This is a genomic window from Chitinibacter sp. FCG-7, from assembly GCF_040047665.1.
Classification (GTDB): Bacteria; Pseudomonadota; Gammaproteobacteria; order Burkholderiales; family Chitinibacteraceae; genus Chitinibacter; species Chitinibacter mangrovi.
The window spans coordinates 2,917,736-2,975,406 of record NZ_CP157355.1; the positions used below are offsets into that span (position 1 = coordinate 2,917,736).

Below are 57,671 nucleotides of genomic sequence, written 5' to 3' on the forward strand. Positions count from 1 at the left end.
CGTAGCATCAGAAAGAATATGCCGTCCATCTTTAGCGACGATGCTGCAGGGTTTCACCAATCAGCAGCACCACCGACACCAGATTGGCGGCCAGTGCGCCAGCGGCAAACGACACCACCATCGACGTCACGGCTGGGGTCATGCCCACGCCGGAGACATACACCGCATGTCCCCAGACCAGCGATGCGGTAATCAATTGCAAATCGGCGACCAGACTGGTGGCCAGGTGCAGCGCGCCCACCTGGGTGCGGTCGCCAAACTTCAGCGCCGTGGCGATAAAGTTGATCACTATCGCCAGAAATAGCTCAAACACATCGTGTTGGTGCGGTACATCAATTTCACCCAGCACAAAACCGAAATTGAGCGTAAACGCCAGCAGGATAAAAAATCCGAAAATAACTTTTTCAATATTCATGATCAGGCCCGGTGAAGTGCAGGGATTGGGTAGCGGGTGAATGGCGGTGTTCCGCAGCAGCAGCCGATTACCCAAGGGGGTATAAGGCTGCAGCGCCGTTAGCAGGGCGTTGCAGCGCTATACATGCCATACCGATTGTGGCTTAGTCCACAGGCGAGTTCAAGCCGATTGCGCTCTTATCCACCCATGGCGTGGATAAAATTGCGGCGCACTTGTGGATAGTTGGGCTAACTGGCTGATCTGCATGGCAGTTTGCCGATTGCTGCAAAAAGCAGCAGCAGCGGGGCAATTGGGGCATCTTTTCCACGCATTGCTGGCATAGCTGGGTGGGTAAGCTGTGGATGAATGCGCTAAGCCCCTGTTCTGACGGGTTTAGTTGTTGCTGATTAAAAAGTAATCAATATTTAGGCCATTTTGAGCAATGAAATACCAATCGCCACCATCATCAGCGCAATCAGAGCTTCCAGTACGCGCCACGCTGCGGGTTTGGCAAATAGCGGGGCCAGTTTGCTCGCGCCATAAGCCAGCGAAAAAAACCACAAGCAGGAAAAGCTCACCGCACCCAGCACAAAAATAGGCTGATTGGCAGGCGCCTGCTGCGCGCCAATGCCGCCGACCAGCACCACTGTATCCAGAATCGCGTGCGGATTGAGCAGCGAAAAGCCCAGTGCGGCGACGACCACGCTTTTGGCTGTTCTGGCGCTGCGGGTTGCATCGTCGATCTGCAGCTGGCCGGGGCGGATGGCTTTTTGTAGCGCTTGCCAGCCAAACCAGAATACAAATACCGCGCCTGCCAGCGCCATCCAGCTTTGCAGCTCGGGTAGCGTTTGCAAAATCTTGCCCATGCCCAGCACGCCCGCTGACATCAGCAAAAAGTCGCAGCCAATGCAGGTGATGACCGCAATAAACAGATGCTGGCGGCTAATGCCCTGGCGCAAGATAAAGGCATTCTGCGCCCCAATCGCCATAATCAGGCTGGCGCATAAAGCCATGCCCTGAAAAAAAACGCTGTTTGCCATGTTAAACCTTCACGTATGTATTGATCGTCAATGTGGATGGAAAGGGCCCTGTTGCGCCCACGTAATGCTGAAAAACTTGGGTCTATTGTGCTAACTGCCGCTTGCCATATAAAGAATATTTAAATTATCTTTGCTAGATTAAAAAATTCTTAATATTGGGTGCGCCATGCAGTTTGACTACAAACACGCTGAAGCTTTGCTGGCGGTGATCGATAGCGGCAGCTTCGAGCAGGCGGCTAGCGCGCTGCATCTGACCGCTTCGGCGGTGTCGCAGCGGGTGCGCCAGCTGGAAGTGCAGCTGGGTGTGCCGCTGCTGGTGCGCTCGCGCCCTTGTCGCGCCACCATGGCGGGGCAGCAGCTCTTGCAGTATTTGCGCCGCGCCAGATTGCTGGAGCAGGATTTTCTGGCCAGTTTTTCTGGTGAAGCGGCTGCACCGCTAACGGTGCCACTGGCGGTGAATGCCGACACGCTCAGTACCTGGCTGCTGCCGGCGTTGAGCGATTTTTTGATTGCCGAAAATGTGCTGATCAGCCTGACGGTAGACGATCAGGATCACACCTATGCGCTGATGCAGGAAGGGCAAGCGTTGGCCTGTGTCTCGGCCGAGCCGCATGCCATGCAAGGCTGTGTGGTGCATGAGCTGGGTATTTTGCGTTATCGCATGCTGGCCTCGCCGGCGTTTCATGCGCGCTGGTTTGCCCGGGGTTATACGCGCGATGCGGCCCGACAGGCTCCGGTGATGGTGTTTAACCGCAAGGATGCTTTGCAGGCGGGCTTTCTGGAGCAGCAATTTGGCTTGCGGGTCGGGGCATATCCCGAACATCACGTACCGGCCAGCGAGCCGTATCTGCAATCAATCCTGCTGGGGCTGGGCAGCGGGATGGTGCCGCATCTGCAGGCCGATCCCTTGATTGCGCGTGGTGAGTTAATTGATCTGGCTCCGCAGCAGCCCACCGATGTCACGCTGTACTGGCACCACTGGAAGGTGCAATCGCCGCGTCTGGAGCGGCTTTCGCGCCGTCTGGTCGAGGCTGCGCGCGGGGCTCTGCTGGCGCGGGCTTGAGTTGGGCGCTACGCATGATGGCGCGGCGAGCAGGAGTCGAATACATGGAGTGGGTATTGCTCGCTCAGTCATATTGTTACTTGTTTACCTGTGTATACCTATTTATTTCATGATTCTTTCATTTTTATTTCCATGGTAAAAATTAACGCCTTACGACGTGAATTGTTAACAGAAATTCATTGCAAATGAGAATGGTTGCCAGTAACATGTGGGAATGATTCTCGATAGCAAAAAAACTGTAGCCGGGGTTGTGCTGGCGCATGCCGCCGCCTTTTATCTGCTCGCACAAGCACAGCGCCCGCAGGCGCCGCAAGAGCCGATTTTTATGCAGGCCGTGCCGCTGGCCATGGGCGAAGTCGCCCCTGAACCCAAGCCCGAGCCACAAAAGGCGCAGCCCAAGATCAAGCAGAAGATCAAGGAAGTGCGCCAGACGGTTCGTCAGAAAGTGCAGGAGCGCAAGGTGCGAGCGCCGAGTGTGCAACAAGAGGCAACGCCAGAGCGCAGCGCAACGATGGAAGTGGCCGCTGCCAAAGCCACGCAAACCGAAGAAGTAGCGGATCGCAGCAGCAAAACGGCCAATGATTCGGCGGCTGCCCCGTCCAGCGGCGGTCAGGAAGGGCAGAGCCGACAGGCCGAGCCGGTGGTGAGCGAGCCGAGTTTTCATGCAAATTATTTAAGCAACCCCAAGCCGCCTTATCCGCCAGCTTCCGCTGCGCTGGGTGAATACGGCACGGTGTTGCTGCGTGTGCGGGTCAATGCTGCCGGTTTGACCGAGCAAGTAGAGATCACCAAAAGCAGCGGTTATGCGCGGCTGGATGCCAGCGCGGAAAGAACTGTACAGCGTTGGCGCTTTGTCCCCGCCAAACGCGGTGATGTTGCAGTAGCCGGTACTGTCATAGTGCCGATCAAATTTTTGAAACCGAATACTTGAGGTTAGTGATGGATTTATCGTTGGTTTTGCATTCGGGTGATCCGATTTTGCAATCGGTCTTTGCTTTGCTGGTGCTGATGTCGGTGGTGAGCTGGGTGGTGATTATTGCGCGCTCGCGTTTGCTGTGGGTGATGAAGCGCCATCAGCAGGGCTTTATGAGCTCATTCTGGGAGGCGAGCGACTGGCAGGAAGCACTGAATCTGGCCGCCAAACACCAGGCGCCTGCAGCCAAGCTGGCGCGTGCCGGTGCCGAAAGCCTGCGTCACTACCGTGCGCATGAAGGTGGCGGTCTGGGTAAGGCGGTGTCGCTGGATGATTATCTGGTGCGCAATCTGCGCACCAAGCTGAGCCAGGAAACCGCCAAGATGGAACGTGGCCTGACTTGGCTGGCAACCACTGGCTCGGTTGCGCCATTTATTGGCTTGTTTGGCACGGTATGGGGTATTTATCACGCGCTGGTGGGGATTGCTACCAGCGGTAGCGCCTCGCTGAGCACAGTGGCGGCGCCAATTGGTGAAGCACTGGTGGCTACAGCGGCGGGCCTGGCTGTGGCGATCCCAGCAGTGATTGCTTACAACGCTTTTATCCGTACCAATCGCCGTTTTGCGCAGGAACTCGATGGTTTTACGCATGATCTGCATGCCCAGTTGCTAACGGAGGGCGGTCATGGCGTTCGGTAGTTTTTCTTCTGATGATGCGGCTCCCATGGCCGAGATCAATACCACCCCGCTGGTTGATGTGATGCTGGTGCTGTTGGTGGTGTTTATTGTGACTGCGCCAGTCATGACTCATGCCGTACGCGTTGAATTGCCCAAGGCCAGCACCACGGTGGTTGAGCAAACCAAGCAGCCAATCAAGCTGACGCTGCAAGCCGAAGGTGGCCTGCTCGACGATCAAAAGCCGGTACAGCCAGAAAGCCTGGATGCGCGTTTTGCCGCTGCCTTTGCCGCCGATCCGCTGACCGAAGTGCACTTGTACGCTGATAAAACCGTGCAGTACGAACGGATCGCACAAACCATGGCCGCAGCGCAGCGCGCTGGCTTGACCCGCATTGGTCTGATGACCAGCGGCGAGGGCACGGCTAAATAAAGAGCACGCTTGAACGGCGGGATCAAGGCCGTGGATTTGTTAAATCAGGAGTCTGCCTCTGCAGCAGTGTTATGAAGCTCATTGGAATATTGAACACAGTTTTTGACCGAACTGGCTGCAGGCCTCGCGCCTGCTGCTGTTCTGGCTTTACGCCCTGAATACGATTTTGATCTGATTAACAAGCACACGGCGGGTTGATCCCGCCCTTTTTTTGCCCAATTTTTGTCGATTAATTTTTGTCAACACACTAGAGAAAACCATGAGAGAGATACACAAAAAGAAAACTGGTGTTCGCCATCTGGCGAAATACCCGGCTGCAGCCGCGCTGTTTGGCGTGGTAGCGGGTGGCGCGCACGCCGCCGACGCTGTGCTGGCACCGGTTGAAGTGGCTGCGCCCGTAGCAAATAAAAATGGTACTGCCGATACGTATGTGGCGCCAACCGTTTCTGTAGGCCGTACTAAGCAAGATACCCGTGATGTACCGCAATCGATCACCAGCATCACGCAGCAATTGATGCACGATCAGGATGCCAATACCGTGAAAGAAGCGCTGCGCAATGCCGTTGGCGTAACATTCAATGCCGCCGAAGGTGGTAGTAGTGGTGACGGCATCCGTATTCGCGGTTTTGCTGCTTCTAACGACCTGTACGTCGATAACTTCCGTGACTCGGCGCAATACAACCGCGATACTTTCCAGACCGATTCGGTAGAAGTATTGCGCGGCCCGGCTTCGATGATTTATGGCCGTGGTTCAACGGGCGGTATTGTTAATCAGGTGAGCAAACAGGCCTTCCGTGGCGATCTAACGCAACTGACCGGCACCATTGGTACCGATGCTTTCTACCGCGGTGAAGTAGATGTCAATCGCTCAATCGGCGAAACCGCTGCGGCGCGTGTGGTGGTGATGGGTCAAAAAGGCGGCAGCTTCCGTGAAGGCGCGGAAATGAACCGCTACGGCGTAGCACCGAGCGTGAAATTCGGGATTGGCGAACAAACCGAAATCACCTTGAATGCTTTGCACTACCGCGAAGACAATGTGCCTGATTACGGTGTGCCGTACTACAACGTCAGCGCATCGGTGCATGGCACAAACACGCCGATTGATCGGGTGAATACCTTCTACGGCCTGAAAGATTTCGACTCGGAAAAAACCAAAACCGACGTACTCGGTGCGGTCATCCAGCATCAGATCGCGCCCAATATGCAGCTGAAAAACAGCACTCGCTACGGCCAGTATGATCTGGATTTGCGCGCTAGCGCACCGAGTCTGCGTTTTGCCAATCGCAATGAAGCGCTGAGCGACAGCACCGTAATCGGGCGTAGCTTCAAATTGCGTGAACGCGAGCAGGAAATTCTCTCCAACGTCACCGATCTGATTTGGGATTTTGAGACTGGCACCATCCGTCATGATGTGCTGGCCGGTGTGGAGCTGACCCGCGAAGAGTTGGTGAGTTTCAGCCGCGTTCAACGCAACACGGGCGCTACCACCAGCTGCACCGCGCCGACCACCACCGTGGGCAATCCTGTGACCAGCGGTCGCCCTAAGTGTGATGAGCCAGTGAGAACCCAAGCTGATACATCAACGGCCAATACCGCCGCAATCTATTTCCAGGACATGATTTCACTCAATACCCAGTGGAAAGTGTTGCTAGGCGCACGTTACGACAACTTCAAAGCTGAAACCAAGCGCAAGAGCCTGACCGCAACGCCGCCAAATCAGCCTGATGTGAGCCGTACTGATAATGTGTGGAGCTGGCGTACCGGTTTGATCTACCAGCCTGATGCGCAGCAGTCTTACTACGCTTCATACGGCACATCGTTCAACCCATCGGCCGAAGCGTATTCGACCGATGTGCGCGGCTCAATGACGCCGCCTGAGAAAAACGCCAACTACGAAGTGGGTGCAAAATGGACGCTGCTGGGCGGCGACTTGGCCTTGCGTACTGCCTTGTTCCGCACGATCAAAACCAATGAGCGCCAAACTGATATCGAAGTGGGCGTGATTAAACCAGCTGTACTATCAGGCCAACGCCATACCGACGGTATCGAGCTCGAAGGCGCGGGCCGTATCACGGACAAATGGCAAGTCTTTGCCGGTATCGCCTATATGGAAGCGAAAATCGACAAAGTCGGCCCATTGGCATCGCAACAAGCCAATCTGGGTAAGCGCCCGGATAACGTGCCTAGCCACACTGCCAACTTCTGGACTACCTACCAGATTGACGGCAACTGGAAAGTGGGTGGTGGCTTTAACGCCATGGGCAAACGTTATACCAGTCTGGCCAATGTGACCAATCTGCCTGCCTTCGTGCGCTGGGATGCCATGGCCGAGTGGAAACACCGTGATCTGAACGTACAGCTGAACGTTTACAATCTGTTTGATACCAAACACTACGAAGGCCTGTACGGCGGCTTCGCAGTACCGGGTATGAGTCGCTCTGCTCGTGTAAGTGTAGGGTATAGCTTCTAAGCTTATATATTAATTGAAGTTCAAGGCTATGCCCTTAAGGGTATAGCCAATTAGCAACAGGGGATGTCATCATCCCCTGTTTGTTTTCATGATGGATTGAAGCGCGCCTTCGATTCATGATGAAAACACCATACGGAGACTTGAAATCATGTTATTGCATATTCCGCAAGTATTGAGCCCGGCTGAAGTTGCAGACTGTCGCCAGCGCCTCAATCAGGCGCAGTGGCTGGATGGCCGGATTACGGCGGGTAGCCAGTCGGCCAAGGTAAAAAACAATCAGCAGCTGCCCAATGACGATGAACAAGCCGTGGCGGTACGCAAGGTGATCCTGGTGGCGCTGGAAAAAAACGATTTGTTTTTTTCTGCTGCGCTGCCCAAGCGCATTTTTCCGCCGCTGTTTAATCGCTATAGCGAAGGCATGACTTTTGGCAATCATGTGGATAACGCCATGCGGCGCATTACCGACACCGGCGAATGGGTGCGCTCAGACCTTTCGGCCACGCTGTTTTTCTCCGACCCTAGCGAATACGACGGTGGCGAGCTGGTCATTGAAGACACTTTTGGCCTGCATGAAGTGAAATTGGCCGCTGGCGATCTGATTCTGTATCCATCCAGCAGTCTGCACCGTGTCGAGCCAATTACGCGTGGCACGCGACTGGCCTCGTTTATGTGGCTGCAGAGCATGGTCAAGGATGTGGGCGAGCGCGGCTTGCTGTTTGATCTGGATACCAGCATCCGCCAGATTCGCGCCGAGCTGGGCGATACGCCGACTGCAGTGCAACTGACCGGTGTTTATCACAATCTGTTGCGTAAATGGGGTGAAATTTAAAACCTGCTACGCAGGATCTATGCCATTGGTATTGGCGCTGTGGCCTTGTTCTGCCTTGATTTAACGCGAATTTTTACGCCTTGCTAGGGGTAAACCCTAATCACTGCAGGGGTTTTATTCCGCTATAAAAGTGATTTTGATCCCGAGCTAAGCCATGCACGTTGCCACTCGCTTGCCTTGCCGCCCCTTGCTGGGTTTGCTGCTGCCATTAACGATGGCACAGGCTATGGCGCAAGCGATGGCCGAGCCGCTGGAAATTCTGGTTGAAGACGCTGCCGAGCCGTTTTCTCGCGCCGATGGTGGCGGCTACACCAATGAGCTGGTCGTTGCGGCCTACGCAGCGGTGGGTATCGAAGTCAAACTGGGCGTGGTGCCGTATTCGCGCTGCAAGGCTATGGTGCTCGATGGCAGCGTGGCGGCGTGTTTCAATATGGCTTGGGAAAAAGCGCTGGAAGGGCGAGTGAAGTTTGCCGACGAGCCTTTATACAAAGCTCACGGCGTTTACTTTCAGCACAAAGCCAGGCCGCTGGCGGCCAGAAAAGAATCCGAGCTGGGTAAACCGCTGCGCATCGGCACGGTGAAGGATTATGAATATGCCGATTCGGCGCTGCAGGCCAGAATGCGCGGCGCTGCTTTTTTCCCCGGCCGCAGCGAGCAGGTTAGCCTGAAACGGCTGGCGCAGGGCAGGCTTGATGCCGCGCTGGTGATCGGTAACGATTTGCAAGGCTCGCGCTACTGGGCCGAAAGCGCTGGCGTTGCCGATCAGGTCGAGCTGGCTTTCCCCAGTACGCCCACGCTGGTTTACATTGGCTTTAGCACCAGCCATCCGCAGGGACAGTGGGCGCTGGATAAATTCAATCAGGGCTATAAATTGCTGCGCGATAATGGCTATGTCGGGCAACTGCGCAAAAAATGGGTCGCCCAGCTGAGCTTGAATTAGGGTATTGCCCTGCAGCCCTTTTCAGTGTTTGATTGCGGCAATATACCCAATCCATAGCCCGTCGTTTTTCTGCACTCGCCGCCGCATTGGCATCCCATAATTGTCCGCCGCTTGTTTTTGCCGACTGTGGCACAATATCTGCTACTTCTTCATTACCCAATCAAATCAATGGAAATCTTTATATTGCTCGGGCTGATTCTGCTCAATGGCGTCTTTGCCATGTCCGAGATTGCGCTGGTGACTGCGCGAAAAGCACGTTTGAGCAAAATGGCCGAGGCGGGCAATACCGGCGCCAAAGTGGCGCTGGAGCTGGGCGCTGATCCGACCAAATTCATGTCCACCGTGCAAATCGGGATTACTTCCATTGGTGTGCTAAGCGGTATTGTTGGTGAATCGGTACTGGCCGCGCCGTTTGCCGACTGGCTGATGACCTTTGGCCTGCCAGAAAACCTCAGCGATACCAGCGCAACAGTCTGCGTGGTGGTGTCGGTAACCTACTTTTCGATTGTACTGGGCGAGTTGGTACCCAAGCGCCTAGGGCAGATTAGCCCTGAGCTGATTGCCACGCTGGTATCGCGTCCACTGCAAATGCTGGCGCTGATCACGCGACCCTTTGTGCGCCTGCTGAGCATGTCAACCAGCACCATTTTGCGTCTGCTGGGCGCGAACCAGAATGCCATGCAAAGCGTAACGCAAGATGAAATCGACGCCATGCTGGCCGAGGGCTCCGAAGCGGGCCTGATTGAAGAGCACGAACACACCATGGTGCGCAATGTGTTGCGGCTGGACGATAGGATGGTGACCTCGCTGATGATTCCGCGCGGCGACATGGTCTACCTCGATCTGGCCGAACCGCTGCAGGACAATCTGGCGCGCATTGCCCAGGCTGATTATTCGCGCTTTCCGGTTTGCCGTGACGGGCTGGAAAATCTGCTGGGTGTAATCAGCACCAAGGAAATCCTGAAAAAAGTCCTGAAAAGCGAGCCCGTCGACTTTATCGCCCAATTGCAGCCCTGCGTGTTTGTACCCGAAACACTCACCGGCCTAGAGCTACTTGAACAAATGCGCTCATCGGGCGTCGAGATGGTTTTTCTAGTCGACGAATACGGCGAAGTGCAAGGTCTGGTGACATTGCAGGATGTGCTGGAAGTGCTCACGGGTGAATTTACCCCGCAAAACATGGAAGACGCCTGGGCGGTGCAGCGCGCCGATGGCTCGTGGCTGCTCGATGGCCTGATTCCGGTGCCTGAGCTGAAAGACAGGCTGGCGTTCACCACCATGCCGGACGAAGACAAAAACAGCTATCACACCCTGAGCGGTATGGTTATGCTGCTGCTCGGCCGCATGCCGCGTACAGGTGATGTGACTTACTGGGAAAACTGGTCGCTGGAAGTGGTGGACATGGATGGACACCGCGTCGACAAGATTCTAGCCGCCGAACATGTATCGGCTGATGCGATCGAGAAAAACGGCTAAGCAATTTCTCAATTCTTGCCAAGCGGCGATTGTGGCCACTGTTGATAAAAGCCGGGGCGATGATTTCATCTACCCCGGCTTTTCTGTGCTTATCCCGCCTCTGCCGTATATATACCAAGTGTGTAATCACACTCGAATCTCTGTGGATAGCTTGCATCTGCGAGTAAGCTATCCTCGGCAGGACATCGCGCTGATCAAAGCAGCCAGCTCCTAGCTAGTTAGCAGCATGCCGCGCAGCATGAAGTACAGCATGGCGGCGAGTAGGGCGGAGATGGGGACGGTGACAACCCAGGCCGCGGCAATCTTCATGATTTGCGAGCGTTTTACCAGCTCCTGGCGGTACACTTTTTTCAGGCCTTTACGTTCCATTTTTGAAAAATGAGCCGGGTCAAGCTGCTGTTTGGCCTTGGTTTTCAGCTCGGCCAGCAGCACGGCTTTTTCATTCACGCCGGCCTTGTTAAAGCGCAGCATAAACGCGTCAATTGCGGCCTGATCGTCCTCGGGGTGGTGGGCCTTGATTTCATCGATGGTGCGGGCGTGATTGGCTTTCAGGTATTCACGCAAAAAGCCAACGCCAAATACGCCACCCACGGCAATATGCGTCGAGCTCACCGGCAGCCCCATCTGGCTGGCCACAATCACGGTAATGGTTGCTGCCAGTGCAATGCAGAAGGCGCGCATCTGATCGAGCTCGGTAATTTCCGAGCCGACGGTGCGAATTACTTTCGGGCCGTACAGCGCCAGACCCAGCGAAATGCCGATCGCACCAATCACCATAATCCATAGCGGAATGCTGGCTTTGTCGTGCAGGCTGCCATCGCTGCTCATCAGCGCGTCATTAATGGCTGCCAGCGGGCCGATGGCATTGGCGACGTCATTGGCACCGTGGGCAAAGCTCAGCAGGGCGGCAGCAAAAATCAGTGGAATGGTAAAGAAGTTGTTGACGCTTTGCTTGGTGTTTTGCACCTCGCTAATGCGTGCTTTGATCATCGGCAGCAGTACTGCGCATACCAGCGCACCAACGGCAAAGCCAATGCCCACGGCGACGGTAAAATCCACTTTCCAGATTTTATTGAGCCCTTTGAGCATCAGGTAAGTGGTGAAAGTCCACGCCATCAGCCCCACCAGCAGCGGCACCATGCGTGCAGCAGCGGCGATCATGTTTTCCTGATAAGTAATCGTGCGTTTGATCAGGTACAGAAACAGCGCGGCAAAAATACCGCCCAGCAAGGGCGAGATCACCCAGCTGGCGGCAATGGTGCCCACTTGCGCCCAGTCGGCAATGCCCATACCACCCGCAGCCACACCCGCGCCCAACACCGCGCCCACGATGGAATGCGTGGTTGAGACTGGCGCGCCAATTGCGGTGGCTACATTCAGCCACAAGGCTCCCGCCAGCAGCGCGGCCAGCATAATCCAGATGAAGGTCTGTTTATCTGGAATCAGCGTCGGGTCAATAATCCCGCTGCGGATGGTGGCCACCACGTCGCCGCCGGCAATGATCGCGCCAGCGGCTTCAAAAATACCGGCAATCAGCAGCGCGCCGCCCATCGTCAGCGCTTTGGAGCCCACGGCCGGGCCGACATTATTGGCGACATCGTTGGCACCAATATTCATCGCCATATACGCACCAATCACCGAGGCCACAATCAGCATCAGGCTGGGTGTGGTGCCACGGGCGGCGGTATAGAGCACGATGCCGACAATAAACAGCAGGGCAATGCCTAGCCGAATCAATTCAAGGCGGCCGGAATTAGCCGCATTGTGGATTTTGTTAATTTGCTGGTGATTCATGGTTTCACTATCGCGAGTTTTGATCGGTAACAGCACTTGGTCAGCGCTGCAGTGTAAAAATTCACAATTTTGCAATATTTTTGTCATTTTATCGTGACCTCGCTTGCTTGTCCGCGATCTGGTGTTCTGGCCTTAAGATGAGCAGTATTGGCTATTAATTGAGAACGAATCTTGTTTGTGTTATCGTTCCGCTGATTGCGGGCCTTTGCTGCGCCGCCTGTTTCATCCCTCACTGCATGTATTGATTGGAGCTGTAGATAATGAAAAAAATCGCGATGGCATTGCTGCTCGGCGTTGCTGTATATTCAACAGGGGTATTTGCCGCTGATGTAGATCAGCAGCAGGTTGTAAAGCAATACTCTGTGCTGGTATCTGCAAGCTACCAGGATAGCCTGAGCAGTGCGCGCGATATGCAGGGCAAAATCAACGCCTTTCTGGCTGCGCCAACACCGGAGACGCTAAAAGCGGCACAAGCAGCGTGGCTGGAAGCGCGTGAATGGTATGGTCAGACCGAAGCATTCCGTTTTTACGGCGGGCCGATTGATTCGGAAACCGGGCCTGAAGGCTTTATCAACGCCTGGCCGCTGGATGAAGCCTATATCGACGGTGTGAAAGGCAAACCCAAAGCCGGCATTATCAATGGCAAGTCCGCGATTACCGAGGCCAAATTGCGCAGCCTGAACGAGCGCGGTGGCGAGGAAAACATCGCCACCGGCTGGCATGCCATCGAGTTTTTGCTCTGGGGCCAGGATTTAAGCCGCGATAGCGCCGGCCAGCGCCCATTTACCGATTACACCACCGCACCGAACGCCAAACGCCGTGGCGAATACCTGAAATTAGTTACGCAAATGCTGGTGGATGACTTGGCTAGCGTAGAAAAAGAATGGCAGCCCAATCAGCAGAATTTCCGCGCCCAGTTTGAGCAGGGTGGCAATGACAGCATCAAGAAAATCTTCACCAGCCTGGGCACGCTCAGCCGTGGCGAGCTAGCAGGTGAGCGCATAGAAGTGGCGCTGGATACGCAAAATCAGGAAGACGAGCATTCGTGCTTCTCGGATAACACGCACCGCGATATTGTCAGCAATGCCAAAGGCATCCAGAACGTGTGGGAAGGCCGCTTTGTGCGTCGCAGCGGCGAAGTGGTGGCCGGAGCCAGCCTCAAGCAGCTGGTCGCGCAGAAAAATGCGGCAGTTGCCGATGCAGTTAGCAGTGATATGGCAACGAGCGTCAAAAACGCCGAAGCGATTGTGGCCCCGTTTGACCGCGAAATCATCGGCAAAAAAGACGCACCAGGCCGAAAACGCGTACAAGCCGTGGTCGACGCGCTGAAAAACCAGACCAAAAATCTGGTTGAAGCCGCCAAAGCACTGGGGATCAAACGCTTGAATACCAGCGTTTAATTTCACTACAGTTATCGCAGAAAACCCCAGTTCATCCGAGCTGGGGTTTTGGCGTTCAAGGATATGAGTATGAACAAGACATTCGGCCTGATTACCTGCCTGCTGGCAGGCTCGGTGCTCGCTTTCGAGGGCGCGGCTTTGCTGGCGCTGTACGATCCGGCCGAGGAAGCGCCCGGCGGTGAAGTGGGGACGATTGACGATCATGGCAAAAATGCCTTTTCACTGCCGTACCCGGGGCTGTCGGATCGGCAAAAAACCGATTTTGTCGTTGGGAACTCATTTTTCAAAAAGGCCTGGGTTGAAGCGCCGTCGTCCACGACCGCACGCGATGGGCTGGGGCCGCATTTTGTGGCGCAATCTTGCGGGGCCTGTCACGCGCTCGATGGCCGTGGTGCGCCGCCTGATTTTAGCCGTGGCCTGCAAACCGATCTGCGCAACCCGGCCGAGCAGCCGATGTCCTTGCTGATTCGGCTGTCGATCCCGGGTCAACCGAATCCGCAGCCTGATCCGGTCTATGGCGGGCAGCTGAATAATCGGGCGATTCCCGGTGTCAAGCCGGAAGGCAAAGTGCATATCCGCTATGAGCCGGTGCGCGGACAGTTTGCCGACGGCACGCCGTATGAATTGCTTAAGCCGACATACAGCATTACGCAGCTGGCGTATGGCCCTCTGCATAAAGACATTATGCTCTCCCCCCGTATTGCCCCGCAGATGATAGGGCTCGGGCTGTTGGAGGCAATACCCGAGGCTGATATTCTGGCCAACGCCACACGCCAGCGTGCCGAGGGCAAGGGCATCGCCGGGCAGCCCAATTATGTGTTTGATGATTTTGCCAAACAAGAAATGCTTGGCCGCTTTGGCTGGAAAGCCAATGTGGCCTCGATTGCGCACCAGACGGCAGGCGCTTTTCATGGCGACATCGGGATTACTTCGCGGATTAATCCACGGGAAGACTGCATGCCCGCGCAAAAAGATTGCCGCCGTGCGCCCAGCGGTGGCACCGTGCGCCAGCCGGAAATCGACGATAAAACGCTCAATCAGGTGATTCTGTACTCGCAAACGCTGGCCGTGCCCAGCCGCCGTGCGCCGGATAGCGCGGCCGTGTTGCGCGGCAAACAAATTTTCAGCGACGCCAACTGCGTGAGCTGCCATACGCCCAGCTATCAAACGGGCGAATTTAAAGCCATTCCGCAGCTGGCCGGGCAGACTATTTTTCCGTACACCGATTTGCTGTTGCATGATATGGGCGAAGGCTTGGCCGATGGGCGTCCGGACGGGCGCGCCAATGGTCGCCAGTGGAAAACGCCGCCGCTCTGGGGGCTGGGGCTGATTAAAACGGTGAATGGCCACACCCGCCTGCTGCACGATGGCCGCGCGCGCAATATGCTCGAAGCCGTGCTGTGGCACGACGGCGAGGCCAAGGCCAGCAAAGATTACGTGCTGAAACTGAACGCGGCAGATCGAGAAAATCTGCTGACTTTCCTCAATTCGCTGTAAGTAGATGGCCACCGTTTTCAGGCAAGGCAAAGTCACGATGCCTGAAAACTCTGGATTGAGTACTTAACGCTTTAAAAGGATGCGCTGATGTCATCTTATGTAAGTAATCAGGAAAAAATACCCGCACGGCCTTGGTTCGCCTTGCAGTGCGAAATGTGCTGCCTTCGGCTTCACCGCTTTATGCGAAAACTTGGGACCAGTTGCTTATTGATTTTGCTGGCTGCGCTGGGCGTGCAAGGCTTGGCGATGGCCGAATCTTCTGTGGCGAGCGAGAAGCAGAGTGACGATCTGGCGGCTGCGAGCGAGCCTGATCCGCGCTGGGCGCAGGGCTGGCTCGATAGCGGCTATTTCCCGCGACATCTGGCCTTGACGCGCGCGGCCGATCAACTGGCAGCCAGCAGCGCTGCGCTGTGTGCCCAGCCAGATGCCGCTGCGCTCGCGAGCGCCCGGCAAGCCTGGTTGGCGACCAGTACCGCCTGGCGCGCGCTCGATGGTGCGCCTGCAGGCCCCATGGTGCTGGCTCGTTTGGGGCGCAAGATTGATTTTCGCCCGCTGCGCCTGCCCGAGCTCAATAGCGCCATTGCGGGCGGCGAGGGCAATGTGGCCGCCCAAGGGCTGGCCGCTGTTGAATATTTGCTGTGGGGCGACGAGCGTGCAGCGCCCAAGGTGGTGCTGGCCGGGCTGAAAGCTGCATCAACATGCCATTATCTACAGCGTATCAGCGCCGATATTGCCCGCGAAACGCATGCGCTCGACGACGGCTGGCAGCTATACCGCAGCCAGTTGGGCGCCGACAATCCCTTCTTCCGGCAAAACATGTTTTCCGAACACGTTAATCTGATGCTCGCCAGCCTGACCAGTCTGGGCAAGCGCGTGCCCACGGGCAGCAGCATTGAAGCGAGCCAACTGCCCGAGTGGCGCAGTGGCAGCGCCAAAGTGCAAATGCTGGCGCAATTGCAGGGCGTGTCCGCGGCCAGCGCAGGCATTGCCGAGTATCTGCAGCGCCGTGACGAAGGCCGTCTGGCCGCGGCCCTGCAAGACGATTTGCAGCAGGCGCGCCAGTTGTGCAGCCAACTGGCCGATCCGCTGGACAAAGCCAGTGCCAGCTCGCGTCTGGCGTGTAATAAATCCATCAGCCAGATTAAAAAACGCTTGCAGGATGAAGTGGCCGAAAAGCTGGATTTAACGCTGGGCTTTACCGAAGGCGATGGTGATTAATGATGGTGATTAATTGTGCTTGATGGCGCGCACATGCAACTAAAGCGAACCAGACCATGAATCGGCGACATTTTCTGCTGCTGAGCGTGCTGGCCTTGCCGCTTGCCGGGTTCGCCCACGGCCGTAAAGCAGATTTTGGTGTTAGCCCCCGTTTACTGAGCGCCTACTGGGGCGACGATGGGCAAGAGGGGGGGCAAGGCTTGGCGCTGCCGCAGCGGGGGGCAAGCATCGCCTTGCCGGGGCGCGGCCATGCGATTGTGCCGCTACCCGATGGCGAGGCGCTGGTGGTCAGCCGCCGCCTGGGGAGCTGGCTGGCCAAAATCAGCTGGCGGGATCAGCAGTTGCTACAGCTGGTTGACGCTGCGCCGGATCGGCACTTTTTTGGCCATGCGCTGCGTGGCGCGGATGGCGATACGCTGCTGCTGACCGAGAATAATGACGACAGCGGGGCAGGGCTGGTCGGCGTTTATGATCGCCAGAACCTGCGTAAATTATCCGAAATACCCTCGTATGGTATTGGCCCGCATGAGTTGCTGTGGTTGAGCCCTGGCAAAATACTGGCAGTGGCCAATGGGGGCATCCTCACCTTGCCCGAAAGCGGGCGTACCAAGCTTAATCGCGGCAGCATGGCACCCAACCTCAGCCTGATCGAATGGCCCAGCGGGCAATTGCTGGCGCAATACACCTTGGACGACAAGGCGCTAAGCTTGCGCCATCTGGCGCTGGCCGCTGATGGCACGCTGGGCATCGCCATACAGGCCGAATACCTGAGCGCGGCGCAACACCGTGAAGCACCGCTGCTGGCCATCTTGCATCCGGGGGCTGAGGCCTTACAGTTGGCAGGGCAAAAACCTGGCCTGATGGGCTACGCCGCCAGCATTGCCGCGCATGGCAATGAGTTTCTGATTAGCGCAATGCGTGGCAATCAGTTGGCGCGCTGGCGCTGCGATGGCAGCGCACTCGACAGCCTGCCGCTGCCCAGACCGGCCGGTATTGTCAGCGATGGTGTCTCGGCCTGGATCAGTAGCGAAGCGGGCGGCCTCTATGGGTATAACCAGCAAAATCAATTTATCATTGAGCTAGCGGGATATACCCGCAGGAAGTGGGATAACCACCTTAGTCTGCTCATCTGAAGCAGATTTCGTGGTGGAACAGGCTATATTTGAAGCAGCTTACCTTGAACCTTCCACCCTGAGTGATTTGCCTTGATGCGTATAGCGATTGTTCTGGCTATTTTATTTCCTGCTGCCGTTTGGGCGGAGCAACCGCTGGTGCTGGTTAGCGACCCGTGGTGTCCGGTGGCGTGCGCGGCGAGCGATCCGCGACCCGGTTATGTGGTCGAGATTGCCAAAGCAGTATTTGAACCGGCTGGTTATCGCATTGATTACCAGATTGTCCCTTTTGCCCGCGCCGAGGCCATGACCAATAGCGGCGATGCGGCAGGCTTTATTGGCGTGCTAAAACTGCCCAAACGGCAAAACTGGGCTTTTCCCGAGCAAGCTCAGGCGCAATCTCGCGTGTGTTTTTATACTCGCGCCGATAGCCGCTGGCTTTACGCTGGGGCTACATCGCTAACAAATCAGCGCGTAGGCACCATTCGCGGCTATAGCTACGGCACGGAAATTGACGAGGTATTGCGTTACGCCAAGGTTGATCAGGTAAGCGGGCTCAATGGTTTCAAGCGTGGGCTGGCCAAGCTGCAGGCCAAGCGGATTGATGCCGTGGTCGAATACGAGCTGGTGGCGCAATACCAGCAATTTGCCAGCAACGCATCGCTGCGCAATGCCGGGTGTAGCCAGATGGCCGATCAGCTGTATCTGGCCTTTTCTCCCGCCCGCAGCGATTCGCCGCAACTGGCCAGAATGCTGCACGATGGGGTGCAAAAACTAAGAAAAACAGGCGAGCTCAAGAAAATATTACAGTCCTATGGCATCAACGAGCCATAAAATCAGCGCATCAATTAGCGTATCCCCCCCACAAGAAGAAAGCCCCGCTGCGATGCAGTCGGGGCTTTTATTTAGGCGGCTATGTTAGCTCGTCACCTAGCGCGTCATCCAGTGTATGACCGTACCGGCTTGTGAGCTGCTTGTTCCGGTTTTAAACCCGGACGCAATCGACAAAATAGTGCGTGCCGCTATCGGTTTTTTCAGCTACCAGGCCGTGTGTGTAGGTCTCGAAGCCAGGGAATTTGCCGTTAAATGCGCGGACAAATTTCAGGTAATCAACAATCGTTTTGTTGAACACTTCACCCGGCACCAACAGCGGAATGCCTGGTGGGTAAGGCGTCAACATTACGGCGGTAATACGGCCTTCCAGCTCATCGAGCGCCACGCGTTCGATTTCCTTGTGCGCCATTTTAGCAAACGCTTTCGATGGCTTCATTGCTGGTACGATGCCGGACAAATACATCTCGGTCGTCAATTTGGCCACATTGTTTTCGCGGTAAATACCGTGAATCTGCTGGCACAAATCGCGCAAGCCGATACGCTCGTATTGCGGGAATTGCACGATGAATTCCGGCAGCACACGCCACAACGGCGCATTTTTGTCGTAGTCGTCTTTAAACTGCTGCAGCGCCGTCACCATCGTGTTCCAGCGGCCTTTGGTAATGCCGATGGTAAACATGATAAAGAAGGAGTATAGGCCGGTTTTCTCAATCACCACGCCGTGTTCAGCCAGATACTTCGCGACAATCGCCGCTGGAATGCCCTGATCGGTAAAGTCGCCATCGACATTCAGACCCGGCGTCAAAATCGTCGCCTTGATCGGGTCAAGCAGATTGAAGCCTTCGGCAATATCGCCAAAGCCGTGCCAATTTTCACCGGCTTTGAGCATCCACGCATCGCGGTGATCCAGACCTTCATCGGTCAGATCATCCGGCCCCCAGACTTTAAACCACCAGTCGCTGCCGTATTCCTCATCCACCTTGCGCATTGCGCGGCGGAATTCAAGCGCTTCGGCCAGTGACTCCTCCACCAATGCCGTACCGCCTGGTGCTTCCATCATCGCCGCCGCCACATCGCATGACGCGATAATCGCGTACTGCGGGCTGGTGGAGGTGTGCATCAGATAGGCTTCGTTGAAGATATCGCGGTCGAGCTTATTATCAGTTGCGTCTTGCACCAAGATTTGGGAAGCCTGAGAAATCCCAGCCAGCAATTTATGCGTCGATTGTGTCGAAAAAATCATCGAATCTTTACAGCGCGGGCGATCTTCGCCAATCGCGTGGTAGTCGCCGTAGAAATCATGGAAGGCTGCATGCGGCAACCACGCCTCGTCGAAGTGCAGTGTTTCAATCACGCCATCCAAGAGGCCTTTGATTTCTTCCACGTTGTACAACACGCCATCGTAAGTCGATTGGGTGATCGTCAGTACGCGTGGCTTGATGTCTGGATTTTCGGCCAGTTTTTCGCGGCAGAATGGGTTGGCGAGCATTTTCTGACGGATCGATTCTGGCTCGAATTCGCTACGCGGAATCGGGCCGATAATGCCGTAGTGATTGCGCGTTGGCATCAGGAAAATGGGTACCGCGCCAGTCATCATGATCGCGTGCAGAATCGATTTGTGGCAGTTACGGTCAACGACGACGATATCGCCCGGTGCAACGGTCGAATTCCACACAATTTTGTTCGACGTTGACGTGCCATTGGTGACGAAATACAAATGGTCGGCATTAAAAATGCGCGCGGCATTACGTTCCGACGCCGCCACTGGGCCGGTGTGATCGAGCAACTGGCCGAGTTCTTCCACCGCATTACACACGTCGGCGCGCAGCATATTCTCGCCAAAAAACTGGTGGAACATCTGGCCGACGGGTGATTTCAAAAACGCCACGCCACCCGAGTGACCCGGGCAATGCCATGAGTACGAGCCATCTTGCGCGTAATTGGTCAGCGCGCGGAAGAACGGCGGGGCGAGGCTGTCGAGATAAGATTTGGCTTCGCGAATAATGTGGCGCGCCACGAATTCGGGGGTATCTTCGTGCATGTGAATAAAACCGTGCAGCTCACGCAATACGTCATTGGGTATATGACGCGCGGTACGAGTTTCACCATACAGATAGATTGGAATATCCGGGTTGCGACGGCGGATTTCGGCCACGAAAGTGCGCAGATGTTCAAGCGCGTTTTGCGTCTCTTCTGCAGAGCCGCCACCAAACTCTTCATCGTCAATCGACAGGATAAAGCCGCAAGCACGGCTTTGCTGCTGCGCAAACGAGGTCAAATCACCATAGCTGGTATAGCCCACCACATCCGTACCCTCAGCCTCAATGGCCGCCGCCAATTCACGGATACCGGAACCGCTGGTGTTTTCCGAGCGGAAGTCTTCGTCAATGATGACGAGGGGGAAGTAAAAGCGCATGGTGATCCCTTACAAAAAATAAACGCCCCTGATCGAGCAGGGGCGTAGTGTACAACAAATATATTTCAAAAATGGCATGAAATCATGCCAACTTATTATTTAGACCAGCAGCTTGCAGGATCGTAAGTTGTATTTCCGTTTTTGACGGTCAGTTTGAGTGTGGTGCACCCAGTATCTTTAGTTTGGACACCTTGAGCTGAGGCCTGAACTATAAAACCAGTTGCATCATCATCTGTGATTTTCAATGAATAATATCCCATCTCGCTCGTAGCAGACACATTCAGCTTGGACAAATCATTGGTGTAGGCGGTATTGTTGGCGCGCCATTTTTCCTGATTTTGCTGGATTTTACTCATCGGAGTAAAAGCATCTGTTCTGCGACTTTTTTGCACATATTTTGTGTAATTGGGATAAGCAATAACCGCTAAGATCCCAATAATTGCAACAACGATCATTAACTCGATTAAAGTAAAACCGCGTGATCCGGTTTGCATGGCAGACCTCTATATTCAGTTAGTAAGTGGAATCAGGTTTAGCTTAAATTTACAACTTTTTCCACATGGTTGGCGTGGCTGCAGGATTCCAATTGGTACCTACCCAAGCCGTATGTGCTTGAATGCATTCATAAGTACCTCCATTATAAGTGACTTTCTGTCCTGCTGTGTACGTTACACCTTCTGCCCATGGAATTGCACCACCGCCTGATGGTGTTGCAGTCGGTGCTGGTGCAGCTGTCGGTGCTGTTGTCGGTCCTGCGCCACTGCCAGAGGTTTTTGGGCTGCCATCCGGATTGGGCGGCGTACATGCGCTTGATGTGTCGATGTGGATTCCCGGTGTAGGGTTGGGCATGAATTGGCCTACATCAACCCAGCCTGAGCCAGCTGCAGGTTCAGCAACGCCACAACCCCCTGTTTTATTACAGAGCCAGACATTTTTCTTGTTGCTGGACATTGTATGCAAGGCATACATTCCTTTTTGATAGCCGACCGCATTTGAAGCTGTCCATTGGCAAATCGGATTCGGCCATGGTGCCGTTGATTTAATCAATTTACTAAAAAGAACGGTTGCTTGAGGTGTATTACTGGCATCTGTCCATGTGGTGGTGGATTGCACCATCAGGATGTCTTTTTCTGCCAGAGTCAGATCCGTGGCGCTTGTGCGGCAGGCCTCCGAGCTCGTTTTTTTAATACAAATCGTATTTTTAAATTGTGCTGATTTACCATTGAGAGTTTTTTCTCCGATCAAATCAATGGCTATGCCATTGTCAATGGTTTCGCTTGAAACCAATTTATTGTGTGTATCGATAAATCGGCGAATCTGATCAAGCCGTGATTGTGCAAACGCGCTGGCCTCGATGCGTTGCTCGGCAATTGAGCTATTCAGGATAAACACTGTTTGTAGTTTTGCCAGCGTGATTCCAGCAATGCCGATAATCAAGGAGCAGATAAGAATTTCGATTAAGCTAAAACCAGTATTTTTTTTCATTTTGCTAACTCAGTAATCGATCCAGTTGTCTGGCTTCTTGTCGGATGAAGGCTTGCTGATTTGTACCGAAATTGGTTTGTATTGAATATGAATGGCTCCCCTAGCTGTTTTATTCCAGCTATCTTGCGGATTCATAGAAAGAGCGTCCTTCATTGTATTTGCGCCAGCATTTGAACCTACGGGGTTATTGCCTGCATCTTTAATAATTACTCCAAGTGCATCAATATCCCAGTTTTCTTCAATAGCAATTGATCCATTGGTGATTTTTACTGGTGTACTTAAAAAAACATTTTTGACATATAAGAATGTATTCATTGCTGAAAATTGCTGCATGCTTAAAGGGTTTGGCCCAGTCAAATTGCCATTGATGACCATTGCAATTGGTGTGCTGCCTGTTGAATCATACAAAGAAACGCATGCAGTTGCTAAACTCAGATCACCCTCTAACCATAAAATTTTAGTCGCAGCATTTCTAATTGTTGTTACTTCAGCTGCGGTGGGGCAACGAGCAGGGCTAATTACCATGCCATTTTGTGCAGCTTCTGCTTTTATTTCTGATTTTGTTTTTCCAGCAAAATAGCTTGCAAAGAAATCATCAGCACTGGTGCTTGCAAGACTTGAGTCAAATTCAGTTGTTTTATTGGAATCAGTAGGTCTGATTTGTAGGAAACCATTGTTATTGGCATTCGAATTTGTTTGAGTTGTACTTAAGCAAAACTGAGGATCGTTTTCCGGGTTCCATTTTCCTGATGTTGTCGCATCGCAATTATTCGGGCTATCGGTTTTGTCCTTGCCACCTGTGCCGAATAAAATACCGCAATTGGCTTTTGCTGTTTCGCCTGCATTCAAGTCAACGGTCAAAGTAGTATCGATATCAATATATCCTCGTGCTGAAATAGCACTTTTGGCTGGAGTTAAGCTTGCCCCCAAATCAACTACTCGTCGTACGATCGCATTCGAGTTGCCATCTTCAGCACAAATGCCAGTGTCATTGTCAGCTTTGGTGTTGCCAGCGCAGCCGGTGCTGATTGCGGTAATTTTACCTCCTGTGGCTTGTAGTAATACATTGTAAGCTAGTCCTGGTGCTACATTGGTAATACTGCTAATGAGGGGGATATTTTTGGCCTGATGGCTTTGTTTTATACTGTAGGGACTAGAGCTGCTTGGATCTGCTTTACAGCTCGCACCTGCGGCAATAACGGGATTTTTTTCCAGAAATACAGTACTGCCATCATTGCTGGTATCTGCGTCGTTTAACAAAGCCAAATCATTGTTCAAGATGGGCATGATGTCGGTAATGCCATATTCAGCAGCTTGCAATGCCATATCATATTGATAGTTATTGCTTGAGTTTTTTTGGAATACAAATGAGGCTTTATTGCTGTACATAATGGCAATAGTTGCAATGAATAGAATTATCGTAGTAACAGTCAGTGCCGCTACTCCTTTTTGTTTGTACATCATTTTTGTTCCTATTGGATTACAGGAAGATTGCGTAATTGTATTGTTTGGCTTAGTGTGCTTTGGAAGTTGGTGCTTTTGAATTTGTTACTGCCTGAAGGAGCGGATTGAAGACTATCCCCGTCAATATAAAGAGTGATATTTCCGATTGCCAAAGCGCCAATTTGTTGTGGTGTAGCCGCTGTATTTTTGGTTACTGTTGGTGTGGTGTCGACGGTAAAATAAAAATTAGTTATCTTTGGCATCCCTTTATTAGTGCTATTGAGTGGATACCAACCGTCAGCTTGGCTACCAGAACATGTCGTGGTGCTCGTATCGCCATTCAGTAAAACAAAAACCTGATTGTCTTTGAAGGTCAGGCCGAACATGTCTTCATTGCCAAGAATGCCATTTCCTGACGAAGCACTGGAGCCATCATAATTGTCATAGATGAAAATAATGCACTGATATGCATCTTTGCCTTTGATAGTTGAATTCTGGCTAAGATAGGCTTTGCGAAAAAGTGGGCTTAAAGACATGTTCTTGCTGTATCCAGCACGGCGTAGATCTCGGCTGGCTTCAGTGATGATTGAACGTAAAGTTTCATTGAGATTGGTTTGCTGTATCCCTTCTTTTCCTGCGAAGATGCTACTAAAGCCAATTGTTGTTGCCGCGCTGATTAATAATAGACCAATCGCTAATGACACCATTAGCTCGATTAGGGAGATGCCCTGTTGTTTAGTGAAATTTATTAAGCGCATACTGCATATCCACTTATATTTTTTGTGCCTGAGTTGCAAATTGTGATTAATCCTGCTGGTGATAATTCAATTTTCAATTTGTAATTATCTATGCCCAAATAAAGGCTCTGCGTTGTTTTAATTGTGCCATTGTTATTGTCAAATCCAGGTCTTTGCGACCGGGGGTCAAAACGAGTTTTGTTTATTTTGCTTGCAGCATCAAGTGTTAGCCGAATTGTTTTATTGTAATCACTGCTTGTGATTTCTTGGAGTACCGTACTATCTGTACAGTCGGAAGTGATCTTCAAACTCCATGTGTCTGTATTGGGGTTGCTAATTAGCAGGCAGGTGCCTTTATTTCTTTTAATACTTTCTGATTTTGCATAGCTGAAAGTGGATTGAATTTGTTCTGCTGCACCTGAGAGACGTGTGTTTTTCACCCAATTGCTAAAGCTAGGTATGGCGATTGAAATAATGATGGCCAAGATGGCTATCGTGACCATTAATTCAACCAATGAGAAGCCTTTTTGATGCTGCATTTATTATTCCATGCCCTGTAGGGTTTAGTCTTTGTATCGTAAGGTTTTTACCTTATTCTGGGCAAGTCCATTTTCTCGCTAGCTGCAGAACGGCATTGTGCTACCGATGAGCGGTAGTGGTATTACACATATTTTAATTTGGTATGTGCTGCACGACTTAAGCGGTCATGGATAGCTAGCCACTGTGTTTCGGTGGGGGGCAATTCTAGCAGCAGAGCGTCAAAGCCAGCGCAGTCTAATTGGCGAAGTGTGGCGTAGATTGCTTTTGCATAATTATCCGCACTTTTAGGCATGGGATGAAGAGTAAGAAAGGGGATGTTTGGGATTGACTGGTAATTGAGCAATATCAATTTTTGTCCTTTCTCTAGTCGTTGCTCGGCCTCGTGGTGTAGAGCGGCTAGGTTGCCCGTAATCAGCGTCGTTCGCGGGGCGTAGTGCGAGTCGAGCAGGCCGGAGACGCGTTGTTTGGCGGAGTGCTGGTTGGTGTGATGCTCCAGATCGTGGCCGAGGACGGCTTCGATGGCTTCGCGTGATACGCCGCCGGGGCGCAGTAGTTTGGGTGTTTCGCCAACGAGGCTAACGATGGTGGATTCCACGCCCACGTCGCAGGCGCCGCCGTCCAGCACCAGCTGCAATACATCCTGGCTAAATTCGCTACGTACATGCGCTGCGGTGGTGGGGCTGACGTGGCCGTACTGGTTGGCGCTTGGCGCAGCGAGGCCGCCACCGAAGTGCTGCAGCAATTGCTGGGTAATCGGGTGAGCGGGCGCGCGCAGGCCCACGGTATTTTGCCCGCCGGTGACCGAATCGCTCACATGGGGCTGGCGTTCCAGAATCAGCGTGAGCGGGCCGGGCCAGAAATGTTCGGCCAGCAAATAGGCTTCGTCCGGGATATTTTGCGCCCAGGCAGCCAGCTGCTCGGCACCGGCAATATGCACAATCACCGGATGATCGGCCGGGCGGCCTTTGGCTGCAAAAATTTTGGCCACGGCGGCGGACTGGCTGGCATCGGCAGCCAGGCCGTACACGGTTTCGGTGGGGATGCCCACCAGCTCGCCTGCGCGGAGCAAGCTAAGCGCGGTATTGAGTTCTGCTGTGGTCAGGTTTGCCGTGGGAGCCGTGGAATTCATGGTGGTTCGCAAAGGATGATTTATCAGACGATTATACCATTGCGTTCCTTGCCAGTACCGCAGGCCTTGGCGGCTGCATCTGCAGGCATTTACCGTCGCTGCTGGCAAATGCCTTTGCTGCTTATTGGGGTATTGCTTTGAAGTCTATTATGGATATGCTCTAAGGCTATATACCCTGTAGTTTGCGCCGTTTGTCTCTGAGTTTTGGTATGCAGAGATTTTTTGCTGCTTAGACGATGTCTTTACAGATAAAGCATCGCGCGGCCGACCTGTTTGGCGCTGGCTTCGTCGCCGAGCTGGGCGGCCAGCTCCAGGGCAAATAGTGCTGCGGTAGCTGGCCCGCGCGAGGTGGTGATCAGGCCATCGCTCACCACATTGAACGCGCTGATCTGGGCGCCATGCTCCTGCAGTACACTTTCGCAGCCGGGAAAGCACGTTGCCTGTTTGCCGTGCAGCAGGCCGATTTGGGCCAGCACCATCGGTGCGGCGCAGATGGCGGCGACGCGTTTGCCTGCAGCAATCTGTGCGTGCAGACGGCTATGCAATTCGCTGTGCGCCAGCATGGCTTGCGTGCCGGGGCCGCCGCCGGGCAGGATGATCATCTCGGGCGCGTGTGCGGCGACATTCCTCCTCTTTTGTAGGGAATCGTTCACGGTCATCATCTCGGGCGCGTGTGCGGCGACATTCTGGAACGGCACATCGGCCTGAACGGCAATGCCGTGCGAACCGATGATCTGGGTTTCCGTTGTTAACGACACCATCCGCGTGTCGATCTCGGCGCGGCGCAATACATCCACAATGGTAATCAGCTCGACTTCTTCAAAACCGGGTGCAACATAAACATGCACTGTCATGATGTACTCTCCTTGGGTATTGCCTTGTAGGCTAATTATGGATTGATATTGAGTGATATACCCTTAGTAAATCGGCAAAGCCATAAATAGCTTGATCACAATCGCGTTGGCAATATCAATAAAGAATGCGCCCACCATCGGCACCACAATAAAAGCCAGATGCGATGGGCCAAAGCGGTGTGTCACTGCCTGCATATTGGCAATCGCCGTCGGCGTTGCGCCCAGACCAAAGCCGCAATGCCCGGCTGCCAGCACGACCGCGTCGTAGTTTTTGCCCATCACGCGGAAGGTGACAAAGATTGCATACGCAGCCATCGCCGCTGCTTGCACCGCCAGAATCAGCAACATCGGCAGTGCCAGATTGGCCAGCTCCCACAGGCGCAAGCTCATCAGCGCCATCGCCAGAAACAGCGCCAGACTTACATTGCCCAGCACCGATATTTCGCGGTCAAACACTTCATACCAGCCCAGACCGGACAAAATATTGCGCAGCAGCACGCCGTTAAACAACACGCAGACAAAGGTTGGCAGCTCGAATGCGGTGCCCGCCAGCATTTCGGCCAGCATATTGCCGCCAGCCAAGCTCAGTACAATCAGCGCCAGCGATTCGATAAAGGAATTCACGGTAATCAGCCGCGTGGCTTGCGGCTCTTCAAACATGCCGGGGTCCTGATCTTGATTGTGTTCGGCGCCGGGTGCGGAGACCTTTTTCAGCAGAATTTTGGCCACCGGCCCGCCGATCAGCCCGCCCAACACCAGACCAAAGGTCGCGCAGGCCATCGCCAGCTCGGTGGCACCCGCGATGCCAAATTGCTCGGTAAACACCTTGCTCCACGCCGCGCCAGTGCCGTGCCCGCCCGAGAGCGTGATCGAGCCCGCCAACAGGCCCAGATAGCCTTCCAGCCCCAGCATTTTGGCCAGACTGATGCCGATGATGTTTTGCATCAGCAGCAGGCCAAGCACCACAAACAGAAACTTCACCATCACGCTGCCGCCTGCACGCAGGCTGGCGAGGTTGGCGCTTAAACCAATGGTGGCAAAAAAAGCCAGCATCAATGGCGTCTGGATGCTGGTATCAAATTTCACACTCACCCCGGCTACCTGTTGCGCCAGCAGCATCAGCAGTGCCACCACCAAACCGCCCGCTACTGGCTCGGGAATGGTAAAAGCCTTGAGTGGTGCGGTTTTTTCGACCAGAACGCGGCCAAATAACAAGACCAGTGAGGCGGCCACCAGCGTGCCGTAGGTGCCGATGGTGATCAGGTTGGAGCCCATAAATTACCCTGTGAGTTTATTTCGGTAGCGAAGGCGCTTGTTTGCTTCGCCCAATAAAAAATGGCTTGCAATTGATGCAAGCCATTTTAAGTCAAATCAAGCAGGACAGCATTGTTAACTACCCCAATAGGCAGGCGGTAGCGATTACGTCCTGCTCCTAGTCCTGTTCCTGTTTAGAGCTCCAGCGCCAGCAATTCGGCCACTGTCTGGCGGCGGCGGATTTGGGTGAGTTTGTCGCCGTCTATCATCACCTCGGCAATCAGTGGGCGCGTATTGTAGTTGCTCGACATGCTCGCACCGTAAGCGCCAGTGTCGTGCAGCACGACCCAGTCGCCGATTTCGCACGTTGGCAAATCGCGTGGTGTTACTACGCCACCTTCTTCTTGCGTAAACACATCGCCCGATTCGCACAAGGGGCCAGCCAGCACCGTGCCGCGTGTTTCACCCGCTGCGGCAGCGCCATCGCTGCGCAAAACGCTGATTTCATGGAAGCTGCCGTACATCGCTGGGCGCATCAGATCAGAAAAGCCCGCATCTACCAGCACAAAATGATTGCTGCCCACGTCTTTTTTGGCGCGCACTTCGGTAATCAGCTTGCCGCTTTCGGCGACGAGGAAGCGACCCGGCTCGATTTCAAGGTGAACGGCGTGGCCTAGATGCGCGGCAATTTCATTGCGTGCCGCATCCCACAGGCTGAAATAATGCGCGGTGTCGATGGTTTCGCCGCCAACGCGATAGGGAATCGACAAACCGCCGCCCGCTGAAATCGCCTGGAGGTTTGCAGTGGCGCGGCCGGATTCTTTCACCTGAGCCACCATCGCCGCGCAGACTTCCTGCAAATGGCTGTAATCCACGCCCGAGCCAATATGCATATGCAGGCCGACGAGCTCCAAGTTGTACTGGCTAATCAGCGCCAGCGCTTCGGGGATTTGTTCGTGCCAGATCCCATGTTTGCTTTGCTCGCCGCCGGTATTGGTTTTCTGGCTGTGACCGTGGCCAAAGCCGGGATTCACGCGCAGCCACACGCGATGGCCGGGGTGCGCTTGGCCGAGTTGTTCCAGCATTTGCGGGCTGCCGCAGTTCACTTGAATATCCAGCTCAACCACGCGAGCCAGTGTGGCACGATCCAAAAGGTCTGCAGTAAAAACAATGTCATCGCTGCCAGCGCCGGTAGCGAAACCCGCCGCTACAGCGCGCTCGATTTCGCCCAAGGATACCGAATCAACCTTAACGCCTTGTTCGCGCATCAGGCGCAGGATGTGGATATTCGAGTTGGCTTTTTGCGCAAAACGGATGGTGTCAAACATTTTGAGCTGGCCAATGCGCTCGCGGATGGTTGCTGCGTTATAAGTCCAGACCGGGGTGCCAAATTGCTGGGCGATGTGCGCAACTTGCGCGCCGTTTAGAGGTTTCATGGTCAATCCTGATGTCGTTAATATGGTTTTTTATTGGTGCTACGAGACTTCAATAAAGCGCATTGATTTGATTTTTAATTTAGAAATAGTACTCGTATTAAAGAGTGCCACTTCTCAGCTTGAACGCATGAAAACCAGCTTCACTGACTAGCTCTTGCATTCTATTAAATAAATCACATAATTCTGCTTTGTATTTGGTCCAGAACTCATCACTGCTCAACGCTAATTCAAGTTCATTGGCCAATGTAATCTCGCATAGGGCACAAAGCTCTTCATGGCTTAAATTATGTTCTGCGCCATTGAATCGGTTGCTAAATAGGTACTGTGTGCTGGTCCCAATTCGTGGGTAAAAGAGATTCCTGTCACATGCACAGTATAAATAAACCAGAGATTCAGCTTCCGCACCAATCAGTTTGGTAATCTGGTCACGAAGATTGATTGAAATTAATTTATCTTCGTATCCAGCGCTACCATAAGCTGCATGAAATAAGCCTGCCCGGCAGACTTTATCTTCTGCCCCCCATCTGCGTAGCAGTTGCTCAGTGCCCAATAAATGATTTTCTAGTGAACCATTCAAATGAACAAATTCACCTGCACCTAGTTTATTTAATTCGGCAAATAAATCCTGTGCCGACGTCATTATTTTTCCTGTTGCAGATCAGCAGGGCTCATGGCGCTTTTGCCTAATATGTCTGCGTAGCTTCGCAGTACGGTTTCCATACCCATCTCCAGGCATTCAACGACAAAAGCGTGGCCGATGGAGACTTCCAGAATATTGGGGATGGTCAGAAACTGGCCCAGATTGTCCAGATTCAGGTCGTGCCCGGCGTTGACGCCCAGCCCGGCATCTTGTGCGCGCTGTGTGGCGGCGGCAAAACCGGCCAGTATGGCGGCGTTCGCGTCGGTACCGAAGGTTTCAGCGTAGGGCTCGGTATACAGCTCGACGCGATCAGCGCCGATGGTGCGGGCTTTGGCCATATCCTGCGTGGTGTAATCGACAAACAGGCTGCTGCGGATATTCAGTGCCTTGAGTTCAGCCAGAATAGGGCGCAAAAAGTCGGCATCTTTGTCCAGATCCCAGCCGTGGTCGGACGTTAGCTGATCGGGCGCGTCGGGCACCAGCGTACATTGCGCCGGGCGGTATTGTTTGACCATGGCCAGAAATTCCGGCGTGGGATAGCCTTCCACATTGAGCTCGACGCCACGCGCCTGGCACAATGCGGACAATTCGGCGACATCGGAATAACGGGCATGGCGCTGATCGGGGCGCGGGTGCAGCGTAATGCCGCCAGCGCCAAAATCGAGGCAGCGCGCGGCAAAAGCGGCGACATCGGGGTAGTTGCGGCCGCGCGAATTGCGGATCAGCGCGATTTTATTGATATTGATCGAAAGTATGGTCATCTGGAAAAATCCGGCTTGGCTCTATCTGATGCCGCTATTCAAACAGATAGTCAAATCGTGGTAAAACGATAAATTCTGTGCCCACTCCAATTTGGCTTATGTTTGACTACAAACTTCTTGAAGCGCTGGATATGGTTTTGCGTTGCGGCAGCTTTGATGCGGCGGCCAAACGGCTGCATCTGACGCCGTCGGCGATTTCGCAGCGCATCCGCCAGCTGGAAGAGCGGCATGGCGAAGTGCTGCTGCGGCGCGAAAATCCGCTGTGCGCCACGGCAACGGGCGAAAAACTGCTGGCGCACGTGCGGCAGGTGCGCTTACTGGAATCCGAGCTGGCCGGGCAGCTGGACGACGCCGATGGCAGCGCCGAATGGCTGACGCTGCGGCTAGGCGTAAATGCCGACAGCCTGGCGCTGGGGCTGCTCAATGCGCTGTCGCCCTTGCTGGCGCAGCAGCGGCTGCTGCTCGAATGCGTGGTCGATGACGAAGCCTATACGCTGGATCTGCTGCGCTCGGGCGAAGTCTATGGATGTATCAGTACGCAGGCCAATGAGGTAGCGGGCTGCAGTGTTGTACCTCTGGGGTGTATTGAATATATTGGCGTGGCGCGCGCGGATTTTATCGCGCAATACTTGCCCGACCTCCCATCAAATATTCCCTTATCGGTTGAGATGTTGATGCACGCGCCTGCGGCCGTGTTCGGCCACCGAGAAAGCCTGCATCGCCGCCTGCTGCGCGAGCGCTGGGGTTTGCTCGACGGGCAATATCCCTGCCATGTTATCCCGGAAAGCAATGCACTTTTTGCCGCTGCGCAAGCTGGCTTTGCTTACGCAGTCGTGCCGCGCCAGCAAGCCGCCGCCGCGCTGGCGGCCGGGCAGCTATGCGAAATCGCCGCGCTGGCCGAGGCCGTGCCGCTGTACTGGCACCATTGGGCGCGCCAGACGCGACCGGCGCAATCGCTGGGGCTGGCCTTGCAGGCTTTTGCCGCCAGCCATTTTCAGAGCCCGGCGAAGACATGAGCGTCTACCCAACTCTGCTGATGGCCATAAACGCAGCAAGTCCAGCTAGTGCAGCAGTTTCCCCCTTTGTAAAAGGGGGACTAAGGGGGATTTGGCGCTATTTCAGCCCTTAAAACAGTTTAAATTGTGCAGAAATCCCCCCTAGCCCCCCTTCGACGAAGGGGGGAACAAATACAAAATCTGTGCAGATACTCATTAACGCTTGAGCTCTGGCCTATTTTCAGAACCCATTTCAGGACACACGATGACTTCACCCTTGCCGCTGGTTGTTTTTCTGGATGCCGATACGCTGTGCGTACCGCTCAAATCGCTCGATGTGCCGCATCGCTGGCAAGCGTATCCGCAGACCGCGCCCGAACAGGTGATCGAGCGCGTGAAGGGCGCGAGCGTGGTGATCAGCAATAAAGTGCAGCTGACGCGCGAGATGATCGCCGCCCTATCGACGACATCTCCTGAGCTCAAACTGATTGCCGTGGCTGCAACCGGGTATAACAATATTGATCTGGCTGCCGCCCGCGAATATACGGTGGGGGTGTGTAATGTCAGAGACTATGCCATCCATGGTGTAGCGGAGCATACCCTGATGCTGATGCTGGCTTTGCGTCGTCAATTGCTGAGCTGCCGCGCCAGACTGGCGGCGGGTGAATGGCAGCGCGCCAGTGGCTTTTGCCTGCTGCCGGATCGACCGGAGCATACCCTGCGCGATCTAGCGGGCAGCCGGATGGCGCTAATCGGCTCGGGAGCGCTGGGGATGGCCACGGCCAAATTGGCGCAGGCCTTTGGCATGGAGACGTATTTTGTCGAGCGCAAAGGTGCCAGCGCGGTGCGCGAAGGCTATCTGGGCTGGGATGAGGCCATCAGCACTGCCGATGTGATCAGCCTGCATTGCCCGCTGAACGAGCAAACGCGGCACCTGATCGGCGCGGCCGAGCTGGCGCAGATGAAACGCAGCACCATTGTGATCAATACCGCGCGCGGCGGGCTGATTGATGAAGCGGCGCTGCTGGTTGCGCTGCAAACCGGGCAGATTGCCGGTGCCGGGCTGGACGTGCTGGTGAACGAGCCGCCGCGCGAGGGCAACCCGCTGCTCGACGTCGATCTGCCCAATCTGATTATTACCCCGCACGTCGCGTGGGCTAGCGAAGGCACGATGCAAACGCTGGCCGACCAGCTGATCGACAATATCACCGGGTTTTTGCGCGGCCAGCCGCGCAATCTTCTGTAATGCTGCTGTGGCAATATAGTGAGAGGTGAAGGCGGCGATGACTGATGCCTTGATCAGCGATTACACCCGGCGGTTGCAGCAGGCGCTGGAGTATATCCGCGCCAATCTGGATCAAGATTTGAGCCTGGCGCAGCTGGCGCGGTTGACGCATTTTTCGCCCTACCATTTTCACCGCATCTTTAGCGCGCAATTGCAGGAAACCCCGGCCGATTACGTGCGCCGCATCCGGCTGGAGGCGGCGGCACAAAGCCTGATCAGCCTGCCGCTGCGCAGCATGTCGCAGATTGCGCTCGAATGCGGCTTTAAATCCCAGGCGCTGCTGGCGCGCGCTTTTCGTGCGCAGTTTGGCATCAGCCCCAGCCAGTGGCGCCAGCAGCAGTCATGGCAATACGACGGACAATTCTGGTCGCTATTGCCGCCTGCCGAACGCGACACCACCGCCGAGCGAGCCCCCGAGCTGCTGGCCGCACGCCAGGGAATCCGCCCACCATCCGTGATGGATGTGCAGTTAAAGCAACTGCCTGCGTATCGCTGGGCGTATCTGTGGTGCAACGGGGCCGATACTGAGCAGCTGGCGCGCATCTGGGCGTCGCTGCGCGAGTGGGCAATGCTTGAGTGGACGGAAGAACAGATACGCTACTTGCAAGGCGCTTCGCGCTGGTCGGATGACCCCAGCATCACGCCGCTGGCGCAGCGCCGCTACGAGGCCGGGCTGCTGATTGCTGACACGCAACAGCCGGGCAGACAGCTGGCGGTGCGTCAGCTGCCCGCAGGCCAATATGTGGTGCTCGATTTTTGCGGCCGCTGGCAAGAGGAAGCAGCGGCGGCCGAGTATCTGTTCAACTACTGGTTACCGCGCAGCCCCTGGGCGCTGGACGACAGGCCGCACTACTGCCTGAGCCAGCCTTTTCTGCACGAATCATCCGACCCCGAAACATCCGAACTATCCACGCCCGCAGCGGCACGCTATCAATGGTGCGTCCCCGTGCGCCCAGCGCGCTCTGGCGCACGTAGGCTCTACCAGCTGGCCGATTTTCAATCCTGATTGCCGCATCATGAGTACCTGTACCAATTTTTTGCATTCGTTCCCCTTTCGACGACATAAGTATCTACACAAGTTTTCCGCATGTGTTCCCCCCTTCGTCGAAGGGGGGTTAGGGGGGATTTCTGCACTATTTGAGTGATTTAAACTGCTGAAATAGTGCCAAATCCCCCTCAGTCCCCCTTTTACAAAGGGGGAAACTACTGTGGCAGCTCGACTTGCTGCGTTTTTAAGCCAGCAGTGAAATTGTGAAGATACCTTTGCTTCGTCGAAGGGGCTAGGGGGATTTTTGCGCCATGAAGGGCTGTATTGGACTGCCCACATCGAGCCAAAACCCCCTCAGGCACCCTTTTGCACAGGGGGAAGCTAAAGTCAAAACCCTTAAGTGAACGGCATAGGGACGAAGGGGGAACAAATGCGAGAAATTGCTCTAGATGCCCACGCACAGCGCAAGATTTGCAAAGTATGCCCGTACGCGCCTGCCTAAAATAGGCCGCAATTCGACCAATTAGGGGGTAAACATCATGCTGGAAAAAACCACATTCAATACCGCATCACGATGGATGGCGGGTCTGCTGCTGGGGGGCGTATTACTACAAGCACAGGTACAGGCCGCCAGCATCCAGTGGGAGTTTCGCAGCGGCGCGCCGATTCGTGGCGGCGTTTTGCCCGATCAGCAGGGTGGCGTGGTCTTTGGCAATCTGGCTGGGCAGGTGTTTTCGCTCGACGCGCAGCAAAAACTGCGCTGGCAGCGCAAGCTGGCTGGCGCAATCAGCACCACGCCGCTGCAATCGGGCTCGTTGATTCTGCTGGCGAGCAGTCAGGGTGTCTCTGCACTGGATGCCGCAACCGGCGCGCTGCGCTGGCACTACACGATGCCCGAGCATGCTCCGAGCGACATCTGGGATAGTCTGAATCCCGAGCCGCTCTTGCTGGGGCAGCAGCTGCTGGTGGCACTGGGGCGCGAGCTGGTGCTGCTTGATGTTGCGCAGGGCAAACCGGTGTGGCGGCAAGCGCTGGCCGAGATCGTCACTGCCACCCCGGCTATTGATGGGCAGATTGCCTATCTGGCCAGCGAATATGGCACGCTGAGCCGCGTGGACTGGCGCAGCGGCAAACTGCTGAGCCAGCATCGCGCCGCCGACGGCATGATCCAGAGCCAGCCTGTTCGCGTGGGTAAATCGCTGGTGTTTGCCTCGCGCGACGGCAAAATCCGTGGCTGGGACATTCAGCAGCGTAAAACACGCTGGGAAGTGGATCACGGCAGCTCATGGGTGATGGCCAGCGCGCTGGCCGACCGTGGCCGCGTTGTGATCGGCAGCTCGGATAGCTTTCTGGTGCAGCAGATTGATGGCCAGACTGGCCGCGTGATCTGGCAAGTGCCGAGCCGGCAGAATATCTTCCGTCAGGCCGTTTTGGCGCACGAACAATACTGGTTTGCCACCGGCGACACCTATGCGCCCGCCAAGGCTGGGCAGCTATTGGCGATCAACCGGCAGGGCCAGCCAACGCAGCGCCTTGAGCTACCCGCCGCCGCGTTTGGCCAGCTGCGCGCTACCGCAACCACAACCGCCACATCGCTGCTGGTCGGCGCGGAAAATGGCGTGTTGTATGCCATCAAGCCAGACTAAACGTCGCTCGCCGCAGGGCATGGCTTAGGCATTAACTTACAATTGGCAACAGCTTTTGATCGAATTTCGGCAATATGCGGGCTTTAAACTGCGCCCATCATTCAGTTGGTGAGCGCAAAATGGTATCGATTCGGGTCAATACACTGCAGCACATTTACAGCAAAACCCCGCTGGGCCAGCAGGCGATTGCATCGCGGTCGATTCCGATGCTGGCCAGCGAGCGGCGGGTGCTGATTCTGATTGATGGCGAACGCAATATTGCCGAGCTTTACCAGCAGCTCAATCACCACGATGTGCTGGCGCTGGTTGATCAGTTGCAAGCCAAGGGGCTGATCCGGCGAATTGGGGGTGAGGATGCCAGCCCCTTGGTCATCTCTGCAGCCACACCCTCTCAACCGTCCCCTGCGCCATCAGCCACACGGCTGCCCGTTCCCACGCCGCCACCGCCCGCACTAGGCCAAAGTGCCGCCATTGCGCTCGACGAGGCCACATTGCACGCGGTAAAAAGCCTGATGATCAGCAGCAGCCAGCAAGGCTTGGGGCTAATGGCCGCGCGGTTGGTACGCGAAATCGAAGACATCCGCGACGCGCAAACGCTCAAAGCCACGATGGCGCGCTGGAATATGGCGCTGCGCGAATCGCGCTCGGCCGCCGCGCAAGCCGACCAATTGCTGCAAACCGCCAAAGCGCTGCTGCCGATGGCCGCCTAAGCGGCCCAGTTGCAGCGCACGGGCAGGGCGCACGCGGTGCTGCTCGGCTTACACCCGCAGATGGCCATCCTCGGCAAAAACCCAGCCATCTTCGTAACACACCTCGAATAAATGCCCATCCGGATCGCGAAAATAGCCGGCAATGCCCCAGGCATTGCGCGTTGCCGGTTTGATAATCTCGGCTCCCAATTGCGCCGCCGCAGCCAGCACCTGCGGCACTTCATCGGCCGAGCGCGCAATATACGCCAGCGCAAAGCCCGCAAAATCCCGGTACTCGCTATCGGGCAAGCCGCAATCGGCAGCAAAGCTCGCGCGGGACTGCAACGCCAGCACCACGCCACCCAGATCAAACTTCACAAATTCACTATGGCTCGTCGCCGCTTTTTGCCAACCGAGTGCTTCATAGAAAGCGGTTGATTTGGCCACATCGGCGACGCCGAGCAGGATTAGATTGAGGCGAGGGCGCATTTGGAATTTCTTGGTGGGTTAAAGTCGAACGATTGTTCTTTTTTCTGGCTGCAACGTCAAGCGAGTTGTTTTGTTATCGTTTGGAGGCGGTTCTAATTTTTGATAGGGTATAGCTATCTGAATCAGTCTTTATATTATTTTCAGAGCAATACGGTGGTCGGTATATGCTGAAGTCGTTGTTCTGCGTGCTTTCCTATGGCCTGCTGGCGCAGGCGGTAAACCGGCCGTTTCGCCGGCCAGACGAGCAAATCAGGTGAGCAAATCAGGTGAGCAAATCAGGTGAGCAAATCAGGTGAGCAAATCAGGTGAGCAAATCAGGTGAGCAAATCAGGTTTTATGCGGCTACGCCGCGACTATTTTGATGCGCGTTCCGCCGCGCGGGCAGGTAGGGGGCTTTGCTTGCACCCCACAAAGTTTGCGACTTTGCGGGGGCCCCGCGCTTCTCCAAAGCCCCCAACACCCCAAAGGAGCCCCCCGCCTGCGGCCCTCCGGGCTTCCCTCAGTCGGTCGCGAGCCAAACGATAAAGCCATTTGTCTCGCTCCACTCCTTCGGCGATGGGCGACAGGGGATTAAAGCCCCAGACCAACGAGCATAAACAAAATGGGCATGGGGTATATCAATCAAAGCAGCAATCAAATTGCCCTTCAGAGCAACACATAGCCATGTATATACCGCAATCGTTGGTCTGCATGGATTCCCCTACGTCTGCGCCGAGCGAGGTACGGGCGGGGCGGGGTTTCGGTTGCGCCTGTTTTGTTAAGCGCAACCGCCGCCTCGATCCGTCCGCAGCGAGGGCATCGGCGCAGCCGACGCAGATGTGGGGTCGCCTTCCTTTGCTTACTTTCCTTGGCGAAGCAAGGAAAGTAAGTGCTGCGGCGCATAGCCGCCAATCCGTAGTGGATGACAAATTGCTGGTAAAACCGCCATGGTTGGCGGTTTCGATGTTGGTAGGGTATGAAAATCCCGCAGGGATTTGTGCACGAAATATGCACGAAAATGAAATTAATACGTATTCCGCGTACGTAAGTCAAGTTTTGTAAACCCTACAAGACTAGAATTTGATTGGCATGGTTGCAAAGAAAAAGCTAATTGCGAGTTGAAGAAAAATAGCAATAATAAAATAGCCAGGAATTTTATAAGCTGAAATCTTCAAAATTATCGCCTGTACAATATTCATTACGACTAATGCAACCAAAAAACCAATAAATCCACCACCAAGTAATTTAAAGCTAATCACTGAGGCAATTACGCTGAGTACAACAGCAAGCAAACTTGCTGCAAAATCAGTACGCCCTGCATCAACATAAGCAGCAGCCCATTTTATGGGCATCACCATGACAGCAGAAAAAATTACCAAAGTTGGGATTAAACCGTTTGCTTCAATGCTGAGACTCATTTTTATCACCTCTATGAACAAAACACCGCTATATGGGCCGGGATTTTTATTGCAAAACGACGATGGATGATATTAACAAAATTAGTTTAAAGCAAGATATGTGTAAAAATATAGTCAGTAATTGGTTGTTTGAGTGCAGGTATTGTCTAGCGCTTAAGGGGCGAGGTTGTGCCTGTTTTGTTAAGCGCAACCGTCGCCTCGATCCGTCCACAGTCGAGGGCATCCCGCGCAGCGGGACGCAGATGCCGGGGCGGCCTTCTTTGGCTTACCTTTCTTGGCCGTTCAAGAAAGGTAAGTGCTGCGGCGCATAGCCGCCAATCCGTGTTTGATCAATTGCGGCTGGAAAATAAAAACCGCCGTAAATGGCGGTTTTGGTCGGGATCTGTAGGACGTGAAAATCCAGCAGGGATTTGTGCACCACAATACAAGAAATAAGCACCTAAGGAAAACTAGTACATATTCCGCGTGCGCAAATCAAGATTTGCACACCCTACAAGACGGCTAAGAGCCTAATTTGCCATAGCGCTGGAAATCAGAGAAGTACAAAACCATTCTTTTTCCATTTACGGTTGTTGGGAAGTACAACTGATAGTTTCCCTTTTCTGAATGGAATCGATAATTAACTTCAGTGCCGAAAAATACCCTGGACAAATAGTCTCGCTCGGCATGGGTTGTAGAGTAAATATAAGCCGATTTTTCGGTGTTTTCTTTTTCATCGTGATATTGTTTACCACCAAAGCCCAGAAATAGCTTTTTACCATCAATTGTATCTGGTGTAATGATCATGACTTCTGGGAAATTGCTATCTATTTTATTGATGATGTTTAGTGATTTTTCTGACTGTTTAATGAATTCGATGGAGAATTTGTAATCAGCTAGCAATGCAAGAGTTGGCTGGTTTTCTGAAATTAATCGTTCGGCAGAGCTAATTAATAAAGATTTTTTGTTTTGAATTGATAATTCATTTCCTATGAACAGGCATGCAGCAATAAGTGGGAATGAAATAAAAAGCAGTGTCAGTTGCCATTTTGTTTTGCTCTTAGAACTTTCTTTTTGAGGTGATGCTGACACCGCCGAAGAAATTTTCGAAAGATTCGACATGACATTAAGAATAATCGCCCCGCCTAAAATGGCGAAGATGCCAAGTAAGCTGAGAAAGAACATATCGGTCATTCTTTCGCGGAAGATGCGCAGATCAAAAATAGTAATTGTAAGAAAGACAAAAACCCAGTAAATCAAACAACCAGTAGCATAGATCGCTACTCGATTGGTAGTCTTAATGATGAGGTCGTGATTCATACGAGTTCCTAATGTGCCGCCATATAGGGTAGGTCATGACCCTAGGCTGAACGGTTGGTTGAAAATATCTTTCGATGTCATTCAGTTTATCATGCTGAACGGTGGGTTACGCCTTCGGCTAACCCACCCTACGCATCAATACATCTCAACCATCACCGCTTCGTAATCTCCGCCCAAATCTTATCCAGCCGCTTCACCGACACCGGATACGGAGTGCGTAATTCCTGCGCAAATAAGCCAACCCGTAATTCCTCAATCATCCAGCGGAACGGCAATAGGGTAGAGGTATCTCGCCCTTCGCGTTGCCACTTGTCGATTTCAGAAGTATACCTCTGCATCAATTCTGCTACTTCCGCGCCGCGCTGGCCGTCGCGGTTCGGGTTTTGTACGCGTTTTTCGAGTCGTACTTTCATCGCTTTGATGTAGATCGGCAGGCGTGGCAGTTGCTCCCATGGCGTGGCGGTGAGAAAGCCTTTGTAGATCAGCTCGCCAAGCTGGGTTTTCAGCTCGTTCTGAATATTGCCGCCTTTGGCGAGCAGCGTGCCCAGCGCGATAAAATCCGGTGCGATGTCGTTCAACGTGCGCAGCACGGCGTCGCGTACCGATGGCAGGCGTACTTTGGCGCGGCTTTTCTGCTCATCAAAGTCTTTCTTTTTGCGCGGCGCTTCGTCGTCGCCCAAGAAGGCGCGGTTGCAGATGCAGGCGATCACATCGGCCATCAACTCATCGCTATTGCCGAGGCTGCGGTAATGGATGGCGAGCTGGTTAAAGTTCGGTAGCGCCTTGGGTAATTGCTTTAGATGCTCTTTCAACTCGAACTGTAGCAAGCGTACGACACCGGCGCGGTGGGCTTCGTTCGCCGCGTGTTCGGTGTCAAACAGGCGAATCGCGACGCATTCTTTACCCGCTTCGTCTTCATCGGGCACAAGGCCGGGGTAGCCGGTCATTGCTTTGCCGTGGCGTTTGAAATTGATCTTGGCGGGTAGATCGCCGAAATCCCACTTCAAAATGCCCGATTTTTCAATGCCAGTGCTCTCGTCCGCCGTATCGCGGAAGGTCAGTTGCGCCGCTTCGCCGAGCTGCGCACGAATCGCGATCAGATCGCGCCCCTGCGCCAGCTCTTGGCCTGCATCGTCAACAATGCGGAAATTCATCCGCAAATGCAAAGGCAGATCATTCCCATTGAAATCATCGGCGCTCACCGGCTGGCCGCAGCCACGCGTGGTAGCTTGGGCGAGTTGAGGTAGTAGCGGCGCTTCGCGGTCGGCGTTTTCCAGAGCGACCATCATTTTGGTCGCAAACTCGGGCACCGGCACGCACAGGCGGCGGATGGGTTTGGGCAGCGACTTGAGCAGCAGCGTGATTTTCTCGCGAATCAGGCCCGGCACCAACCAATCGAAAGTGGCGTGATTGACGCGATTGAGCAAATGCAGGGGGAGGGTAATCGTCACACCATCAAGCACATGGCCGGGTTCAAAGCGATACCCTAGGGGCAACTTCGCATCTTGCAGGCGGAAGAATTCCGGATATTGCTCCTCGGTGACCGCGGCGGCGCTGTGCTGCATCAGGTCTTCTTTACTTAAATACAGCAGCGTTGGGTTGAGCTTTTCGGCCTGTTTGCGCCACGCCTCAAAGCCCGCGCCGTTGACGATGTCGGCGGGGATTTTGGCGTCGAAAAAGGCGAACAGCGCGTTTTCATCGACCAATACGTCTTGGCGGCGGGCTTTGTGTTCCAGCTCTTCCACGTCAAGCAGCAAGGCAAAGTTGTGGTCGAAAAATTTGGCCTTGCTGTTGTAATTGAAACGCACCAAGGCTTCGCGGATGAAAATCTCACGCGACTCGGCGACGTTGATACTCCCATAGTGTACCTTTCTGCGCGCCACGATGGGCAAGCCATACAGCGTGATACGTTCTGATGCGCTGACTTGGGCGTTGTCTTTGCTCCAGTGCGGGTCGAAATATTGCTTTTTGATCAGGTGCGGCGCGAGTTTTTCGACCCATTCCGGCTCAATCGCCGCCACGCAACGTGCGTAGAGCTTGCTGGTTTCAACCAGCTCGGCGGCCACAATCCATTTTGGCCGCGCTTTTTTTAGGCCTGAGCCGGGGAAAACATTAAATTTAATCCCGCGCGCGCCCAGATATTCATCGTTTTCGGGTTGCTTAAAGCCCAGATTGCCCAGCAGACCGGTGATCAAGGCTTTGTGGATTTGCTCGAAAGTGCCGGGCTTTTCGTTCAAGCGCAATTCGCTCGCCATTTCTGACAGTTGTTTATGTAATTCGCGCCATTCGCGCAGACGCAAGTACGACAGGAAGTTGCGGTGGCAATCCTGTACCAGCTGGCGGTTCGACGTTTTATCGGCGAGCAGTTTTTCAAAGAAATCCCACAGGCGCAGGTAGGACAGGAAATCCGATTTCTCTTCGGTAAATTTGGCGTGCGCCTGATCGGCTGCTTGGCGCGCGTCGAACGGGCGCTCGCGCGGGTCTTGCAGCGACAGACCTGAGGCGATAATCAGCATTTCCTTCAGGCAGCCTTCGTCTTGCCCAGCGAGTAACATACGGCCAACGCGTGGATCGATTGGCAGCCGCGCGAGCTGCTGGCCGATATTAGTTAGGCGGTCGTTATCATCAACGGCGTTCAGCTCGCGCAATTGCTGATAGCCGTCAGCGATCAGCTTGCCTGATGGCGCTTCCAGGAAGGGGAATTCATCGACGCGGCCAAGGCGCAGCGCCGCCATCCGCAGGATGACGCCTGCGAGGCTAGAGCGGACGATTTCGGGGTCGGTAAATGGCGGGCGTAGGTTGAAATCGTCTTCCGAATAAAGCCGTACGCAAATCCCGCTGGCGACACGGCCGCAACGACCGGAGCGCTGGCGCGCCGACGCTTGCGAGATTTTTTCGATTAGCAATTGCTCAACTTTGGCGCGCGGGCTGTAGCGGTTGATGCGCGCCTGACCACTGTCGATCACATAACGGATGCCGGGTACGGTTAGCGAAGTCTCGGCGACGTTCGTTGCTAAGACAATACGTCGGCCAGTACTGCTGGGGCGGAAGATACGTTGTTGATCTTCGTTCGACAATCGGGCAAACAGCGGCAGCACTTCGGCGTCGCGCAGCTTGGCTTTGCGCAGCTCTTCCATCGTTTCGCGAATTTCGCGCTCGCCGGGTAAAAACACCAGCACATCGCCGCTACCATCGCGCCGCCATAACTCGTCCACCGCGTTGGCGATGGCTTCTTCCATTTCGATTTCTTGATCGTCTTCGTCGGTACTCGCCAGCGGTTTGTAGCGCACTTCGACTGGATAGGTGCGACCTGACACTTCGAGCACCGGCGCGCCGTCGAAATGCTTGCTAAAACGATCCGCGTCGATGGTCGCGGAGGTAACGATGACTTTTAAATCAGGGCGCTTAGGTAGGATTTGCTTTAAATAGCCAAGCAAGAAGTCAATATTCAGGCTGCGCTCGTGCGCCTCGTCAATGATGATGGTGTCGTAGTTATTTAAGAATCGGTCACTTAAAGACTCGGCGAGCAAAATGCCGTCCGTCATCAATTTGATGTAGCTGGCGGGCGAGCTTTTATCGGTAAAGCGCACCTTGTAGCCGACGTAATGGCCGATTTCGGATTTCAATTCCTGCGCAATGCGGCTGGAGACCGAGCGTGCCGCCAAGCGGCGGGGCTGCGTGTGGCCGATCAGGCCGTGTACGCCGCGACCGAGTTCGAGGCAGATTTTGGGTAACTGCGTGGTTTTACCCGAGCCGGTTTCACCGCAAACGATCACGACCTGATGCTTGGCAATCGCGGCTTTGAGCTCATCGCGGCGCTGATTCACGGGCAGAAAATCGTCGTATTCGGGCGTCGGTAGCTTTTCGCGACGGATGGTTGTCTTTGCGAGCGATTTTTCAACCCCCGCAGCAAACTGTGCCTGCAATTGATCAGTCGGCTGATTGCGTTTGATGCGATCACCCATTTGGCTGATCAGCCGCGACAGGGGATGGCGGTCACTGGTTTGACAGTCGCCCAGCTGGGCGCGTAAAGGCTGAAGGTCGCGAAGAGTAAGAGTCATTACCGCTGCAGTGTGCTGATGAAATCAAGCTGGCGATTTTAGCATGCGGCAGGGTAGGGCAAGTGTCTGGCTTGTGCGGCTGCGGCTGGATAGGCCTGAAAAAACGCCTTAGTGCAATGTGACCAGATGGCTGGCGGTTTGGGTGTCGCTGACCGAGCAGACTTTGCATTCGATCTGCTCGCCATTATGCGCAGCCAGCGATAGCGTTTCGCAGCTATCAAGGCTGTGCGCTTGGGCGTTGAAGGTACTGAGTGCTTCGCCGATTAGTTGCTCGGGGTTGATATTGAGCCGCTGACAGGCTGCGTGGTTGGCGAACAGGATTTGCCCGTGCTGCACCAGCATAAAGGCGTGCGGCAAGGCGTTGGCCATGGCCCTGACGAGTACGGCGCTGTCATTTTTGGCGGCGTCGTTTTCTTTCTGGGCGGTGATGTCGATGGCAATGCTCAGGATATAGGTTTTGCCTTCGCGCTCAACGGCCAGCTTGGTGATGTCAAACCAGTGGGTGCGACCATTATTCAGGGTGCAATGGTCTTCGATGCGAAGCGTCTCGCCCGTGGCGAGCACATCATGGTCACCAGCGCTTAATATGGGGGTATCGTCGTCCAGCCCCATGTGGGAGTGCACTATGAGGTCATGCCCCAGTAGGGTTTGTGTGGCTTGATTGACGAGCAGGAAACGCCCGTGCCGATCGCGGATAAAAATCAGGTTCGGGCTGGAGTCGATAATCTGCTGGGTGAACATTTGCTGCTTGAATAGTGCCGCCTCGGTGGCTTTGATGTGCGAAATGTCACGGATGATGACGACGCAATCACGGTGGCTTAGCGGGGTAAGGCGCGCTTCAAAGGTGTGCTGGATGTTTTCGTTGCCCAGCGTGTATTCAAAGCGGGTGGCTTGCTGCGTGCTCTGGATTTCGATCAGGCTTTCCAGAAATTGCCGCGAGACGCGAGCCGGGAATATGCTGGCCAGCTTGCTGACCTGATCGCCCGCCGGGTGATGGGGGATCTGGCTGTTATTGTGCGCGGTAACGCGACGGCTGGCGTAGTCTATCGTCCAGAGCAAATCGGAAACCCCGGCCAGTACGTCGCGCGGATTGGCTGGTGGGACTATCGTTGTCTGGTTTTCGGTATAGGTTTTTTTCTCTTTGGGCTTTGATACCAATGCGCTCCAGAGTAATGACAGTGCGCTGGCGAGCGCCAAAACAATCAGCCACGGTTGCCAAGCGGGGTGCTGGCTTAAATCAATGGTCAATAAGGCAATGCAAATCAAGACACTGAGCGTTAAGGTAATCAGCTGGCCGTAGTGCAGGCAATAGCCGTGCCACTGGATGGTATGAGTCTGCTCGGTAGAATTGGCCGCCATAAATTACCCTGCTATGCAGCAACTGGTGTTATTTGATCAAGGAGTTTAGCGCTAAAGGCGGTGAATGGCGATGAAAGTTGCATGCTGATAGATTCATCACAACAGTTTGCCTGTGTACTTTTGTGCTGAGTTGGGCGAGTAAAAGAAAGGCGTAATTAGATTGGCTTTTCAAAGTCAGCAAAGAATTGCATTGCAATTGAAATAGCTTGAGGTTTGAAACTTGATGTGCTGATGGTGGGTCGTGACGGGGTCGAACCGCCGACATTCTGCTTGTAAGGCAGACGCTCTACCAACTGAGCTAACGACCCAATTTTGAGGTGTATCTGGATTTTGGCGGAGTGGACGGGACTCGAACCCGCGACCCCCGGCGTGACAGGCCGGTATTCTAACCAACTGAACTACCACTCCGCAGTGGTATTGATTTTGCTACTTATCTTCACAAGCGTGAAGTGGTGGGTCGTGACGGGGTCGAACCGCCGACATTCTGCTTGTAAGGCAGACGCTCTACCAACTGAGCTAACGACCCAATTTTGAAGCGATCAAAACTGGTGGCGGAGTGGACGGGACTCGAACCCGCGACCCCCGGCGTGACAGGCCGGTATTCTAACCAACTGAACTACCACTCCGCAGTGGTATTGATTTTTGCTACTTATCTTCACAAGCGTGAAGTGGTGGGTCGTGACGGGGTCGAACCGCCGACATTCTGCTTGTAAGGCAGACGCTCTACCAACTGAGCTAACGACCCAATTTTAAAACGATCAAACTAGTGGCGGAGTGGACGGGACTCGAACCCGCGACCCCCGGCGTGACAGGCCGGTATTCTAACCAACTGAACTACCACTCCGCAGTGGTATTGATTTTTGCTGCTTACTTCACCTGAGTGAAGTGGTGGGTCGTGACGGGGTCGAACCGCCGACATTCTGCTTGTAAGGCAGACGCTCTACCAACTGAGCTAACGACCCTTTGTTTTATACTTTTGGCGGAGTGGACGGGACTCGAACCCGCGACCCCCGGCGTGACAGGCCGGTATTCTAACCAACTGAACTACCACTCCGCAGTGGTATAAATGTCCTCTAAAGTGAGTGGTGGGTCGTGACGGGGTCGAACCGCCGACATTCTGCTTGTAAGGCAGACGCTCTACCAACTGAGCTAACGACCCTTTCGCTAGAAGCTTTATCGCCCCTCGCTTGAGAGAGGCCGGATTAAAACATGCCACCCCAATGGCCGTCAACAGTTTTGAGTGGATTTTCCGATGAAAAAAGCGCCAGAAATGGCGCTTTTTAGCTAAGCTTTTGAAAAATAAAATGATAAATTTTAGGCGTAGGTATCAATTTTATTGCGCGCTTCGTCCATTCTTTGTGCCATGGCTTGGCGATCTTGAATATCCTGCAGTCCTTGTTGGGTGATGCTTTCTTTTTTTCGATCCAGACGCTCTACACTTTGGCTGATTGCCTGTGCGGTTTGTTGCGAGCCTTGCTGAATAGTTTGAGCTACGCTAGTGCTGAAATTCATGACCGAATTGATTGTGGACATCATGCTCTCCTTGTTGATCGATGTCATATTACCCAATATACAATTGCTCTAACGCGTTAACTATCTGGACTGATAGTCGGTACTTTGCCTTATCTGCGTTGCACGTTAAGATTTTGTTCTGATTTTTATCTGTTTCTTCTTCTGGGTTGAGCATGAGTGTAGGTCTGAAAGAGCGTGATCAGCGCGGAGCCTTGCGTGTTGCGGTGAATTGCAAGGTGAAAATTCGCCCGATGGATCTTGGTCTGCCATTTTATGGCGAATGCACCGATTTGAGCGTGACTGGAATGACGGTGCAGACTAGCTACGTTCCTCGCCCTGATGAAGAGTTTGATATTTATGTCATGCCTGCGCGCACGCCGGGTATGCGGCGTGAGCCTTTTTCTGCCCGGGTTAAAGTCAGGCGCAGCCATCGCCTAGATATGCTGTCTTTGTACGAGCTTGGCCTTGAGATAGTTCAGGTGCACACATAAATCCTTTAAACTGTCGGCTTTTGGCCCTTTGTACGGTCAAGCCGACACCTGTTTAAGTGGATTCATGAAGCTGATAGCCCTCAAAATTGATGTAGACAACACGCAGGCCATGCAAACCGGCTTGCCCGCCATCGTGGATATACTGCGTGCTCGTAATGTAGGGGCGACTTTTTTTTGGTCTTTGGGGCTAGAAAAGAATGGCCGCTTTTTGATGCCGGCATATGGTCTGCGGCGCATGCCGGGTATGTCTAATCTTCCGCTCAAGCACCGTTTTGGTTTTGCTCCTTTGTTGCTTGGCAGTTTGCGGCCGGCCAAAAGTCTAGCCAAACAGGCTGCTGCCGTTTTATCCGAATTAAGCGACGCCCAGTTTGAACATGCTGTGCGACCAGCTTGCCGCCATCTTTGGCAGGCCAGAATAAGTGAGCAATCGGCCGAAGAAACGCGAGAGCAATATCAGCAAACACTGCAGGCATTTGAGCGCTTGACGGAGAAAAAGCCGATTGCTCACGCTGCACATGGCTGGCAAATGAACCGGGCGGCGTTTCGTTTGAGTCAGCTCAATCAGCTCAGTTTTGCCAGTGATTGCCGTGGTTTTTCACCATTCTGGCCTGTGGTGGAAGGTGAGTACGTTCGCTGTTTGCAGATTCCGGTGACTTTACCCATGCTGGAGGAATTACTGCCATTGCAATCTGCTGACGAGGCTGTGCAATCGCTACTGCAAACCACGGCTGCTGCCACGACCGATCTGCATGTGTTCAATATTGCCGCTGATTTTGATGTGCAATATAGCGAGCAACTGGCTGCACTGCTCGATGGCTGGATTGCGCAGGGCTATCAGCTTGTCTCGCTGGGTGGCTTAAAAAACAGCCTTGATTTGCAGGCAGTGCCTTACCACCATGTCGGGCAAGCTCAGGTGTCCGGTCGGGTAGGGCTGCTCTCTGTGCAGGCTGGCGCTTACCCCTGAGCTGCTTTTGCGCCGCTTGAATGAAAAAAGCCGACCTTGAGTCGGCTTTTTTGTGCCCAGTGCCCAGTGCCCAGCGCTTAGCCATCGGCGGTGATTTTGAGCATGAGTTCACGCAATACAGTATCAACCTCATCGTTGGCGACCTGGCAAGTACCGGCATTTTCGTGGCCGCCGCCGCCATACTCGAGCATGAGTGCGCCGATATTGGTTTGAGATGAGCGATTGATAATTGATTTACCGGTCGCAAACACGGTATTGCGTTGTTGCACTCCCCACATGACGTGGATCGAGATATTGCACTGCGGATACATGGCGTAAATCATAAAGCGGTTGGTTGCGTAGATGGTGTCTTCTTCGCGTAAATCGAGTACAACCAGATTGTCGTAAATACGGCTACAGCGCTTGATTTGCTCTTTGGCCAGTGGCGCATGCTCCTGATAGAGCTCGATGCGTTCAAGCACGTCGGGCAGCGCCAGAATCTCGTCAATATTGTGATTGTGGCAATATTTGATCAGATCCATCATCAGCTGGTAATTGGAAATGGTAAAGCTGCGAAAGCGGCCCAGCCCGGTTCTGGCATCCATCAGGTAGTTCAGCAGTACCCAGCCGCTGGGGTTCAGAATCTCTTCGCGGGTAAATTCAGCCGAATCAGCTTTGTCCACCGCCAGCATCATGTCATCGGAGATATTGGCAAATCTCTCCTTGCCACCGTAATAGTCATAGACCACTCGCGCTGCTGAAGGTGCGCTGGGGTCGATGATGTGGTTTTTTATTTCGCCAGTATTGCGGATGGTTTCGGAGAGATGATGATCAAACGCCAGATAAGCGCCTTCTACATAGGGCAGATTGGTCGTGATGTCGTTGGCATTGATTGCGATTTTGCCATCCTGCATGTCTTTGGGGTGAACAAACAGGATATCGTCAATCATATCCAGTTCATTAAGCAGGACTGCGCAGACTAGTCCATCGAAGTCGCTGCGGGTCACTAGGCGATATTTTTTTTCCGACATGGGGCTTCTCCAGCATTAACTCTTCTTAGCTTAGGTGTTTTTTATTTTTTTGCTGCTTGAACCACATTCATGGCCGTGGCGATCATGCTGCTGACGTCGGCGGCATTGCCTGGCAGCAGCATCGTATTGCCTTCTTTGGCGATATTGCCAAAGGCGCTGACATACTGCTCGGCTACTTTCAGGTTAATGGCCTGCACGCCGCCAGGCTGCTCAATCGCTTTGGCAACTGCACCAATCGCTTCGGCAGTTGCGTGGGCTACTAGGCGTAGCGCTTCGGCTTCACCGGTGGCGCGGTTGATCTGAGCCTGGCGCTCACCTTCGGATTGGTTAATCGCGGCCTGCATGTCCCCCTGGGACTTCTGGATAGCGGCTTCGCGCTGGCCAGTCGCCAGATTGATCTGCTCTTGTTTCACGCCTTCCGATTGGGCAATGCGGGCGCGTTTTTCACGCTCGGCGGTGATCTGTTGCTGCATCGAATGCAAGATCGCTTGTGGTGGCGTCAAATCTTTGATTTCGTAGCGCAATACTTTTACGCCCCAGCTGGTTGCCGCTTCGTCGAGCGCGGCGACGACGGTGCGGTTAATTTCATCGCGCTCTTCGAATGTTTTGTCCAGCTCCAGCTTACCGATCACCGAGCGCAAAGTGGTTTGCGCCAGCTGGCTAATCGCCAGGACATAATCCGATGTGCCATAGGAAGCCAGACGGGGATCGAGTACCTGAAAATACAGAATGCCATCGACCTGAAGCTGGGTGTTATCACGGGTGATACACACTTGGCTGGGTACATCGAGCGGGATTTCTTTCAGGCTGTGCTTGTAGGCTACGCGGTCAACAAAGGGAATCACCCAATTCAGTCCGGGGGCTAATACGGCACGAAAGCGACCTAGGCGCTCGATAATGATCGCGCTTTGCTGCGGTACGATTTTGAAGGATTTGGCGATAAAAATAATAACCACAGCGAGAACAATGACTGAAAACTCTAAGCCCATGATGCCTTCCTTTAGATTTTAGGTGGGGTATTGCTGATTTCAAATTGTGTGCCAAGGCTTGCAGAGATATACCATGTCCCTGTATTGCTGGCTTTGCAGTCTGGTGCGAGTACGGCATCCCAGTGACTGCCGCGGTAATGAATGCGTGCACGGCGCTCATCCAGCCAGGTCTCTATCTGGACGACTTTGCCAATATCGTCACTGGGCATGGTTTCGGTGGAGGCGCGGTTTTTCTTCCATTGTTTGATGGCATAACCAGCAAGCAGGCTGACAATACTGGCAATTAGCAGTTGTGTTGCGCTGGAAAACGACAAGGCGCTGGCGGCGGCGGCAGCTAAAAATCCGGCTGCAATTGCGAGTAGGTAGAAAGTGGTCGTGAATAATTCAAGGGCGATTAAGGCTGCGCCTGCGATCAGCCACAAAGTTGTATTGGTCATCGGCGTTTTTCCGAATGGGTTAAGCACAGCCTAAACCAGTCTTACTTTGGGCGCAAAAAAAGCGCACCGATTGGTGCGCTTTGCAGGCTGAGCACAACAAAACTTTAAACGCTCAAAGTCTCCTGGCCACCAAGATAAGGGCGTAGCACTGTAGGCACCGTAATGCTGCCATCGGCATTTTGATAGTTCTCCAGCACCGCAACCAAGGTGCGGCCTACTGCCAGGCCTGAACCATTGAGCGTGTGAACCAGCTCGTTTTTGCCAGCTTCATTTTTAAAGCGGGCCTGCATGCGGCGAGCCTGGAATGCGCCCATGCTGGAGCAGCTGGAAATCTCGCGGTAGGTGTTCTGTGCCGGTAGCCACACTTCCAGATCGTAGGTTTTGCTGCTGCCAAAGCCCATATCGCCCGTACACAGCAGCATTTTGCGGTAGGGTAATTCGAGCAATTGCAGGATTTTCTCGGCGTGGCCGACCAGTTCTTCCAGTGCCTCGGCTGATTTTTCCGGATGAACAATCTGCACCAGCTCGACTTTATCGAACTGATGCTGGCGGATCATGCCGCGCACATCGCGGCCGTAGGAGCCAGCTTCAGAGCGGAAACATGGGGTATGTGCAACGTATTTTTGCGGTAATGAATCGGCTTTAACAATTTCATCACGCACAAAATTGGTCACCGGCACTTCGGCGGTTGGAATCAGATACAAAGGCTCGGCATCCGCGCGCGGCACTTTGAACAGGTCTTCTTCAAATTTGGGCAGCTGGCCCGTGCCCATCATCGACGCGCTATTGACCAGATACGGTACATACACTTCTTCGTAGCCGTGTTCCAGCGTGTGGGTATTGAGCATGAATTGCGCCAGCGCACGATGCAGGCGGGCAATCGGGCCGCGCAGGGCGGTAAAGCGGCTGCCAGACAGCTTGGTGCCGGTGGTGAAATCCAGACCCAGCGGCTCTCCCAGATCGACGTGATCCTTGATCTCAAAATCAAAGGTTTTCGGCGTGCCCCAGCGCGCCACTTCCAAATTACCGCTTTCATCAGTACCGGTAGGCACTTCATCGGCAGGCAGGTTGGGGATGGTTTGCAGCAGGGCGTTGAGCTTATCGGCCAGCTCGGCAAAAGCATTTTCCGCCGCTTTGAGCTCGTCGCCCAGATTGGCCACTTCGGCCATGATCGCGCTCACGTCTTCGCCTTTGGCTTTGGCCGCGCCGATCTGCTTGGACGTGCTATTGCGCTTGGCTTGCAGATCCTGCATGCGGGTTTGCAACACTTTGCGCTCGTCTTCCATGGCCTGGAATGCGGCAGTGTCGAGGACGAATTTGCGGCTAGCCAGACGGCTGGCAACGGCAGCCAGATCGGTACGGAGTAATTGAATATCAAGCATTGAGAATGGGTCTGTAGAAATAAAGTGGGATAGGGCGATTTTACACCAAGGTGGGACTGCAGTCGTGAAGTCGTGCAGTGCTCACGGATTTTCAAGTGTCATCACCGGCTTTTACCGCCCGCGCTTGGCCCAATTGATACAGGAGAAATGATGATCAGTTGTTGTTGTCAAAGACTTGCGTTGGCGATGTAGCGCGGTTTGCCATGATTAAATATAATCGGAAAGCTTACATATAACATTCTTAAGTCATGATTAAAAATCGTCTATTTCTATTTTTTCTGGTAAGTATTCTTGCCGCCTGTGCCCGCACAGAACCAGTTACGGGTACAAAAACACCAAATTCAGCGCAAACAGCTGACGACAAATGCTGTGCAAAAATTGTTAACTACACCCAGCATCCGGGGGTATTGCTGACGGCCACAATTGCTGGGAAAGACTATTACTCTTATGTCGCCAAATTAACCTTTGATATTTTGCCGAATGGGGAGTTGAAAAGAGCAGAGCAGCAGGAAGAAACATTTGGTGCAGAAGAGCAGGTCGCTGATACATACGCCTGCACATTCAAAGGGGCTGAATTTAACCAAAATACGGCCTGGTATCCTTACACCGGATTTCTCGTTACCGGGGGAAAACTACTGGCAGTGAAAGACAGTGCCAAAAAGCCGATGAAGTTGCGAAAAATGACCCGCCTAGATAGCGATGCAGTCATGACTCAGGGGTCGGAAGCGAGAAAAAGCGAATACAGCTACGCGCCTTGCGTGGGGAAGGTGCGCGTTGAATCGGGCCAGCGGCTCGACTCGTACTTCCCAATTGGCGGGAGCATGCATTTCGCACTGAATAAGCGTCAACGGATGAATATTTCATTACCAAAACCGATGGAGCCTTTTTTGCTGCTCAGATACCACTCTGGCGCACTGATCCCAACGCCAATGCGACCCGTTCTATTTTCGATCAATCTGACTGAGAAAAAACTGGTGGTGCAATACCAGTCCACGATTGAACGCAAGGAGCCGATTCGTACCATTGAGTCACGCGCGATTAACCCAGAGGGTGAAAAAGATGAGAGCGAAACTGAAGCGCGCTATCAGCAGAGAACAAAGGCGTTTCTCGATGATTTATGGTCATGCCCCATCCCGACCACGCCAGGCGAACCATGCGCATCGGCTAAACGCATTCCAAATCCATTAATGTTCCAAGCCACAGCGGGTAAATAGCCAAGGACAGCGTGCGGTAGGGGGTTAGCCGCAGGTGGCTCCGCCAATATGGCGATGAATCAAAATCGCAGTTCAGCACGGGCCAAGTCTCTTCCTACGCGGCTAGATCAACTGTTGGTTGCACAAATCATACGGCGTAATGCCTTCAGCAATTACGCCGTACAGTGATAGCCCAACAAAATGCAACAGTAAAAAGTAAGATAATTGATATAGATAATTACATTAAATAACATTGCGGCCTAATAATTTCCCCTAGTAGGTTTGGCAAGCCGCATCTAGCGGCACGAGTGAGCCAAGCTGATATTATCCATCCCGTAAAAGGCTATCAAGATGCTGAACTACGAAGAACGTGAAGAATTACGTGCAGCCAATCAAATTGATTGGGGTAAACAGGCGGATCTGGCCACAACAATTTACTCAACCAGCGTTAATGTGGCTGTAGAAGCCACAAAAAGTACTGTCAAAGCTGGCATGCTCGCCAAACAAGCTACGCCGCTATTTAGCAAACTCGCTAAAGTCCTCAAAACTCCAGTCCTCAAGCAAACCGATATGTGGCTGCAACCCGCGCAATTCATTGCGCTCGATGCGATGCCCGATGCCCCGCTGGGCTATTTGCAACTCACACTAAAAAAGCCGGACGGCAGTGTACTGGTTTTACAAAATCTGGAGGACGGCGTGCGTATTAGTCCTGATCGGCTTGCCAAAGCCACGCATTTTTACCTGCGCCATGATGTCGCCAGTGCCGAATTTTTGGCCGCTAGCGATTTTTCTGCGCTCAATACCGCAGGCTTCACTGGCAACAACCAAACGTTGAAAGACGGTTTGACGCTGCAAAGCGCAAAAAATGCCTACATGAAACAGCACATGACCGATGAACAAGGTCAGCTGCACACGCTCAGCCTGATCGGCGTACGGCTCGAATCGGGCGAAGTGTGCTCTTTGTATGAAAATGGTCATAGTGTGTTGCGCGGACTGAAGCTGCTGCGCAACATTAGCTACCTCGCCACCGGCGTAATGCTGATGCTGTTCTTCCTCGTTGTCCCATTGATCCTGGCTGGCATTATCGGATTTGCCGGTTACACCCTCAATCTGCTGATTAAAGTCGGTGAGGAAGCCGTCGAAAGCTCGGAGCGTTTTGTCCGCAGCAATGCCAATCCGCGATAGAAATCAAAAATGTTGCGGTTTAAAACCTTGCCAATCACCTCCCAAACGGCGAAGCTCCACGGGCAATTCGTTCTAATCAGCAGCAGTTGTAGGGTCGGCTTCAGCCGACCAGGCGCAAATAAAAAGGTCGGCTAAAGCCTACCCTGCAGGTATATCTAGCAAAGCTAGATCATAATTGACCTACAGAGCAACACCTAGGCATGTATATACCGCAATCGTTGGTCTACACCAAATCCCCTTGTATCAGCGCCGAGCAAAGACTTTGTTGTGATTTGACGATGGCATAGCCTGCTGTGCAGGCGGTAAACCGGCGGTTTCGCCCGCCGGACGAATCAGGGGCAGTCTTGCCTTGCCTCTGATAACCCTAACGCGCCCGATCGACGCGAAACCCCGTCAGTCCGGGAATTGGCAAGGCGCCGCAACACTAGCTGCGCGAGCTTGGGTTTTATGCGGCTACGCCGCGATGTTTTGATGCGCGTTCCGCCGCGCAGGCAGGTAGGGGGCTTTGCTTCTCCAAAGCCCCCTACACCCCAAAGGAGCCCCCCGCCTGCGGCCCTCCGGGCTTCCCTCGGTCGGTCGCGAGCCAAACGATAAAACCGTTTGTCTCGCTCCACTCCCTCGGCGATGGGCGACAGGGGGGTTAAAGCCCCAGACCACACCGCGCAAACAAAACAGGCATGGGTATTATGCTGAAAGACAGGTCAGAATTGACCTGCAGAGCAACACCTAGGTATGTATATGCCGCAATGGCTGGTCTGCACCAAATCCCCTGCAGCTGCGCCGAGCGAGGAACGGGCGGGGCGGGGTTTCGGTTGCGCCTGTTTTGGTAAGCGCAACCGCCGCCTCGATCCGTCCGCAGTCGAGGGTATCGGCGTAGCCGACGCGGATGCCGGGGGCTGCTTTGGGGTGAAGGGGTATTTGCAGAAGCAAATACCCCTTCCCGTTAGCGCGGCGGAACGCGCATTGAAATATCGCGCCAACGGCGCATAAAACAAAACTGCCAGAATCAATCCAGCGGTTTCATGCGCACGATTACGCTTCGCTAATCGTACCTGCAGTTCTAAATAGGATTTAGCGCAATAAAATTTTCAATTTTTTCTTTCACACGAGAAACAAATAAGGAGTATTTATCACCATCAAGAGAGAACAAATCAAAAACATGATTAAGAGAAGCAACTTCATCAATGCCAAACGCATTAACAACGCTATCTATATAATCATGCTTATCATGGACAGCATGAATTCCTTTTAATGCTTCATAGTACTCACGAAGCGCATCTGGAATATATTCACTAGGCAATGATACTATTACATTATGAATGTGCTCCTCTGGAGAAGTTCCATCTGGCAATTCATATTGTCCAATAGAACTAAGAGCATAAGCTCTAGCATCCTTCATTTCCTGGTTACTGCCCGTCAATATCGAATTAAGTTGATTTTTTTTATCGGCATCAGTTTTATATTCATCACCATCCAAGATGAATAAACAATTCCTTTTCTTCTGAATCGCTGAAGAGCCAGCAACTACAAAGGCATTTCGGGCGGGCCCGTACTTAACGAAGTCAACCAGCCTAAAAACACCTAACTCACGAGCCACTCGACCTGCCATGACACTAGAGAAAGTATCCTCTACATAAATGCTGATTGTTTTTGGCCTCAAGCCAGACAAAGATTCAACTAAATCAGGGTTCGGCTTATCGAGTACCTTTACCCCATTAGCACTAGGCAACAAATATCTTACATTGATTTTTTTGTTGCATTTTAGAATTAAATCTCTATGGGTTGAGAATATCACCTGCAGCTTTCTTTTTTCAGCAATTTCAATTATGCAATCAAGCATTTTTGCTAAGGCTGCATCATGTAAAAGCAAGTCAACTTCATCGATTAACACCAAAGAACCTTCTTCCGCACACAACATGACCTTCAAAATTTTCAATATTCTTTGTTCACCAGCCCCCATACTCAATTGAGAGTAATGATTACCCTTAATTGATAGCCCTAAAAAATTTTCATACCCTACAGCAGAAAACTCAAAAATACCTTCATAAGATCTATTTAAAATAGATGCTGCATATTTTAAAATAGCCTTATGCAAATCATCCTTCATTTCTGTTTTTTTGTATTTAAATGTAGTTGCGTTATTTGAGTTTTTAAACCTTACAAACCTTATGTACTCAAGCATCGGTAAAGTAGTAAAGATGCCTACATAATATACATCACGACGCCTTTTCCTATCGTGCCGAGGAAACCATCGATCTTTCTTAAAATAATTATCTGCTGCTATATGAGAGCCTGATTTGCCAACCTTTTCTTTTGTATAAACACGGCACTCAGAACCATCCCATGTTGCATCAGGGTTTGGTCTAAAAAATTCACTAAACTTATGATCTTCGCCGTTTTTCTTTGGTTGGTATGCGCACGCCAGTGCATGCAGGATAGTAGACTTGCCAACACAATTGGCACCAAGTAAAGCAGTTACCCGTTCTGGAGTGAAATATAGGCCACGTAAATTTATGACGCTCTTCAGTTCTAAAACATCTAACCTTACAGTAAAGAAATCAGGAGTTTTATTAAAGAAAGATGCTCTACTTAAACTGATTTCACGTGAATTTCTTCGACTGCTCATTTTATCTCTCAATAAAAAGGCCGCCAACGGCGACCTTTTGCAAATTTTAAAAGTAAGACTCAATCCCAGCTCAACGCCCCACCCGTCTGATACTCAGTCACCCGAGTCTCAAAGAAGTTTTTCTCTTTCTTCAAGTCAATCATCTCAGACATCCATGGGAATGGATTGGTTACACCGGGGAATAACTCATTCAAACCAATCTGCTGCATCCGGCGATTAGCAATAAAGCGCAGGTATTCTTTGAACTGCGATGCATTCAGGCCCAATACGCCGCGTGGCATGGTGTCTTCGGCGTAGGCGTATTCCAGCTCGACGGCTTTGTGAAATAGCTCGGTAATCTCGGCTTTGAATGGTTCGGTCCACAATTGCGGGTTTTCCATTTTGATCGTATTGATCAAGTCGATACCGAAATTGCAGTGCATGGATTCATCGCGCAGGATGTACTGATACTGCTCGGCGGCGCCAGTCATTTTGTTTTGACGGCCTAGCGCGAGGATCTGTACGAAGCCGACATAGAAGAACAGGCCTTCCATAATGCAGGCGAAGACGATGATCGAGCGCAGCAGGGCTTGGTCGTTGGCCAGCGTGCCGGTTTTGAATGCCGGGTCGGTGAGTACGTCGATGAACGGCATCAGGAATTGATCTTTATCGCGGATCGATTTGATTTCGTTGTAGGCGTTGAACACTTCGCCTTCGTCCAGACCGAGTGATTCAACGATGTATTGATACGCGTGAGTGTGGATCGCTTCGTCAAAGGCCTGGCGCAGCAAGAATTGACGGCATTCTGGCGAGGTGATTTGGCGGTAGGTGCCCAGCACGATGTTGTTGGCGGCGAGCGAGTCGGCGGTGACAAAGAAGCCGAGGTTGCGCTTCACAATACGCATTTCGTCTT

The 57,671-nt window shown here is 53.4% G+C and carries 51 protein-coding genes and 9 tRNA genes (2 of these 60 running past the window's edge); 23 read left to right on the forward strand and 37 right to left on the reverse strand.

Translation table 11 applies throughout. The features are described 5' to 3' along the window. From ABHF33_RS13735 to ABHF33_RS13745, 3 genes are all read right to left on the reverse strand, one after another. On the reverse strand, positions 1–8 hold the 5' end (the start) of the coding sequence (locus tag ABHF33_RS13735; RefSeq protein WP_348944475.1) for a potassium channel family protein. Its footprint begins 1,726 nt before the window's first position; 8 of the gene's 1,734 nt are visible here — the first part of the coding sequence; its start codon is at positions 6–8; its stop codon lies beyond the left edge, outside the window. Between the two features lie 23 nt (positions 9–31). After that, complete coding sequence (locus ABHF33_RS13740) at positions 32–415, reverse strand: DUF6394 family protein (protein ID WP_348944476.1); 384 nt, start codon at positions 413–415, stop codon at positions 32–34. 404 nt (positions 416–819) lie between these two features. Beyond that, positions 820–1,434: a LysE/ArgO family amino acid transporter gene (locus ABHF33_RS13745; RefSeq protein WP_348944477.1), complete on the reverse strand. Its 615-nt coding sequence runs from the start codon at positions 1,432–1,434 to the stop codon at positions 820–822. 166 nt (positions 1,435–1,600) lie between these two features. On the opposite strand from ABHF33_RS13745, the gene ABHF33_RS13750 reads away from it, so the two are divergent. The 8 genes from ABHF33_RS13750 (at position 1,601) to ABHF33_RS13785 (ending at position 10,232) form a co-directional block, all read left to right on the forward strand. Further along, positions 1,601–2,497: a LysR family transcriptional regulator ArgP gene (locus ABHF33_RS13750; protein ID WP_348944478.1), complete on the forward strand. Its 897-nt coding sequence runs from the start codon at positions 1,601–1,603 to the stop codon at positions 2,495–2,497. A gap of 214 nt (positions 2,498–2,711) precedes the next feature. Next, positions 2,712–3,428: an energy transducer TonB gene (locus ABHF33_RS13755; RefSeq protein ID WP_348944479.1), complete on the forward strand. Its 717-nt coding sequence runs from the start codon at positions 2,712–2,714 to the stop codon at positions 3,426–3,428. An 8-nt stretch (positions 3,429–3,436) separates the two neighbouring features. Next, positions 3,437–4,108: a MotA/TolQ/ExbB proton channel family protein gene (locus tag ABHF33_RS13760; RefSeq protein ID WP_348944480.1), complete on the forward strand. Its 672-nt coding sequence runs from the start codon at positions 3,437–3,439 to the stop codon at positions 4,106–4,108. Beyond that, the gene (locus tag ABHF33_RS13765; protein WP_348944481.1) at positions 4,095–4,517 is read left to right on the forward strand and encodes an ExbD/TolR family protein; all 423 of its coding nucleotides are present in this window, start codon (positions 4,095–4,097) and stop codon (positions 4,515–4,517) included. The genes ABHF33_RS13760 and ABHF33_RS13765 overlap by 14 nt, the downstream gene beginning before the upstream one ends. A gap of 259 nt (positions 4,518–4,776) precedes the next feature. Further along, positions 4,777–6,987, forward strand: coding sequence for a TonB-dependent receptor (locus ABHF33_RS13770; protein WP_348944482.1), 2,211 nt, complete (start codon positions 4,777–4,779; stop codon positions 6,985–6,987). 148 nt (positions 6,988–7,135) lie between these two features. Beyond that, positions 7,136–7,816 (forward strand): Fe2+-dependent dioxygenase, encoded by a 681-nt coding sequence (locus tag ABHF33_RS13775; protein WP_348944483.1) that lies wholly within the window; start codon positions 7,136–7,138, stop codon positions 7,814–7,816. 154 nt (positions 7,817–7,970) lie between these two features. Then, positions 7,971–8,756: a substrate-binding periplasmic protein gene (locus ABHF33_RS13780; RefSeq protein ID WP_348944484.1), complete on the forward strand. Its 786-nt coding sequence runs from the start codon at positions 7,971–7,973 to the stop codon at positions 8,754–8,756. 168 nt (positions 8,757–8,924) lie between these two features. Then, positions 8,925–10,232, forward strand: coding sequence for a hemolysin family protein (locus ABHF33_RS13785; protein WP_348944485.1), 1,308 nt, complete (start codon positions 8,925–8,927; stop codon positions 10,230–10,232). 210 nt (positions 10,233–10,442) lie between these two features. Here the strand turns inward: ABHF33_RS13785 and ABHF33_RS13790 are convergent, their stop codons facing one another. Continuing rightward, on the reverse strand, positions 10,443–12,026 hold the full coding sequence (locus ABHF33_RS13790) for an inorganic phosphate transporter (protein WP_348944486.1): 1,584 nt from the start codon (positions 12,024–12,026) through the stop codon (positions 10,443–10,445). Between the two features lie 260 nt (positions 12,027–12,286). Between ABHF33_RS13790 and ABHF33_RS13795 the strand changes: the two genes are divergently transcribed. The 5 genes from ABHF33_RS13795 to ABHF33_RS13815 all read left to right on the forward strand — a co-directional run bounded on the left by ABHF33_RS13795 (position 12,287) and on the right by ABHF33_RS13815 (position 18,087). Next, positions 12,287–13,426, forward strand: coding sequence for an imelysin family protein (locus ABHF33_RS13795; RefSeq protein ID WP_348944487.1), 1,140 nt, complete (start codon positions 12,287–12,289; stop codon positions 13,424–13,426). 69 nt (positions 13,427–13,495) lie between these two features. Beyond that, positions 13,496–14,923, forward strand: coding sequence for a di-heme oxidoredictase family protein (locus tag ABHF33_RS13800; protein WP_348944488.1), 1,428 nt, complete (start codon positions 13,496–13,498; stop codon positions 14,921–14,923). A gap of 180 nt (positions 14,924–15,103) precedes the next feature. Beyond that, positions 15,104–16,141 (forward strand): imelysin family protein, encoded by a 1,038-nt coding sequence (locus ABHF33_RS13805; protein WP_348944489.1) that lies wholly within the window; start codon positions 15,104–15,106, stop codon positions 16,139–16,141. Between the two features lie 56 nt (positions 16,142–16,197). Continuing rightward, positions 16,198–17,274, forward strand: a complete 1,077-nt coding sequence (locus ABHF33_RS13810; protein ID WP_348944490.1) for a DUF1513 domain-containing protein — start codon at positions 16,198–16,200, stop codon at positions 17,272–17,274. Between the two features lie 75 nt (positions 17,275–17,349). Continuing rightward, positions 17,350–18,087 carry a substrate-binding periplasmic protein gene (locus tag ABHF33_RS13815; protein ID WP_348944491.1) on the forward strand — a complete coding sequence of 246 codons (738 nt, stop codon included), beginning with the start codon at positions 17,350–17,352 and terminating at the stop codon, positions 18,085–18,087. A 151-nt stretch (positions 18,088–18,238) separates the two neighbouring features. On the opposite strand, the gene ABHF33_RS13820 is transcribed toward ABHF33_RS13815, so the two are convergent. From ABHF33_RS13820 to ABHF33_RS13875, 12 genes are all read right to left on the reverse strand, one after another. After that, positions 18,239–20,503, reverse strand: coding sequence for an arginine/lysine/ornithine decarboxylase (locus tag ABHF33_RS13820; protein ID WP_157669874.1), 2,265 nt, complete (start codon positions 20,501–20,503; stop codon positions 18,239–18,241). Between the two features lie 95 nt (positions 20,504–20,598). Next, positions 20,599–20,997 carry a type IV pilin protein gene (locus tag ABHF33_RS13825; protein WP_348944492.1) on the reverse strand — a complete coding sequence of 133 codons (399 nt, stop codon included), beginning with the start codon at positions 20,995–20,997 and terminating at the stop codon, positions 20,599–20,601. A 49-nt stretch (positions 20,998–21,046) separates the two neighbouring features. Next, positions 21,047–21,988 (reverse strand): carbohydrate-binding protein, encoded by a 942-nt coding sequence (locus tag ABHF33_RS13830; protein ID WP_348944493.1) that lies wholly within the window; start codon positions 21,986–21,988, stop codon positions 21,047–21,049. 9 nt (positions 21,989–21,997) lie between these two features. Continuing rightward, positions 21,998–23,452 carry a hypothetical protein gene (locus tag ABHF33_RS13835; RefSeq protein ID WP_348944494.1) on the reverse strand — a complete coding sequence of 485 codons (1,455 nt, stop codon included), beginning with the start codon at positions 23,450–23,452 and terminating at the stop codon, positions 21,998–22,000. 8 nt (positions 23,453–23,460) lie between these two features. Beyond that, positions 23,461–24,189 (reverse strand): PilW family protein, encoded by a 729-nt coding sequence (locus ABHF33_RS13840; RefSeq protein WP_348944495.1) that lies wholly within the window; start codon positions 24,187–24,189, stop codon positions 23,461–23,463. Further along, positions 24,180–24,707 carry a GspH/FimT family pseudopilin gene (locus ABHF33_RS13845; protein WP_348944496.1) on the reverse strand — a complete coding sequence of 176 codons (528 nt, stop codon included), beginning with the start codon at positions 24,705–24,707 and terminating at the stop codon, positions 24,180–24,182. The genes ABHF33_RS13840 and ABHF33_RS13845 overlap by 10 nt, the downstream gene beginning before the upstream one ends. Positions 24,708–24,829: 122 nt before the next feature. Next, positions 24,830–25,837 carry an L-threonylcarbamoyladenylate synthase gene (locus ABHF33_RS13850; protein WP_348944497.1) on the reverse strand — a complete coding sequence of 336 codons (1,008 nt, stop codon included), beginning with the start codon at positions 25,835–25,837 and terminating at the stop codon, positions 24,830–24,832. Positions 25,838–26,079: 242 nt separating this feature from the next. After that, on the reverse strand, positions 26,080–26,691 hold the full coding sequence (locus tag ABHF33_RS13855; RefSeq protein WP_348944498.1) for a DJ-1/PfpI family protein: 612 nt from the start codon (positions 26,689–26,691) through the stop codon (positions 26,080–26,082). Positions 26,692–26,754: 63 nt separating this feature from the next. Beyond that, positions 26,755–27,966, reverse strand: a complete 1,212-nt coding sequence (gene gltS / locus ABHF33_RS13860; protein WP_348944499.1) for a sodium/glutamate symporter — start codon at positions 27,964–27,966, stop codon at positions 26,755–26,757. Between the two features lie 173 nt (positions 27,967–28,139). Continuing rightward, a complete protein-coding gene (lysA, locus tag ABHF33_RS13865) occupies positions 28,140–29,381 on the reverse strand; it encodes a diaminopimelate decarboxylase (protein ID WP_348944500.1) in 1,242 nt (413 codons plus the stop codon). Between the two features lie 97 nt (positions 29,382–29,478). Next, complete coding sequence (locus ABHF33_RS13870) at positions 29,479–30,021, reverse strand: DUF6817 domain-containing protein (protein WP_348944501.1); 543 nt, start codon at positions 30,019–30,021, stop codon at positions 29,479–29,481. Then, entirely contained in the window at positions 30,021–30,782 is a 762-nt protein-coding gene (locus ABHF33_RS13875; RefSeq protein ID WP_348944502.1) for a pyridoxine 5'-phosphate synthase, read from the reverse strand. Before ABHF33_RS13875 ends, ABHF33_RS13870 begins: the two co-directional genes overlap by 1 nt. Positions 30,783–30,880: 98 nt before the next feature. Here ABHF33_RS13875 and ABHF33_RS13880 point away from each other — a divergent pair, with 98 nt between their 5' ends. The 5 genes from ABHF33_RS13880 to ABHF33_RS13900 all read left to right on the forward strand — a co-directional run bounded on the left by ABHF33_RS13880 (position 30,881) and on the right by ABHF33_RS13900 (position 36,406). Then, a complete protein-coding gene (locus tag ABHF33_RS13880) occupies positions 30,881–31,798 on the forward strand; it encodes an ArgP/LysG family DNA-binding transcriptional regulator (protein ID WP_348944503.1) in 918 nt (305 codons plus the stop codon). Positions 31,799–32,042: 244 nt separating this feature from the next. Then, on the forward strand, positions 32,043–33,023 hold the full coding sequence (locus ABHF33_RS13885) for a D-2-hydroxyacid dehydrogenase (RefSeq protein ID WP_348944504.1): 981 nt from the start codon (positions 32,043–32,045) through the stop codon (positions 33,021–33,023). Between the two features lie 37 nt (positions 33,024–33,060). Beyond that, a complete protein-coding gene (locus ABHF33_RS13890; RefSeq protein ID WP_348944505.1) occupies positions 33,061–34,068 on the forward strand; it encodes an AraC family transcriptional regulator in 1,008 nt (335 codons plus the stop codon). A 521-nt stretch (positions 34,069–34,589) separates the two neighbouring features. Continuing rightward, positions 34,590–35,696 (forward strand): PQQ-binding-like beta-propeller repeat protein, encoded by a 1,107-nt coding sequence (locus tag ABHF33_RS13895; protein WP_348944506.1) that lies wholly within the window; start codon positions 34,590–34,592, stop codon positions 35,694–35,696. Between the two features lie 119 nt (positions 35,697–35,815). Further along, entirely contained in the window at positions 35,816–36,406 is a 591-nt protein-coding gene (locus tag ABHF33_RS13900) for a hypothetical protein (protein ID WP_348944507.1), read from the forward strand. A 48-nt stretch (positions 36,407–36,454) separates the two neighbouring features. Here ABHF33_RS13900 and ABHF33_RS13905 read toward each other — a convergent pair whose 3' ends face one another. The 15 genes from ABHF33_RS13905 to ABHF33_RS13975 form a co-directional block, all read right to left on the reverse strand. Next, the gene (locus ABHF33_RS13905; protein WP_348944508.1) at positions 36,455–36,874 is read right to left on the reverse strand and encodes a VOC family protein; all 420 of its coding nucleotides are present in this window, start codon (positions 36,872–36,874) and stop codon (positions 36,455–36,457) included. 1,052 nt (positions 36,875–37,926) lie between these two features. Further along, positions 37,927–38,271, reverse strand: coding sequence for a hypothetical protein (locus ABHF33_RS13910; protein WP_348944509.1), 345 nt, complete (start codon positions 38,269–38,271; stop codon positions 37,927–37,929). Positions 38,272–38,772: 501 nt separating this feature from the next. Then, complete coding sequence (locus ABHF33_RS13915; protein WP_348944510.1) at positions 38,773–39,570, reverse strand: hypothetical protein; 798 nt, start codon at positions 39,568–39,570, stop codon at positions 38,773–38,775. Positions 39,571–39,722: 152 nt separating this feature from the next. After that, entirely contained in the window at positions 39,723–43,631 is a 3,909-nt protein-coding gene (hrpA, locus tag ABHF33_RS13920; protein WP_348944511.1) for an ATP-dependent RNA helicase HrpA, read from the reverse strand. A gap of 108 nt (positions 43,632–43,739) precedes the next feature. Next, complete coding sequence (locus tag ABHF33_RS13925) at positions 43,740–44,990, reverse strand: PAS domain-containing protein (protein ID WP_348944512.1); 1,251 nt, start codon at positions 44,988–44,990, stop codon at positions 43,740–43,742. Positions 44,991–45,222: 232 nt separating this feature from the next. Further along, a tRNA-Val gene (locus tag ABHF33_RS13930) sits at positions 45,223–45,298 on the reverse strand. Positions 45,299–45,321: 23 nt separating this feature from the next. Then, positions 45,322–45,398, reverse strand: a tRNA-Asp gene (locus ABHF33_RS13935). 42 nt (positions 45,399–45,440) lie between these two features. After that, positions 45,441–45,516, reverse strand: a tRNA-Val gene (locus tag ABHF33_RS13940). A 23-nt stretch (positions 45,517–45,539) separates the two neighbouring features. Beyond that, positions 45,540–45,616, reverse strand: a tRNA-Asp gene (locus ABHF33_RS13945). Between the two features lie 43 nt (positions 45,617–45,659). Continuing rightward, positions 45,660–45,735 (reverse strand) — tRNA-Val (locus ABHF33_RS13950). A gap of 22 nt (positions 45,736–45,757) precedes the next feature. Next, positions 45,758–45,834, reverse strand: a tRNA-Asp gene (locus ABHF33_RS13955). Positions 45,835–45,876: 42 nt separating this feature from the next. Further along, positions 45,877–45,952 (reverse strand) — tRNA-Val (locus ABHF33_RS13960). 15 nt (positions 45,953–45,967) lie between these two features. Continuing rightward, a tRNA-Asp gene (locus ABHF33_RS13965) sits at positions 45,968–46,044 on the reverse strand. A gap of 29 nt (positions 46,045–46,073) precedes the next feature. After that, positions 46,074–46,149, reverse strand: a tRNA-Val gene (locus ABHF33_RS13970). Positions 46,150–46,304: 155 nt separating this feature from the next. Beyond that, positions 46,305–46,550: a hypothetical protein gene (locus tag ABHF33_RS13975; protein ID WP_348944513.1), complete on the reverse strand. Its 246-nt coding sequence runs from the start codon at positions 46,548–46,550 to the stop codon at positions 46,305–46,307. A gap of 125 nt (positions 46,551–46,675) precedes the next feature. On the opposite strand from ABHF33_RS13975, the gene ABHF33_RS13980 reads away from it, so the two are divergent. Both ABHF33_RS13980 and ABHF33_RS13985 read left to right on the forward strand, forming a co-directional pair. Next, positions 46,676–46,993, forward strand: a complete 318-nt coding sequence (locus tag ABHF33_RS13980; RefSeq protein ID WP_348944514.1) for a PilZ domain-containing protein — start codon at positions 46,676–46,678, stop codon at positions 46,991–46,993. A 64-nt stretch (positions 46,994–47,057) separates the two neighbouring features. Then, entirely contained in the window at positions 47,058–47,957 is a 900-nt protein-coding gene (locus tag ABHF33_RS13985) for a hypothetical protein (protein ID WP_348944515.1), read from the forward strand. Between the two features lie 77 nt (positions 47,958–48,034). Here the strand turns inward: ABHF33_RS13985 and ABHF33_RS13990 are convergent, their stop codons facing one another. From ABHF33_RS13990 to serS, 4 genes are all read right to left on the reverse strand, one after another. After that, a complete protein-coding gene (locus ABHF33_RS13990; protein ID WP_348944516.1) occupies positions 48,035–48,967 on the reverse strand; it encodes an exopolyphosphatase in 933 nt (310 codons plus the stop codon). A gap of 41 nt (positions 48,968–49,008) precedes the next feature. After that, positions 49,009–49,956 carry an SPFH domain-containing protein gene (locus ABHF33_RS13995; protein ID WP_348944517.1) on the reverse strand — a complete coding sequence of 316 codons (948 nt, stop codon included), beginning with the start codon at positions 49,954–49,956 and terminating at the stop codon, positions 49,009–49,011. Between the two features lie 11 nt (positions 49,957–49,967). After that, the gene (locus ABHF33_RS14000; RefSeq protein WP_348944518.1) at positions 49,968–50,393 is read right to left on the reverse strand and encodes an NfeD family protein; all 426 of its coding nucleotides are present in this window, start codon (positions 50,391–50,393) and stop codon (positions 49,968–49,970) included. 104 nt (positions 50,394–50,497) lie between these two features. Then, on the reverse strand, positions 50,498–51,775 hold the full coding sequence (gene serS / locus ABHF33_RS14005; protein ID WP_348944519.1) for a serine--tRNA ligase: 1,278 nt from the start codon (positions 51,773–51,775) through the stop codon (positions 50,498–50,500). A gap of 248 nt (positions 51,776–52,023) precedes the next feature. On the opposite strand from serS, the gene ABHF33_RS14010 reads away from it, so the two are divergent. The 3 genes from ABHF33_RS14010 (at position 52,024) to ABHF33_RS14020 (ending at position 55,143) form a co-directional block, all read left to right on the forward strand. Continuing rightward, complete coding sequence (locus ABHF33_RS14010; protein ID WP_348944520.1) at positions 52,024–52,989, forward strand: hypothetical protein; 966 nt, start codon at positions 52,024–52,026, stop codon at positions 52,987–52,989. Positions 52,990–53,319: 330 nt separating this feature from the next. After that, entirely contained in the window at positions 53,320–54,153 is an 834-nt protein-coding gene (locus ABHF33_RS14015) for a hypothetical protein (protein WP_348944521.1), read from the forward strand. A 738-nt stretch (positions 54,154–54,891) separates the two neighbouring features. Then, positions 54,892–55,143, forward strand: coding sequence for a hypothetical protein (locus tag ABHF33_RS14020; protein WP_348944522.1), 252 nt, complete (start codon positions 54,892–54,894; stop codon positions 55,141–55,143). A gap of 70 nt (positions 55,144–55,213) precedes the next feature. Here ABHF33_RS14020 and ABHF33_RS14025 read toward each other — a convergent pair whose 3' ends face one another. Both ABHF33_RS14025 and ABHF33_RS14030 read right to left on the reverse strand, forming a co-directional pair. After that, complete coding sequence (locus ABHF33_RS14025) at positions 55,214–56,779, reverse strand: AAA family ATPase (RefSeq protein WP_348944523.1); 1,566 nt, start codon at positions 56,777–56,779, stop codon at positions 55,214–55,216. Between the two features lie 59 nt (positions 56,780–56,838). After that, a protein-coding gene (locus tag ABHF33_RS14030) for a ribonucleotide-diphosphate reductase subunit beta (protein WP_348944524.1) crosses the window boundary here: on the reverse strand, positions 56,839–57,671 show its 3' portion. It continues 277 nt past the right edge of the window; 833 of the gene's 1,110 nt are visible here — the last part of the coding sequence; its start codon lies off the right edge, out of view — the gene reads right to left on this strand; its stop codon occupies positions 56,839–56,841.

Coding starts and splice junctions, on each gene's coding strand:
- ABHF33_RS13740 (WP_348944476.1), bottom strand. CDS start 415: ATGAATATTGAAAAAGTTATTTTCGGATTTTTTATCCTGCTGGCGTTT.
- ABHF33_RS13745 (WP_348944477.1), bottom strand. CDS start 1,434: ATGGCAAACAGCGTTTTTTTTCAGGGCATGGCTTTATGCGCCAGCCTG.
- ABHF33_RS13750 (WP_348944478.1), top strand. CDS start 1,601: ATGCAGTTTGACTACAAACACGCTGAAGCTTTGCTGGCGGTGATCGAT.
- ABHF33_RS13755 (WP_348944479.1), top strand. CDS start 2,712: ATGATTCTCGATAGCAAAAAAACTGTAGCCGGGGTTGTGCTGGCGCAT.
- ABHF33_RS13760 (WP_348944480.1), top strand. CDS start 3,437: ATGGATTTATCGTTGGTTTTGCATTCGGGTGATCCGATTTTGCAATCG.
- ABHF33_RS13765 (WP_348944481.1), top strand. CDS start 4,095: ATGGCGTTCGGTAGTTTTTCTTCTGATGATGCGGCTCCCATGGCCGAG.
- ABHF33_RS13770 (WP_348944482.1), top strand. CDS start 4,777: ATGAGAGAGATACACAAAAAGAAAACTGGTGTTCGCCATCTGGCGAAA.
- ABHF33_RS13775 (WP_348944483.1), top strand. CDS start 7,136: ATGTTATTGCATATTCCGCAAGTATTGAGCCCGGCTGAAGTTGCAGAC.
- ABHF33_RS13780 (WP_348944484.1), top strand. CDS start 7,971: ATGCACGTTGCCACTCGCTTGCCTTGCCGCCCCTTGCTGGGTTTGCTG.
- ABHF33_RS13785 (WP_348944485.1), top strand. CDS start 8,925: ATGGAAATCTTTATATTGCTCGGGCTGATTCTGCTCAATGGCGTCTTT.
- ABHF33_RS13790 (WP_348944486.1), bottom strand. CDS start 12,026: ATGAATCACCAGCAAATTAACAAAATCCACAATGCGGCTAATTCCGGC.
- ABHF33_RS13795 (WP_348944487.1), top strand. CDS start 12,287: ATGAAAAAAATCGCGATGGCATTGCTGCTCGGCGTTGCTGTATATTCA.
- ABHF33_RS13800 (WP_348944488.1), top strand. CDS start 13,496: ATGAACAAGACATTCGGCCTGATTACCTGCCTGCTGGCAGGCTCGGTG.
- ABHF33_RS13805 (WP_348944489.1), top strand. CDS start 15,104: ATGCGAAAACTTGGGACCAGTTGCTTATTGATTTTGCTGGCTGCGCTG.
- ABHF33_RS13810 (WP_348944490.1), top strand. CDS start 16,198: ATGAATCGGCGACATTTTCTGCTGCTGAGCGTGCTGGCCTTGCCGCTT.
- ABHF33_RS13815 (WP_348944491.1), top strand. CDS start 17,350: ATGCGTATAGCGATTGTTCTGGCTATTTTATTTCCTGCTGCCGTTTGG.
- ABHF33_RS13820 (WP_157669874.1), bottom strand. CDS start 20,503: ATGCGCTTTTACTTCCCCCTCGTCATCATTGACGAAGACTTCCGCTCG.
- ABHF33_RS13825 (WP_348944492.1), bottom strand. CDS start 20,997: ATGCAAACCGGATCACGCGGTTTTACTTTAATCGAGTTAATGATCGTT.
- ABHF33_RS13830 (WP_348944493.1), bottom strand. CDS start 21,988: ATGAAAAAAAATACTGGTTTTAGCTTAATCGAAATTCTTATCTGCTCC.
- ABHF33_RS13835 (WP_348944494.1), bottom strand. CDS start 23,452: ATGATGTACAAACAAAAAGGAGTAGCGGCACTGACTGTTACTACGATA.
- ABHF33_RS13840 (WP_348944495.1), bottom strand. CDS start 24,189: ATGCGCTTAATAAATTTCACTAAACAACAGGGCATCTCCCTAATCGAG.
- ABHF33_RS13845 (WP_348944496.1), bottom strand. CDS start 24,707: ATGCAGCATCAAAAAGGCTTCTCATTGGTTGAATTAATGGTCACGATA.
- ABHF33_RS13850 (WP_348944497.1), bottom strand. CDS start 25,837: ATGAATTCCACGGCTCCCACGGCAAACCTGACCACAGCAGAACTCAAT.
- ABHF33_RS13855 (WP_348944498.1), bottom strand. CDS start 26,691: ATGACAGTGCATGTTTATGTTGCACCCGGTTTTGAAGAAGTCGAGCTG.
- gltS (WP_348944499.1), bottom strand. CDS start 27,966: ATGGGCTCCAACCTGATCACCATCGGCACCTACGGCACGCTGGTGGCC.
- lysA (WP_348944500.1), bottom strand. CDS start 29,381: ATGAAACCTCTAAACGGCGCGCAAGTTGCGCACATCGCCCAGCAATTT.
- ABHF33_RS13870 (WP_348944501.1), bottom strand. CDS start 30,021: ATGACGTCGGCACAGGATTTATTTGCCGAATTAAATAAACTAGGTGCA.
- ABHF33_RS13875 (WP_348944502.1), bottom strand. CDS start 30,782: ATGACCATACTTTCGATCAATATCAATAAAATCGCGCTGATCCGCAAT.
- ABHF33_RS13880 (WP_348944503.1), top strand. CDS start 30,881: ATGTTTGACTACAAACTTCTTGAAGCGCTGGATATGGTTTTGCGTTGC.
- ABHF33_RS13885 (WP_348944504.1), top strand. CDS start 32,043: ATGACTTCACCCTTGCCGCTGGTTGTTTTTCTGGATGCCGATACGCTG.
- ABHF33_RS13890 (WP_348944505.1), top strand. CDS start 33,061: ATGACTGATGCCTTGATCAGCGATTACACCCGGCGGTTGCAGCAGGCG.
- ABHF33_RS13895 (WP_348944506.1), top strand. CDS start 34,590: ATGCTGGAAAAAACCACATTCAATACCGCATCACGATGGATGGCGGGT.
- ABHF33_RS13900 (WP_348944507.1), top strand. CDS start 35,816: ATGGTATCGATTCGGGTCAATACACTGCAGCACATTTACAGCAAAACC.
- ABHF33_RS13905 (WP_348944508.1), bottom strand. CDS start 36,874: ATGCGCCCTCGCCTCAATCTAATCCTGCTCGGCGTCGCCGATGTGGCC.
- ABHF33_RS13910 (WP_348944509.1), bottom strand. CDS start 38,271: ATGAGTCTCAGCATTGAAGCAAACGGTTTAATCCCAACTTTGGTAATT.
- ABHF33_RS13915 (WP_348944510.1), bottom strand. CDS start 39,570: ATGAATCACGACCTCATCATTAAGACTACCAATCGAGTAGCGATCTAT.
- hrpA (WP_348944511.1), bottom strand. CDS start 43,631: ATGACTCTTACTCTTCGCGACCTTCAGCCTTTACGCGCCCAGCTGGGC.
- ABHF33_RS13925 (WP_348944512.1), bottom strand. CDS start 44,990: ATGGCGGCCAATTCTACCGAGCAGACTCATACCATCCAGTGGCACGGC.
- ABHF33_RS13975 (WP_348944513.1), bottom strand. CDS start 46,550: ATGACATCGATCAACAAGGAGAGCATGATGTCCACAATCAATTCGGTC.
- ABHF33_RS13980 (WP_348944514.1), top strand. CDS start 46,676: ATGAGTGTAGGTCTGAAAGAGCGTGATCAGCGCGGAGCCTTGCGTGTT.
- ABHF33_RS13985 (WP_348944515.1), top strand. CDS start 47,058: ATGAAGCTGATAGCCCTCAAAATTGATGTAGACAACACGCAGGCCATG.
- ABHF33_RS13990 (WP_348944516.1), bottom strand. CDS start 48,967: ATGTCGGAAAAAAAATATCGCCTAGTGACCCGCAGCGACTTCGATGGA.
- ABHF33_RS13995 (WP_348944517.1), bottom strand. CDS start 49,956: ATGGGCTTAGAGTTTTCAGTCATTGTTCTCGCTGTGGTTATTATTTTT.
- ABHF33_RS14000 (WP_348944518.1), bottom strand. CDS start 50,393: ATGACCAATACAACTTTGTGGCTGATCGCAGGCGCAGCCTTAATCGCC.
- serS (WP_348944519.1), bottom strand. CDS start 51,775: ATGCTTGATATTCAATTACTCCGTACCGATCTGGCTGCCGTTGCCAGC.
- ABHF33_RS14010 (WP_348944520.1), top strand. CDS start 52,024: ATGATTAAAAATCGTCTATTTCTATTTTTTCTGGTAAGTATTCTTGCC.
- ABHF33_RS14015 (WP_348944521.1), top strand. CDS start 53,320: ATGCTGAACTACGAAGAACGTGAAGAATTACGTGCAGCCAATCAAATT.
- ABHF33_RS14020 (WP_348944522.1), top strand. CDS start 54,892: ATGCCGCAATGGCTGGTCTGCACCAAATCCCCTGCAGCTGCGCCGAGC.
- ABHF33_RS14025 (WP_348944523.1), bottom strand. CDS start 56,779: ATGAGCAGTCGAAGAAATTCACGTGAAATCAGTTTAAGTAGAGCATCT.